Annotated in this window: 46 protein-coding genes and 3 tRNA genes (2 of these 49 cut by a window edge); 40 read left to right on the top strand and 9 right to left on the bottom strand. The window is 37.6% G+C overall.

Annotated elements, in window-relative coordinates; translation table 11 throughout:
* The 7 genes from truB to ACORJQ_RS08130 all read left to right on the top strand — a co-directional run.
* Nucleotides 1–478: the 3' portion of a tRNA pseudouridine(55) synthase TruB gene (gene truB, locus ACORJQ_RS08160; protein ID WP_321323548.1), read on the top strand. 437 nt of this gene lie to the left of the window's left edge; 478 of the gene's 915 nt are visible here — the last part of the coding sequence; the start codon falls outside the window, past its left edge; it ends in the stop codon at nt 476–478.
* Nucleotides 478–1,335, top strand: coding sequence for a methyltransferase domain-containing protein (locus ACORJQ_RS08155; protein ID WP_321323545.1), 858 nt, complete (start codon nt 478–480; stop codon nt 1,333–1,335). Before truB ends, ACORJQ_RS08155 begins: the two co-directional genes overlap by 1 nt.
* A 34-nt stretch (nt 1,336–1,369) precedes the next feature.
* Nucleotides 1,370–1,861: a Crp/Fnr family transcriptional regulator gene (locus ACORJQ_RS08150; RefSeq protein WP_321323544.1), complete on the top strand. Its 492-nt coding sequence runs from the start codon at nt 1,370–1,372 to the stop codon at nt 1,859–1,861.
* A 509-nt stretch (nt 1,862–2,370) separates the two neighbouring features.
* Entirely contained in the window at nt 2,371–2,637 is a 267-nt protein-coding gene (gene rpsO / locus ACORJQ_RS08145) for a 30S ribosomal protein S15 (RefSeq protein ID WP_321323543.1), read from the top strand.
* 330 nt (nt 2,638–2,967) lie between these two features.
* Nucleotides 2,968–5,061, top strand: a complete 2,094-nt coding sequence (pnp, locus tag ACORJQ_RS08140) for a polyribonucleotide nucleotidyltransferase (RefSeq protein WP_321323542.1) — start codon at nt 2,968–2,970, stop codon at nt 5,059–5,061.
* Between the two features lie 108 nt (nt 5,062–5,169).
* On the top strand, nt 5,170–8,115 hold the full coding sequence (locus ACORJQ_RS08135; protein ID WP_321323541.1) for an insulinase family protein: 2,946 nt from the start codon (nt 5,170–5,172) through the stop codon (nt 8,113–8,115).
* A gap of 42 nt (nt 8,116–8,157) precedes the next feature.
* Complete coding sequence (locus tag ACORJQ_RS08130) at nt 8,158–8,568, top strand: 5-carboxymethyl-2-hydroxymuconate Delta-isomerase (RefSeq protein WP_321323539.1); 411 nt, start codon at nt 8,158–8,160, stop codon at nt 8,566–8,568.
* 112 nt (nt 8,569–8,680) lie between these two features.
* Here ACORJQ_RS08130 and ACORJQ_RS08125 read toward each other — a convergent pair whose 3' ends face one another.
* Both ACORJQ_RS08125 and purB read right to left on the bottom strand, forming a co-directional pair.
* Complete coding sequence (locus ACORJQ_RS08125) at nt 8,681–9,862, bottom strand: JmjC domain-containing protein (protein WP_321323537.1); 1,182 nt, start codon at nt 9,860–9,862, stop codon at nt 8,681–8,683.
* Nucleotides 9,863–10,093: 231 nt separating this feature from the next.
* Nucleotides 10,094–11,494 (bottom strand): adenylosuccinate lyase, encoded by a 1,401-nt coding sequence (purB, locus tag ACORJQ_RS08120; protein ID WP_321323534.1) that lies wholly within the window; start codon nt 11,492–11,494, stop codon nt 10,094–10,096.
* A gap of 318 nt (nt 11,495–11,812) precedes the next feature.
* On the opposite strand from purB, the gene ACORJQ_RS08115 reads away from it, so the two are divergent.
* The 7 genes from ACORJQ_RS08115 (at nt 11,813) to hxpB (ending at nt 16,210) form a co-directional block, all read left to right on the top strand.
* Complete coding sequence (locus ACORJQ_RS08115; RefSeq protein WP_321323532.1) at nt 11,813–12,133, top strand: hypothetical protein; 321 nt, start codon at nt 11,813–11,815, stop codon at nt 12,131–12,133.
* An 86-nt stretch (nt 12,134–12,219) separates the two neighbouring features.
* The gene (locus tag ACORJQ_RS08110; protein ID WP_321323530.1) at nt 12,220–12,657 is read left to right on the top strand and encodes a TMEM222 family protein; all 438 of its coding nucleotides are present in this window, start codon (nt 12,220–12,222) and stop codon (nt 12,655–12,657) included.
* Between the two features lie 81 nt (nt 12,658–12,738).
* Nucleotides 12,739–13,287 (top strand): hypothetical protein, encoded by a 549-nt coding sequence (locus ACORJQ_RS08105; protein WP_321323528.1) that lies wholly within the window; start codon nt 12,739–12,741, stop codon nt 13,285–13,287.
* Between the two features lie 59 nt (nt 13,288–13,346).
* Nucleotides 13,347–14,147, top strand: coding sequence for a hypothetical protein (locus tag ACORJQ_RS08100; RefSeq protein ID WP_321323526.1), 801 nt, complete (start codon nt 13,347–13,349; stop codon nt 14,145–14,147).
* Between the two features lie 149 nt (nt 14,148–14,296).
* A complete protein-coding gene (locus tag ACORJQ_RS08095) occupies nt 14,297–14,707 on the top strand; it encodes a GFA family protein (RefSeq protein ID WP_321323524.1) in 411 nt (136 codons plus the stop codon).
* Nucleotides 14,708–14,954: 247 nt separating this feature from the next.
* Nucleotides 14,955–15,299, top strand: a complete 345-nt coding sequence (locus tag ACORJQ_RS08090) for a cold-shock protein (protein WP_321323522.1) — start codon at nt 14,955–14,957, stop codon at nt 15,297–15,299.
* Nucleotides 15,300–15,547: 248 nt separating this feature from the next.
* Nucleotides 15,548–16,210 carry a hexitol phosphatase HxpB gene (hxpB, locus tag ACORJQ_RS08085; RefSeq protein ID WP_321323520.1) on the top strand — a complete coding sequence of 221 codons (663 nt, stop codon included), beginning with the start codon at nt 15,548–15,550 and terminating at the stop codon, nt 16,208–16,210.
* A gap of 206 nt (nt 16,211–16,416) precedes the next feature.
* Here hxpB and ACORJQ_RS08080 read toward each other — a convergent pair whose 3' ends face one another.
* Nucleotides 16,417–16,854, bottom strand: coding sequence for a host attachment protein (locus ACORJQ_RS08080; protein WP_321323518.1), 438 nt, complete (start codon nt 16,852–16,854; stop codon nt 16,417–16,419).
* A 248-nt stretch (nt 16,855–17,102) separates the two neighbouring features.
* On the opposite strand from ACORJQ_RS08080, the gene ACORJQ_RS08075 reads away from it, so the two are divergent.
* The 3 genes from ACORJQ_RS08075 to ACORJQ_RS08065 all read left to right on the top strand — a co-directional run bounded on the left by ACORJQ_RS08075 (nt 17,103) and on the right by ACORJQ_RS08065 (nt 20,104).
* The gene (locus ACORJQ_RS08075; protein ID WP_321323516.1) at nt 17,103–17,726 is read left to right on the top strand and encodes a MarC family protein; all 624 of its coding nucleotides are present in this window, start codon (nt 17,103–17,105) and stop codon (nt 17,724–17,726) included.
* Nucleotides 17,727–17,998: 272 nt separating this feature from the next.
* Nucleotides 17,999–19,168: a glycosyltransferase family 4 protein gene (locus ACORJQ_RS08070; RefSeq protein WP_321323515.1), complete on the top strand. Its 1,170-nt coding sequence runs from the start codon at nt 17,999–18,001 to the stop codon at nt 19,166–19,168.
* 33 nt (nt 19,169–19,201) lie between these two features.
* Nucleotides 19,202–20,104, top strand: coding sequence for a DMT family transporter (locus ACORJQ_RS08065; RefSeq protein WP_321323514.1), 903 nt, complete (start codon nt 19,202–19,204; stop codon nt 20,102–20,104).
* A 78-nt stretch (nt 20,105–20,182) separates the two neighbouring features.
* Here ACORJQ_RS08065 and fdxA read toward each other — a convergent pair whose 3' ends face one another.
* Nucleotides 20,183–20,509 carry a ferredoxin FdxA gene (gene fdxA, locus ACORJQ_RS08060; protein WP_321323513.1) on the bottom strand — a complete coding sequence of 109 codons (327 nt, stop codon included), beginning with the start codon at nt 20,507–20,509 and terminating at the stop codon, nt 20,183–20,185.
* Between the two features lie 372 nt (nt 20,510–20,881).
* Here fdxA and ACORJQ_RS08055 point away from each other — a divergent pair, with 372 nt between their 5' ends.
* Entirely contained in the window at nt 20,882–22,492 is a 1,611-nt protein-coding gene (locus tag ACORJQ_RS08055; RefSeq protein WP_321323512.1) for an NAD(P)/FAD-dependent oxidoreductase, read from the top strand.
* A gap of 206 nt (nt 22,493–22,698) precedes the next feature.
* On the opposite strand, the gene ACORJQ_RS08050 is transcribed toward ACORJQ_RS08055, so the two are convergent.
* Nucleotides 22,699–24,219 carry an acetaldehyde dehydrogenase ExaC gene (locus ACORJQ_RS08050; RefSeq protein ID WP_321323510.1) on the bottom strand — a complete coding sequence of 507 codons (1,521 nt, stop codon included), beginning with the start codon at nt 24,217–24,219 and terminating at the stop codon, nt 22,699–22,701.
* A 525-nt stretch (nt 24,220–24,744) separates the two neighbouring features.
* On the opposite strand from ACORJQ_RS08050, the gene ACORJQ_RS08045 reads away from it, so the two are divergent.
* The 3 genes from ACORJQ_RS08045 (at nt 24,745) to acnB (ending at nt 30,312) form a co-directional block, all read left to right on the top strand.
* Nucleotides 24,745–25,914 carry a transcriptional regulator gene (locus tag ACORJQ_RS08045; protein ID WP_321323508.1) on the top strand — a complete coding sequence of 390 codons (1,170 nt, stop codon included), beginning with the start codon at nt 24,745–24,747 and terminating at the stop codon, nt 25,912–25,914.
* 277 nt (nt 25,915–26,191) lie between these two features.
* Entirely contained in the window at nt 26,192–27,478 is a 1,287-nt protein-coding gene (locus tag ACORJQ_RS08040; RefSeq protein WP_321323506.1) for an Nramp family divalent metal transporter, read from the top strand.
* Between the two features lie 260 nt (nt 27,479–27,738).
* Entirely contained in the window at nt 27,739–30,312 is a 2,574-nt protein-coding gene (gene acnB, locus ACORJQ_RS08035) for a bifunctional aconitate hydratase 2/2-methylisocitrate dehydratase (RefSeq protein WP_321323504.1), read from the top strand.
* A gap of 114 nt (nt 30,313–30,426) precedes the next feature.
* On the opposite strand, the gene ACORJQ_RS08030 is transcribed toward acnB, so the two are convergent.
* Nucleotides 30,427–31,617, bottom strand: a complete 1,191-nt coding sequence (locus ACORJQ_RS08030) for a GGDEF domain-containing protein (protein WP_321323503.1) — start codon at nt 31,615–31,617, stop codon at nt 30,427–30,429.
* Between the two features lie 270 nt (nt 31,618–31,887).
* On the opposite strand from ACORJQ_RS08030, the gene ACORJQ_RS08025 reads away from it, so the two are divergent.
* On the top strand, nt 31,888–33,852 hold the full coding sequence (locus ACORJQ_RS08025; protein WP_321323502.1) for a peptidoglycan-binding domain-containing protein: 1,965 nt from the start codon (nt 31,888–31,890) through the stop codon (nt 33,850–33,852).
* A gap of 245 nt (nt 33,853–34,097) precedes the next feature.
* Here the strand turns inward: ACORJQ_RS08025 and ACORJQ_RS08020 are convergent, their stop codons facing one another.
* Entirely contained in the window at nt 34,098–35,054 is a 957-nt protein-coding gene (locus tag ACORJQ_RS08020) for a S49 family peptidase (RefSeq protein ID WP_321323501.1), read from the bottom strand.
* 54 nt (nt 35,055–35,108) lie between these two features.
* On the opposite strand from ACORJQ_RS08020, the gene uvrC reads away from it, so the two are divergent.
* The 5 genes from uvrC (at nt 35,109) to ACORJQ_RS07995 (ending at nt 38,063) form a co-directional block, all read left to right on the top strand.
* Nucleotides 35,109–36,995, top strand: a complete 1,887-nt coding sequence (gene uvrC / locus ACORJQ_RS08015) for an excinuclease ABC subunit UvrC (RefSeq protein WP_321323499.1) — start codon at nt 35,109–35,111, stop codon at nt 36,993–36,995.
* A 93-nt stretch (nt 36,996–37,088) separates the two neighbouring features.
* A complete protein-coding gene (gene pgsA, locus ACORJQ_RS08010) occupies nt 37,089–37,661 on the top strand; it encodes a CDP-diacylglycerol--glycerol-3-phosphate 3-phosphatidyltransferase (RefSeq protein ID WP_321323497.1) in 573 nt (190 codons plus the stop codon).
* Between the two features lie 110 nt (nt 37,662–37,771).
* Nucleotides 37,772–37,846: transfer RNA gene (locus tag ACORJQ_RS08005), tRNA-Gly, on the top strand.
* Nucleotides 37,847–37,850: 4 nt separating this feature from the next.
* A tRNA-Cys gene (locus ACORJQ_RS08000) sits at nt 37,851–37,924 on the top strand.
* Between the two features lie 52 nt (nt 37,925–37,976).
* Nucleotides 37,977–38,063: transfer RNA gene (locus ACORJQ_RS07995), tRNA-Leu, on the top strand.
* A 176-nt stretch (nt 38,064–38,239) separates the two neighbouring features.
* Here the strand turns inward: ACORJQ_RS07995 and ACORJQ_RS07990 are convergent.
* Nucleotides 38,240–40,753, bottom strand: a complete 2,514-nt coding sequence (locus ACORJQ_RS07990) for a putative bifunctional diguanylate cyclase/phosphodiesterase (RefSeq protein WP_321323495.1) — start codon at nt 40,751–40,753, stop codon at nt 38,240–38,242.
* Nucleotides 40,754–41,150: 397 nt separating this feature from the next.
* Here ACORJQ_RS07990 and ACORJQ_RS07985 point away from each other — a divergent pair, with 397 nt between their 5' ends.
* The 13 genes from ACORJQ_RS07985 to ACORJQ_RS07925 all read left to right on the top strand — a co-directional run bounded on the left by ACORJQ_RS07985 (nt 41,151) and on the right by ACORJQ_RS07925 (nt 57,194).
* A complete protein-coding gene (locus tag ACORJQ_RS07985) occupies nt 41,151–41,741 on the top strand; it encodes an ANTAR domain-containing response regulator (protein WP_321323493.1) in 591 nt (196 codons plus the stop codon).
* 88 nt (nt 41,742–41,829) lie between these two features.
* The gene (locus ACORJQ_RS07980; RefSeq protein WP_321323491.1) at nt 41,830–42,402 is read left to right on the top strand and encodes an ANTAR domain-containing response regulator; all 573 of its coding nucleotides are present in this window, start codon (nt 41,830–41,832) and stop codon (nt 42,400–42,402) included.
* An 8-nt stretch (nt 42,403–42,410) separates the two neighbouring features.
* Nucleotides 42,411–43,562 (top strand): CmpA/NrtA family ABC transporter substrate-binding protein, encoded by a 1,152-nt coding sequence (locus ACORJQ_RS07975; RefSeq protein ID WP_321323489.1) that lies wholly within the window; start codon nt 42,411–42,413, stop codon nt 43,560–43,562.
* Between the two features lie 220 nt (nt 43,563–43,782).
* Nucleotides 43,783–45,171, top strand: a complete 1,389-nt coding sequence (locus ACORJQ_RS07970; protein WP_321323487.1) for a CmpA/NrtA family ABC transporter substrate-binding protein — start codon at nt 43,783–43,785, stop codon at nt 45,169–45,171.
* 78 nt (nt 45,172–45,249) lie between these two features.
* Nucleotides 45,250–46,248, top strand: a complete 999-nt coding sequence (locus tag ACORJQ_RS07965; RefSeq protein ID WP_321323485.1) for an ABC transporter permease — start codon at nt 45,250–45,252, stop codon at nt 46,246–46,248.
* 18 nt (nt 46,249–46,266) lie between these two features.
* Complete coding sequence (locus ACORJQ_RS07960) at nt 46,267–47,061, top strand: ABC transporter ATP-binding protein (protein ID WP_321323482.1); 795 nt, start codon at nt 46,267–46,269, stop codon at nt 47,059–47,061.
* Nucleotides 47,062–47,367: 306 nt separating this feature from the next.
* The gene (locus tag ACORJQ_RS07955; protein ID WP_321323480.1) at nt 47,368–48,618 is read left to right on the top strand and encodes an NAD(P)/FAD-dependent oxidoreductase; all 1,251 of its coding nucleotides are present in this window, start codon (nt 47,368–47,370) and stop codon (nt 48,616–48,618) included.
* On the top strand, nt 48,615–51,158 hold the full coding sequence (gene nirB / locus ACORJQ_RS07950; protein ID WP_321323477.1) for a nitrite reductase large subunit NirB: 2,544 nt from the start codon (nt 48,615–48,617) through the stop codon (nt 51,156–51,158). Before ACORJQ_RS07955 ends, nirB begins: the two co-directional genes overlap by 4 nt.
* A gap of 124 nt (nt 51,159–51,282) precedes the next feature.
* Entirely contained in the window at nt 51,283–51,603 is a 321-nt protein-coding gene (nirD, locus tag ACORJQ_RS07945; RefSeq protein WP_321323475.1) for a nitrite reductase small subunit NirD, read from the top strand.
* 114 nt (nt 51,604–51,717) lie between these two features.
* On the top strand, nt 51,718–54,414 hold the full coding sequence (locus tag ACORJQ_RS07940) for a molybdopterin-dependent oxidoreductase (protein ID WP_321323474.1): 2,697 nt from the start codon (nt 51,718–51,720) through the stop codon (nt 54,412–54,414).
* Nucleotides 54,415–54,426: 12 nt separating this feature from the next.
* The gene (locus tag ACORJQ_RS07935; protein ID WP_321323472.1) at nt 54,427–54,714 is read left to right on the top strand and encodes a hypothetical protein; all 288 of its coding nucleotides are present in this window, start codon (nt 54,427–54,429) and stop codon (nt 54,712–54,714) included.
* Between the two features lie 42 nt (nt 54,715–54,756).
* Nucleotides 54,757–56,148 carry a siroheme synthase CysG gene (cysG, locus tag ACORJQ_RS07930; protein ID WP_321323471.1) on the top strand — a complete coding sequence of 464 codons (1,392 nt, stop codon included), beginning with the start codon at nt 54,757–54,759 and terminating at the stop codon, nt 56,146–56,148.
* Entirely contained in the window at nt 56,145–57,194 is a 1,050-nt protein-coding gene (locus ACORJQ_RS07925) for a glycosyl transferase family protein (RefSeq protein ID WP_321323469.1), read from the top strand. Before cysG ends, ACORJQ_RS07925 begins: the two co-directional genes overlap by 4 nt.
* Nucleotides 57,195–57,302: 108 nt before the next feature.
* Here the strand turns inward: ACORJQ_RS07925 and ACORJQ_RS07920 are convergent, their stop codons facing one another.
* Nucleotides 57,303–57,671: the 3' portion of a DUF3087 family protein gene (locus ACORJQ_RS07920; protein WP_321323467.1), read on the bottom strand. 153 nt of this gene lie beyond the right edge of the window; the window shows 369 of its 522 coding nt (coding positions 154–522); its start codon lies off the right edge, out of view — the gene reads right to left on this strand; it ends in the stop codon at nt 57,303–57,305.

Raw genomic sequence — 57,671 nt, 5'->3', positions numbered from 1 at the left:
CATTGAAATAGAGCGTCCGGCACGTCCAATCAAAATTCTTAACTTATCCTTAGTGTCCTTTACAGACAATCAAATTATTTTTGATGTGCATTGCTCAAAAGGTACTTATGTTAGAACATTAGGTGAAGATATCGCAAAAGCGTTAGGCACAGTCGGTCATCTAACGGCTTTGCATCGTACGCAAACGGGTAGTTTGATGGGTGAAGATATGCTTACCCTTGAAGAGATTGAACAGCAGCTTGATGCTTGTGTTCAGCCGCTTGATATTGCCATTCAACATCTCCAACGTATTGATCTAACTACCGAGCAAGCTGATTTAATTAGACATGGTGGTAAGTTAGAGTTTGATAAACCCGAAACAGATTTTGTGCGTTTTTATGAAAACGATATTTGTATTGCGGTAGGTGAATGGCAAGCTGAAAAACAACTTCTTAAGCCAAAGCGTGTCTTTAATCTTCCTGAGAGTGTAGCGGGATAATGGTCTTTCAAAAAGCCGATGGTATTATTGATTTACGTTCTTTAGAAGACTTTAAACAAGGCCATATTAAAAATGCAACTTGGCTAAGTTGGGAGATTCTTCCAGAAAGCCTTAATGCGTTACCAGCCTCACCAGCTAAACTCTATTTAGTCGGAAATAAAGATGAAATTGAAGCCGCCAGTATCTTACTAGATAGTAAGGGTTATGAAGTTTCAGGTTCATTAGTCATTCGTTCTAATCAAGCGATGCAAGATTGGTCTGCACAATTACCAGGCCTGGTAGAATCAGGTTCAGCCTCTAAAATTTTATGGTCACCATGTGGGTTGGTTAATGAGTTTGTTGACTTATTAAACCAATCAAAAATCGCATTTCATTTACAAGACTCAAAGCGACCAGCTGTTTTAGATATAGGTTGCGGCGGAGGAAGAGATGCCATCTTTTTAGCCAAAAATAGAATGAATGTCATCGCTATTGACCATGAACCTAAAGTATTAAAGCGTTCCAAAACATTAGCAAATTTATCTGGTGCTAACGTTAAGTTTAAATGCTGTGACATCAAAAAAGACGGTTGTTTGCCAGAGCAGCAATTTGATTTAATCACCACAGTACGTTTTTTAAGTCGTGAAAGTTTTGATTATATTCAGCAAGCAATCAGGCCTGGAGGATTTGTATTATTTCAAACCTTTACAGAAGGCGTCGAAAAGTTTGACTCACCTAAAAACCCTAACTTTATTTTAAAGGCAGGTGAGTTAGCTCAAGTTTTTGCGGGCTATAATATAATTATTGATAGAATAGACACATTAAATGATGGGCGACCTGTTGCATCTTTTTTAGCACAAAAACCAATAATAAAATAAAAAAAATAATCAGATTATTTAGGAGAATAATTTCATGATTTCAATGTCAGTCAAAGAACTTTTCGTATTTTTTCAAGAGAACGCAATTTGTGAATCTCTTACAAAACAAGAAGTAGAAAAGTTAACACATTACCTACAAGAGAAAGAGTATGCCAGTGGCGAGATAATTTCAGACAGCGGCGAAGTGGGGGATACTCTTGGATTTATCATTAGCGGTAAAGTGCAATTTTTAAGCTTTGATGGTCAAGACACTGCTGTTGTGGGTAAACAAGGTACAGGTACATTAATTGGAGAAATGTCTTTCTTTGATAGAAAACCACGTGATTTACGTATGGAAGCTTGTAAGAAAGGGGTTAAAGTACTGGAGTTAACTCGTCCAATGTACGATCGAATCAAAGTAGAAGAACCTTTTATTGCAGTAAATATTTTAGAAAATGCAATTGTCAGTTTAGATACGTTAGTGCGTCACATGAGTAGTGATATTTCAGCTTTAGGGCATTATATGCACGGTTTCGGCAAACACTAAAATTATCGGTTCATTCGCTCCTAACTCCATCCATTTCTGCGTTGGTCAGTCGTCACTTACTACTCGTAAGCTCCTTCTTCCCGCCTTAAACTGAATAGATTTAGAAGCGGATGAACTCGAAAATTCGGATTATTTCTTTGTTGTTCGTTCGTCACCTACTGATATGTAGGCTTCTTACTCACGCCTTGATCTGATCTAATTTAAAGTCGAACTAACCCGAAAGTTATCACTACACTGCTGATATTGGTCAGTCGTCACTTACTACTCGTAAGCTCCTTCTTCCCGCCTTGAACTGAATAGATTTAGAAGCGGATAAACTCAACAATTCCATTTCTTTTTTGGTTGTTACTTGTTTACCGTTAGTAGGTTCTTCTTTCTTTAAGAAATTAGCTATAAAGCGTGTTAAATAGTTGTAATCTCATAAAAATTCAGTAAAATACGCGAGTTCGTCCCTATCATCGGTTGTGGAGGCGAATCTTTATTAAGACCGATCCAATGGAGTAAACATTATGTTTAACGCAGAAGTTAAAGCTAAAATCGTTGCTGAATATGCAACAAAAGAAGGTGATACTGGTTCACCGGAAGTTCAAGTTGCACTTTTAACTGCACGTATCAAATACCTTACTGAACACTTTAAAGCTCACAAACAAGATAACCATTCTCGTACTGGTCTTCTTCGTTTAGTTAGCCGTCGTCGTAAGCTTTTAGACTACGTACATAAGAAAGATGGTGAAAGATACCTAGCTCTTATCAAGCGTCTTGGTCTACGTAAGTAATTTATTACTCACGCAGTTCAAAAGCTCAAAAAGACCCCGCTATGCGGGGTTTTTTTATGTCTAAAATTTCTTACTTAGTTAAGCTCTTTATTTGCACTGAAAGTTACCCAAAAAGGCATTGTTTAGTTTTAAATTCTGTACATTTAAGAGTAGAATGGATGAACTTTAATTTTTGCAAAATAGATTGGCTGTAACCCGATAGCCTGAATCCCTAATGGAGTATTTAATATAACCATTAGGGATTCAGGTTTCAGACAACGTAATTATTCAAAAAATAATGGATTGCAAAAATAAGTTTGAAACCTAATGAACGATTTAAAAGGACAGGAAATGGCCAAAATTACAAAAACTTTTCAGTATGGAAATCATAAAGTTACCTTAGAAACGGGTGAAATTGCTCGTCAGGCTGATGGTGCAGTTATGATTGGAATGGGGGACACTCGCGTTTTAGTGACAGCTGTTGCGGCTAAGTCTGCTAAAGCGGGGCAAGACTTCTTTCCATTAACGGTAAATTATCAAGAAAAAGCCTATGCAGCAGGTAAGATTCCTGGTGGATTCCTCAAGCGTGAAGGCCGTCCATCTGAAAAAGAGACATTAACATCTCGTTTGATTGACCGTCCTATTCGTCCTTTATTTCCTAAAGGCTTCTTAAATGAAGTTCAAATCATTGCTACGGTCGTTGCGTTAGATCCGGAAGTAGGAACAGAAGTTCCAGCCATGTTAGGTACATCTGCGGCTTTAGCGATTTCTGGAATCCCATTTGACGGACCAATTGGTGCGGCAATTGTTGGCTACAGTGATGATCAATATCTATTAAATCCAAGCATGGATGAATTAGTAACTTCTGACTTAGAGTTAAGTGTTGCTGGTACTAAAGATGCAGTATTAATGGTTGAATCGGAAGCAGCTGAATTACCGGAAGACGTGATGTTAGGTGCGGTTATGTTTGGTCACCAGCAAATGCAAGTAGCAATTGATGCGATTTCTGAATTCGCTGCTGAAGCAGGTAAACCTCGTTGGGAGTGGGAAGCTGCTGCTGTAAACACTGAGCTTAAAGAGGCCGTATTTGGATTGATTCGTTCTGATGTTGAAGCCGCTTACTCTATCGCCGATAAGATGGATCGTTACGCTGCATTAGATGCGGCAAAAGCAAAAGCAATGGCTGAGCTTGCAGTATCTGAAACGAATGAAGCTGGCTTTGATGAAAAAGAAATCGAAGGCATGTTTGGTAAATTACAGAAAGATATCGTTCGTGGACGTGTTATTGCTGGTGAGCCTCGTATTGATGGTCGTGATACTCAAACGGTTCGTAGCATTAATTGCCAAGTGGGTGTCTTACCTCAGGTTCACGGTTCTGCATTATTTACTCGCGGAGAAACCCAGGCATTAGTGGTAACAACATTAGGAACAGAGCGTGACGCTAAGATTGTTGATGATTTAACAGGGTCTTATCATGATCGTTTTATGTTGCACTATAACTTCCCTCCATTCTCAGTAGGTGAGTGTGGTCGTACTGGTAGCCCTGGTCGTCGTGAAATTGGTCACGGAATGTTAGCTCGTCGTGGTGTAGCGGCTTTATTACCAACTGCTGAAGAGTTCCCATATACCATCCGTGTAGTATCTGAAATTACTGAATCAAACGGTTCAAGTTCAATGGCATCAGTTTGCGGTACTTCAATGTCATTAATGCATGCTGGTGTGCCGATTGCGGCACCAATCGCTGGTATTGCAATGGGTCTTATTAAAGAAGAGAGCGGTTTTGCGGTTCTTTCTGATATTTTAGGTGATGAAGATCACCTAGGTGATATGGACTTTAAAGTAGCCGGTACAGACCAAGGTATTACGGCACTGCAAATGGACATCAAGATTACAGGTATCACTGAAGAAATTATGCAAATTGCCTTAGATCAAGCAAAAGCTGGGCGTTTACATATTTTAGGTGAAATGTCTAAAGCGATTAGTACCTCAAATGAATCAGTTGGTTCTACGGCTCCACGTTTCTTTATGGTTAAAGTGAAGCCAGAAAAAGTTCGTGAGATCATTGGTAAAGGTGGTGCAACAATTCGTGCTCTAACTGAAGAGACAGGTTGTACTATTGAGATTGATGATGACGGTAATGTTAAAATTGCAGCAACTGATGATGAATCAGCTAATGCAGCTAAGGCACGTATTGCTGAAATTACTGCTGAGCCAGAAATTGGTAAAACTTATGATGCAGTCGTTAAGAAAATCGTTGATTTCGGTGCATTCGTAGCTTACATGCCAGGACGTGAAGGTCTTGTTCACGTATCTCAAATCGCTGAAGAGCGTGTAGAAGATGTGAATGAATACCTAAAAGAAGGTCAAGAAATTCGTGTTAAATTAACGGATGTTGACAAGCAAGGTCGCGTAAAACTTTCTATGAAAGATGCCGATAAAGAATAGTATTAGATACTTAAGATTCTTCTTAATACTATTCTCATGAAAGGTCGCCTTAGGGCGGCTTTTTTTGTTTATAATCACTGAAATTTTATAAAAATAAACGGAAACTGTATGAGCGAAAATAAAATCCAATCGGCACAAAATTCCCACCCTGCATTTGAGTTTAAAGGTGAGCACTTTATTGACTCGCTAAATGTCACTATTCAGCATTTTGAACATAAAGTAACTGGAGCGGCACACTATCACTTAGCGGCTGATGATCCGCAAAATGTATTTTTGGTGGGGTTACGAACGGTACCGATGGATTCTACTGGTGTAGCACATATTTTAGAGCACACAACCTTATGCGGAAGTGAGAAATATCCAGTACGTGATCCATTCTTTATGATGATCCGTCGCTCGTTAAACACCTTTATGAATGCGTTTACTTCAAGCGATTGGACAGCGTATCCATTTGCGACTGAAAACCGTAAAGATTTTCAAAACCTATTACAGGTTTATATGGATGCGGTGTTCTTCCCTAATTTAGATGCTCTAGATTTTGCCCAAGAAGGCCATCGTTTTGAATTTGAAGAGATGACAAATCCAGATTCACCTCTAACCTACAAAGGCGTGGTGTTTAATGAGATGAAAGGGGCCATGAGTTCGCCTGTTTCAACTTTGTGGCAAGAGTTTTCAGCACAACTTTATCCAACCAGTACCTACCATTACAACAGTGGTGGGGAGCCAGAGGATATTCCAAACCTAACTCATCAACAACTTTTAGATTTTCACAAACTTCATTATCACCCGTCTAACGCCGTGTTTATGACGTATGGTGAAATTTCAGCGATTGAGCATCAAACACAGTTTGAAAGTTTGGCATTAGAACGTTTTAAAGATACCGTGCCTCAAGTACATGTTGGTTTAGAACCTCGTTATTCAGAACCTAAAGTGGTTGAGTCGAGCTATGCATTGGATGAAGAAGATGTCTCTAATAAAACTCATATTGTTTTGGGGTGGTTGTTAGGTCAAAACCAAGATCCTTTGCAGGTTTTACGAGGGCATTTATTGTCTGCTGTTTTATTAGATAACAGTGCTTCACCTCTGCGTAAAGTACTTGAAGAAACTGAGTTGGCTAATGCTCCATCGCCACTTTGTGGATTTGAAGAATCAAATAAAGAGATGGCATTTGTTGTGGGTGTGCAAGGTTCTGAACCAGAGCATGCTCAAGCGATTGAGGAGTTGATTTTAAACGAACTTCAACGTATTGCTAAAGAAGGTGTTGATCAGTCACAAGTCGAAGCGATGCTTCATCAATTAGAGTTGTCTCAACGTGAAGTAGGCGGTGATAGTTACCCTTACGGATTACAATTAATATTACACTCTCTGGCTGGTGCTTTGCATGATGGAGACCCAATTGCGTTATTAGATGCTGATTCAGCCCTTAAAAAGCTAGAGGACGAAGTGAAGTCTCCAGACTTTATACCAGGCCTGGTAAAAACCTTATTATTAGATAATACGCACCGTGTTCGTTTAACCATGAAGCCAGATACGGAGCTTTCTGCCAAAAAAGAAAAGGCTGAAAAGGCTAAGTTAGAAGAGATTAAAGCCAACCTATCGGAATCAGAAAAGCAGGCCATTATCGAGCAAGCTTTGGCGTTAGAAGAACGCCAATCGCAAGAAGACGATCCTAGCATTTTACCTGAAGTAACTAAAGACGATATTCCTGCTGATATTAAACAGTATTCAGCCCATATATCTCAAATTGCAGATATGTCTGTTAAGAGTTATCAGTGTGGAACGAATGGTTTAACTTACGAACAGTTGATTGTGGATTTACCTGCCTTAACAGAGCAAGAGCAAGCTTTAATGCCATTGTTTAATAGCTGTTTAACGGAAGTGGGCACCAGCAAAAGAGATTACATTCAAATGCAATCTTATCAAGCAGAAATCTCAGGTGGTATCTCCGCACGCTCAAGTGTTCACTCTAAAATAGGTGAGCCACAAGGTTATCATAGCCACTTTATATTATCTTCTAAGGCATTGAATCGAAACCAATTGCCTATGGCTGAACTATTAAATGAAACCTTAAATGAGGCTCGTTTTGATGAAACCAATCGCCTAAAAGATTTAGTTTCGCAAATTCGCTCTTCAATAGATCACGGTGTAACCGGTAATGGTCATGGTCAGGCAATGATGGCTGCAGTACAAAACTTTACGCCAGCGGCTCGTTGGAAGTTTGATCGTTCTGGTTTCAAAGGCATTCAATATATTAAAAAATTGCATAAAGAGATTCAGGATTCAACCGATGCGATGCATAGCTTGAGTGATGGGCTCGGTTCAATTCAAAATAAGATTAAACAATCGACTAAACAAGGTTTAGTTGTAAGTGATGAAACGGGCATGGATTCGGCACTTGAAACCATGCAATCAGCTATGGAAAACGCTCAAAATGCCAATACGGCTATGCCAGGATTTGAATTTACTGCTAATCAACAACCAATTAACCAGGCCTGGGTAACCAGTACTCAAGTTAATTTCTGTGCATTAGCCTATCCAGCAGTGCCGTCAGATCATGAAGATGCGGCTAAATTATCGGTTTTAGGTGCTTGTTTACGTAATGGTTTTTTACATTCATCAATTCGTGAAAAGGGCGGTGCTTATGGTGGTGGTGCAACGTACAATGCTGAAGCATCGGCCTTTGTTTTCTACTCATATCGTGATCCTCGTTTATTAGAAACCTATGCGGACTTTAAACGTGCCAAAGAGTGGCTAATGAGTTCGGAGGCCACACAAGCCAAAGTGGATGAAGCGATCTTAAATGTGATCAGCTCTATGGATAAGCCAGGTTCACCAGCAGGTGAAATGAAAAAGGCGTTTTTCCAAGATTTATATGGCCGTACGCATGACATTCGTATGGCTTACCGTTTAGGTGTAATCTCAACTACCATTCAAGAATTACGCGAAATGGCAGACAAGTATTTAACCACTGAGAATACTTCTTCAGCCGTATTAACCAATACTGGTGGTGCTGAGTTATTGGCGGATTCTGAATTTGAGATTATTACGCTTTAGCAAACTTTATTTAGCTTGTTGCAGCACTTGAGATAACTATTTATGCCGCATATTGTTATTGAATACAGTCAAGATTCTTTTGAATCTAAAGATTTACCCTCTGATCACACAGAGTGTGGTCTGCCGCAAGGCATACCAGGCCTGGTAAATTGTGTATTTGAAGCAGTGGCAAATACCAATATTGTTAATACAGAGAATATAAAAGTCAGAACTTATGCTACTGAGTTTTATAAACTTGGATTAATTAATACGGGTTTTATACATGCGGTTTGTAAAACGCATGTAGGTAAAACGGATATTGAAAAACAGACGTTATCTCAAGCGATATTAACTTCTCTAAATCAATATATTGGCCAAAGTAATCAATCATTAGTTAAACATTCAATGGTAATAACGGTTGAAGTGGTTGAGATGGATAGCTCAAGTTATTCAAAGTGTATGATAGAAAAGTAGAGTGATAAGTTTTGTAACATTCTGATTTAAAATAAAAAAAGGGAATTCAATTCCCTTTTTTTATGTCATTCAGTTGTTTTTTTAAGTTGTTCTTTTGAGTTATGCTTTTAAGTTACTCTATAAATACCAAGTACTGAAGTTTCCATAAATCAAATAGCAATTTAATATTACCTTCATTCTCGCCAGCCAACATAATCTCTTCTTGAGTTAAAAATGACTGGTTAGCAAGTTTGGCAATAAATTTATCGCTGGCATTAAAGGTATTCCAAATAGCACCATTAATATAAAGTTTAGTTTCATTTTTTACTTCACCCTCAATGTCAGCATACGCAAAACGACAAACTGGGTCTTTAATTAATCCAACTTCAACTTGTAACGCCCCCATAAAATCTTCAATATCAGGGGTTTCTTCTTCGGTTAAAGGTTCTGGTAATTGCTGTGCCGCCACTTGGTCTAACTGAGTGGCAAAACGACCAAACCAGGTTTTTATTAACGTTTTATCTTCTAAAACACTGGTTAATAATTGTTGTGCTTGGTCAGCGGCCGCATTGGTGATTTCGCCAGGATTAAGGTTAGCTTGCCATTGTGGATCCATATACAAATCCTTAAAGCATGCCATTTCAGACAGATGATCACCAAAGCTATCCCAAAGTTCTTGCCCGCGATAAGTACGGTAGCCAATAGAGTAGGTCATGCACTCGTCGTCCAAAGCCACACCGTGATGACCCCATTTTGGTGGGATATACAGAATATCGCCTTTTTCAAACACATAATCTTCTTCAACGGTAAAGGTTTCCATAAGGCGTAAATCCACGCCTTGTATGTAATTGTCCTCAGAGCAGTCTTGAGCAGTCAGTTTCCAATTACGTTTACCTGCCGCTTGTAATAAAAACACATCATAATGATCAAAGTGTGGGCCAACATTTCCGCCTTTGGTGGCGTAACTAATCATAATGTCATCAATACGCCAACGAGGCAAAAAATCAAAATCGTTTAACACATCGGTTACTTCAGGTACTAAACGATCCATACCTTGAATCAATAAAGTCCAGTTCTCTTCAGGTAGGTTTTCATAGGTCGATTCATCAAAAGGGCCTTTTAAAAGCTGGTAATCCTTTTCACTATTTTGAATCACAATACGGCTTTCCACTTCGTCTTCCAAAGACAAACCTGCAAGTTCCTCAGCAGAAACAGGTGTTTCAAAATCAGGCAAAGCACCACGGATAACTAAAGGTTTCTTTTGCCAATAGTCTGAAAGAAAAGTTTGTAAATCAATATCTTGAAACTGAATCATAATGAATATTCTCTAAGAATGTGAATGAAGTAAACCAACAAAAAACCCACCAGGCCTGGTAAAAGCATAGTGGGTTTTTATTTAAAACTGATAATGCATTAATAGCATTAATAGAAAAGCAGATTGCGACTAAAATGAGGAAAGTTCGAGGCCAAGATAAGGGAGTGTACAAATGTACACGACCGTTCTTAAACGAAGAAAATTCCCATTTTAGGCTTGATATGCATTCTATTAACGGGCTTTTAGCATTGTGATTGCCAACTCTATATTTTGTGCTTGCTGTGCCGCATTACCAATATAAGTACCCGGTGTTAAATCACGTAAATATTGTTTAGCGTCTTCAGGTAAACCGTCTAAACCATCAACAAAGTTCTGCATAATTTCTTTATTAACACGCTGACCACGCGTTAAGTCTTTTAATTTTTCATAAGGTTTTTCAAAACCGTGACGACGCATTACTGTTTGAATCGCTTCTGCCAATACTTCCCAGTTAGAGTCTAAGTCATCTGCCATCGCTTCTGCATTCACTTCTAATTTACCCAAACCTTTCATTGTGGCTTGTAAAGAAATCATTGTGTGAGCAACACCCACACCTAAGTTACGCAGTACGGTTGAATCAGTTAAGTCACGCTGCCATCTTGAAATAGGCAGTTTCATTGCAAGGTGTTCAAAGATTGCGTTGGCGATCCCTAAGTTACCTTCTGAGTTTTCAAAATCAATTGGGTTAACTTTATGTGGCATTGCAGAAGAACCAATCTCACCCGCAACGGTTTTTTGTTTAAAGAAACCAACAGAGATATAGCTCCAAACATCACGGTCAAAGTCGATTACGATTGTGTTGAAACGTGACATTGCGTGGAAGTACTCAGCAATGTAATCATGCGGTTCAATTTGTGTAGTGTAAGGGTTCCAAAGAAGACCCAAGCTCTGTACAAACTGTTCTGACAACTCATACCAGTTAACATCAGGGTAAGAGGCAAGGTGAGCGTTATAGTTACCCGTTGCACCATTGATTTTACCCATGATTTGCACATTCATTAACTGCTTAGCTTGACGCTGTAAACGATAGGCGACGTTAGCCCACTCTTTACCAGCAGAAGTAGGAGAGGCTGGTTGACCGTGAGTACGAGCCATCATTGGAATGTTAGCCATATCAACACTCATCTCAATCATCTTAGCGATTAACTTATCCATTTCAGGAATAATCACAAATTCACGAGCATCTTTAAGCATTAAGGCATAAGACAAGTTATTGATGTCTTCAGAAGTACAAGCAAAGTGTACAAACTCAGAAACTGCCATTAACTCTTCATTACCCGCAAAGTGCTCTTTGATTAGGTATTCAACCGCTTTAACATCATGGTTAGTAGTGCGTTCAATTTCTTTAACACGTTGAGCCATTTCTAAAGTGAACTCATCGACTAATTTGATTAGGTGATTTTCAGCTTCAGAGCTTAACTTAGGAATCTCAGGAAAACCAGGGTGGTTTGCCAACATACGCAACCAAAATACTTCTACTTTTACACGGTTTTTAATCAAACCAAATTCACTAAAAATTTCTTTTAGGTTATCTAAACGGGCACCGTAACGACCGTCTACAGGAGAAATTGCGGTTAATTCTGAAAGTTGCATAAGTTAAGTTCCTTTAATCACAAAAAGCGGTAAATTTAATGGCGGCTATTATAGCGTAAAACCAATATAAAAACCTTTACGCTTTTAGAGGTATTTACAACAGAAGAGAGTGGGTGAGGATAATAGAGGTTTGTTGAGTTTAGATAGAAGGATGACTAATGCTACTATGCTCACGACCTAAATCTAAAACTGTAGTTACTTAACTAAGATAGGTGCTTCCTAAATAAGACTATAAAACGGCATTTTATAAATGATTGACGTACGTAATATAACTAGTTTAGGATGTTTAATAATAGTTATACATAAAAGGAAATCATCATGGAATGGTATTACTGGTTAGTGCTCGCCGTTATTGTTGGTGTGGTTTACATCCATTACACAACAAAATGGCGCAGAGAGCACCTTATGGAAAAATACAAGAATAAGGAGATCGTAGACTTAATAATGAGCAAAAGCTTCTGGCAGGGCCAAAATGAAGAGCAGTTAATTGATTCACTTGGAAAACCATTAGATATTGATCAAAAAGTATTAAAAACAAAAACTAAAGAAGTTTGGAAATATCACCAAACTGCAAAGAATCGGTATAGCCTTAAAATTACATTAGAAAATGGCTTGGTCGTCGGTTGGGAACAAAAATAATGTATAGCACGGAGCTCCACTCGACCAAAAACTGCTTCGCGGTTTTCGTCGTGTGAGCTAGGCGTTAGAAGGAAATATAGAATAGTATGGATTTAAACCAAATAGATGTGACAGGCTGTAGAATTATTGGTGCAATTGATAATGTTCTAGGTCACCTTGGTCCAAAACATCATGGTGTGATACTGGGTCATTCGCCAATAGATCAAGAAATTTATATCGCGGAAAATATGCATTATGGTTATCAAATTTCCACATATACTGATTTTCAAAACAGATATAGCAAAAATGGTGAAATCATAATCGAACCAAATGACGGTGAGCTAGAAAATATTGCAGTTGCAACACGAGCTATAGAGGAAATCAAAAAGGGTGATAAAGGTGTTTATAACCTTTTAACTAATAACTGTGAAAGTTTTGTTAATCGTGCAATGCATAATCAATCCAAAAGTAATCAAATAATTAACACTGCAATAGGAGTTTTAGTTATTGCTGGTTTGGTATATGTTATACGTAACAACAAATAGATTACTTTCTAACAGAGCACTCAGGCTGACTGCACTGAAGTGCAGCCGCTTAGTTTAATCATTATGCTCTCAAGGACAGATATGGATATTGACGTTTTATCAAAGCTAGCGTTTGGACTAGTTTCATCGCTTGGAACAATCGCACTAATTCTTTTCAATATTGGGCAAGCTAGGAAAATAAAAGCTGAACTTTTAGAAAAATTTGAAGAAGCTGTCCAAAGAGAGAGTATTCATTCTGTAACTGAATTATTTCGCCTGATCCATGGCCTTAGAATGAGCTACGGAGATATTCTTGAACTCATCCGTCATGAACAATGTTCTAAAATTATCTATGCTTTAAAGAAAACTCCTGGCATAGTTTCCTACGAGGGCGGAGAATTCAAATATACGCTAATAGCAAGAAACAGGTTTTTTAGGTTTATTGATCGTTGGTTTATGAGATTGAGCATAGGCTTTTTTAGTCTTTTGGGGGTATTGTCTCTTGCGTTGTTTGGCTTGGGGCATGGATCAACATCAGTTATAAGTTTTGTTTTCCTTTTGTTTTCCTCAGTAATGTTGGCGTTACAATTGCGACAAAGAGCATATGATCAGATGGTAGAACGCTTAATAGAGCCAGAACATAAAAATTAAATTCAGTCGGCCTCTGACGCATCGGCTGATTGAGGTGCTATGCTATGCTTTGAGGGGCTATGGATAGATTATTAGAAATAGAAGAGTTGTTGGAGGATATGGCTGAAATGCTAGAGCCACATCTCGAATTATTACCTGCAATTCTCGCTAAGGTAAAAACGTTTGAAAAACCTTTGTCAGTATTTTCTATGACATCATTCTTGGCAAAAATAGAGTCAATAAGAATAGGGATATTCGAAGTTGCGAAAATTGAAGAACACTATTCTATGAACATCTTATACCGATCAATCATTGAGCATTTCATAAAGGCACAATACATTTGGTTAAAGAGTATTGAGTTAGATAATGATGAAATTGGAATCGATTATTGGTTATTTGGTAAAGATCAAGAAAATATCGATTACACAAAAGCTCTACATCAAAGCTACACGTTACTGGGAATTACTCCAACCAAATCGCCATTGGAAACCTTGAAAGAGCTTGGGGTTATATCGAATGAAAAGTCAGCGTCCCAAATTAGAAAAAGAACGGAGCAATTCGCTTATAAAAACATGACGCACTATATAGCTGAAAGTACCAAGATGAAAGAATCGGGGGTTGCTCCAATATTAAGTTCAATATTTCCTCGATATTCTGAATTATCGTCTTGTGTGCATGGTGGCCCCGATTCAGTTGAGGCTTATAGGAATGGGCCAGATGCAATGTTGGAAATCATAGAAATGTCAACATTCGCATCGCTATATATAAGATGGTTATCATTTGTATTATTGTATCAATATGATGAGTCTATGAACCCGTTGTGCCAAATTTCACAAGGCTTTCTTCATCGCTTCACTGAAAATGAAGGCGTCGGTGCATAAATGGCATAACAAAAGGGTCAATCCGACCTATTTTGTTGTGGTGTTCGTTTGTGCTTAAATCGGGCAAGCCTCTTGCTACTAAAATGGTCGTTTACTCAAAGCATAATGTACATCCAGCGGCATCAGTCACAATCATGGAGAGTTAATCTATGAGTATACAATCAGGATCATGCCTTTGTGGTGAGGTTACTTTTGAAATAGAAGGGGATTTTGATAATTTTTACCTTTGCCATTGTAGTCGGTGTCGAAAAGATACAGGCTCAGCTCATGGAGCCAATCTTTTTTCTTCTACTGCGAAGTTGAAATGGTTGTCAGGAGTCGATAAGGTCACAAATTTTACATTGCCTTCAACTCAACACAGTAAAGCATTTTGCTCAATTTGCGGGTCGGCACTTCCAAATATTCAATTGGGAGGTGAGCTTTTGGTGGTTCCTGCTGGAAGCCTTGATTGTGATATCAATATCATGCCTACCGCCCACATTTTTATTTCGAGCAAAGCAAATTGGGATAAAGATCTCCATAAACTTCCTATGATGGATACTTCGCCGCGAAAAGAATAAAACCATCAAAATTGGGGCAGAGCAAAATTAAATTTTTAGTCTATTGAAATAAATATAAATTAGAAATACTTTACTCTGATTCAATTTATCCTGGTTCAGGTCGTTGAATAATCTGTTAATGGTATTAATTCATCAGTTATCGAGTAATTTAATTGCAAAATAGTAGCATTATTGGTAATTAGTTCAATATTGAACTAGAATTCACCATTATCTAGATTGTCTCATTACACATTAAAAGAGTATATATATGGCCAAAGGCATTATTAAACGTTTTGACTTCCGAAAAGGTTTTGGATTTATTGTTGACGATAAAAGTGGAGAAGACTTCTTTTTTCACAAAAGTGCATGGCAGGGGAATGGTCCTATTCGCCAGGGTGTGGCCGTTGAATTTGTGAGCAAAGAGTCAGAAAAAGGCCCACAGGCTGATTCTGTTACTCCTTTAGATGGTGGTAGCAAACGTAATAAAAAAGCTGAAGTAAAACCTGCTTCTTTAGAAGATCGTGTCGCATCTCTAGAAAGTTCTGTACGTACTTGGAAAATTTTGACCTTATTAGCACTTGTTGGTGTTATTGCTCTTGGGATTGCTCTATAAGTTCTTACCGCCGATATAAAAGGTGGTAATTACAAGTAGTAGTTGTTTTGTTATCTAAAAGTGCCTAGCTTAGTATTTCATACTAAAAAATAGGGCACGTGCTTATCTAAACTTTAACCTCTTTCGTAAAAACACACAGACTCAAACTTCCTAATGTCTGGTTCTTGTGCCAGCTTCAAGCATTGTTGTATAAGCTTCAAAAATGAGTTTGTGTGGTGGTTAACTTGGCGTTATATGGAAATCATCAAATGAAAGCAGTAATTTTTGATATGGATGGTGTTTTAATTGACTCTGAACCTATGTGGAAAGAGGCAGAAAAGCAGGTGTTTTCTTCTGTTGGCGTAAAGGTAAGTGAGGAGTTGTCAGCTAAAAGTGCGGCAATGACAACTAAAGAAGTTACCGCTTTTTGGTATAGCTATTTTCCTTGGTCGGGCAAAAGTTTAGAACAAGTTGAAAATGAAGTTATTGACCGTGTTGAAGCTCTTATTTACGAGAGAGGTCAAGCAATAGGTGGAGTGAAAGAGGCTCTAGATTTCTTTCAGAAAAGAAACTTTAAAATAGGTTTATCAACAAACTCGCCTTCCCAGTTGATTTCGGTAGTGTTAAGCAAACTCGAAATTTCCAGTTATTTCCAAGCGATATCCTCTTCTGATGAAGTAGAAAAAGGTAAACCCCATCCGGCTGTCTATTTATCTACTGCAAAAAAGTTAAACGTTGAACCGTCAAAATGTATTGCTATTGAAGATTCATTTTCAGGACTAATGGCCGCTAAAAAAGCAAATATGAAAACGGTAGCTGTTCCATCTCCAATGGAGTTTGGAGATGAAAAATTTGATATATCTCATATAAAATTAAGACAGTTATCAGATTTTACTGAATTTGAATTACATAAATTAATGAGCGATATTTAACTTGCCATCTTTATTTGTGATTTATGACTTATGTTTATGTGGCGGATAATTTACGTGGCGGATAAATTAAGGTTTTCAACCGCTGAGCTGTCAGGGTTGAAGTTGTACTTAGGGTTATGGCTTAGCGGCTTAGCTTATAGCGAAGCCTAGCACAGAACCCCGATTTAACATGACTAGTTAACTTTAGCTTTTGATTGTTGCAGTTTTTAGAGCTCAAAGGCTTTCATTATATTTTCAATTTTTTGTTGGGTAAGATCTTTAGCTAAAAAGGCTTTGATTTTGGCAAGAGTTGAATCACTTAGTTTTTCTTTGATTTGTGTGTGAATAGGATTCGATACGGACAGGTAGAGTTTGTGATTATGCTGCTCTGCAAATTCATTGATAAACGCACTCAAATTTTCGATTAGCTGTTGAGTTTGCTTCATTCCTTCTTTACTTTCATAGGAACTTTGTCTGCTTGAGACTGAGTTGGAAAAGTTTCCAGCTTTATCGCTATAGATTTCAGAGAGTTTAGCGTGGCTTTCGGCATTTTCAATAGACTGATAAGCGTGTAACGAAACTGTTTTTTGCTCTGTTTGATCAATCGAAAAGACTTTAATGTTTCCGAGATCTGCAAGGATTGCATAGCCGATGGTTGTATTCATACTGATACCTCTTCTTTGAGTTAAAATCAATCATACAATTAAAAGCTTAACATAAACATATATTTACTTTAACCTTGATGAACTTCTTCATTGCATTTTCCTATGCAATTATTTTAATTTTGTATTTCAGTACAAAACTTATAAAGCTCTTCTAAATAAATATTCGTTAAAAAGCTACGTTTTTATTTGCTGGCTAAGTACAATCAATAACCAATATTGATAATTAAAGAATAACTAAGAGATATGAGATGAGTGATTTATATACGCAGATAATTACTGTGTTTTTGGGTTTTTTTGCCATTATGAACCCAATCGCTAATACAGCCGCATTTGTAGGCCTGGTAGGAGAAAAAGAGTCATCGGAGCAGTTTCGCGTTGCCGCAAAAGCTATTGTGATAACTTTTGTGGTGATTTTAGCCTTTTCTTTACTCGGTAAATTCATATTTCAAGCATTTGGTATCAGCCTTCCAGCTCTAAGAATAGCGGGTGGTATTTTGGTTTTTATTGTTGGTTATCATATGTTGAATGGTTCTGGCTCAAAATTACATTCAGCTGAAAACAGTGATGAAGGCGATATTGCGGTATCTCCATTGGCAATGCCATTATTGGCTGGTCCAGGTACGATTGCGACGGCGATGAATTATTCTGCCACAGGCGGTTTTACGGGAATTATTGTTACGGTATCGGTATTTTTTGTGCTTTGCCTCATTACTTTTGCCTGTTTTATTTTTAGTTCTAAAATTTTGACCGTTATTGGAGAAGGTGGTATGAGTATCATCACACGTTTAATGGGGTTGATTCTTACTGTTATTGGTGTGCAGTTGATGCTATTAGGCATCTCTACGGGTTTTAATATTCCTATATTAAGCTAAGTTTTATTTGAAGCTTTGTTTGAAGTTTTATTTGAATAAGCTTTTAAAAATACACTTTGATTTATTGTCAATTTACCAGGCCTGGTAAAATTTATTTTGTTCATAAACCTGTCATTTAGTCGTCATACGTTTTGCTTTTGTGAAGCCTATTATTGCTACTATTTATTTGATATTCATTTGCTAGATGTTTTTCGTATCAAGTAGATATATCAAATAGTTATATCAAATAGTTTTAGCAGAATGTTGTATCAATCAGATATGAGGCTTTATAAATGAGGATTGTGCTTTTTACCGATACCCTTGGCGATTTAAATGGTGTGTCGCGTTTTATTCAAGATATGGGTGAGCTTGCTCATAAAACATTGGCAACGACAGGCGTTGAATTACACATTGTCACCTCAACCCCTAAAGAGTTGGCTGAGCAACCATACATTCATAATTTACCTTACCGTTTTAGAGTGCCAATGCCGTTTTACCAAGAGCTTGATTTGGTGTTGCCTAATAAAAAAGCCATTAAAGCCAAGTTGGATGAGTTAAAGCCAGATATTGTGCATATCTCAACACCTGGGCCTTTTGGTTGGCAGGCTAAGAATGTGGCTGAAAAATTAGGTTATCCATTGGTGGGAACTTACCATACGGATTTTCCGGCCTATGCGTATGATTTAAGCGGCCTTAAATGGGTAAAGCATCAAACGGATAAGTTAATGGCTCGATTTTATAAGCCGTTTATTCACGTTTTTTCTAGATCAGAGAGTTATTTAGAAGTGATGGCGAGTGATATTGAGATTGATTACACTCGTGCATCAGCGTTATCGCCTGGAACCAATTTAGATAAGTTTCATCCCCAGCATCAGTTAAATGAAGTTTGGCAACACTATGGTTTATTGAATGGTCGTAAAAAGGTCCTGTATGTTGGGCGAATCAATATTGAAAAAAACATTCCGTTTTTAGTCGATGTTTGGACAAAATTCTGTGAAGAAAATCCAGATTTAAAAGCCGATTTGGTGATGATTGGTGAAGGTCGTTATCGAAAATGGGCAGACAAGTTGCGTAATACCCATGCTTATTTTTTAGGGCCTGTTACCGGAGAGCGACTTTCTCAGATTTATGCTTCCGCAGATTTGTTTGTGTTTCCATCTATTACCGATACTTTAGGGCAGGTCATTATGGAAGCTCAAGCTAGCGGAATGGGCTGTTTGGTTTCTGATATTGGTGGGCCACAATCATTGGTTTTAGAGAATGAAACTGGACTGATTATTGAAGCCAATAAAAAACAAGATTGGATAAACGCTTTATGTAATACTTTACAAAATGAAGCGATTTTACAGGCCTGGTCTCAACAAAGTAGAGCACATATTGAACAATACAATATAGCGGATTCTTTTGAGCATTTTATTGAGGTCCATAAGCTAGTCTATAAAACGACTAGTGATTCCGTTTAAACAGAATAACCACTTGCTGAGTAATTAAATAGAATGAATGAAAGTGCAAAATCTAAAGTAATGGCAATGAGTTCACAAACTAAAGGCGAGTTTTATACCTTTGGTTTAACCATTATTGAGTCGTGGTTTCCTATCTTTGCGTTTTTTACGGTACATGCATTAGGTGCTTTGCATGCTTATTTTTATAGTTTATTAGTCGCGATTGTGTGTTTAAGTGTTTGGTGGGTTTTAAGAGGCAAAACACATGAAATAAAGTATAGAGCGGCTTATAAAAACATTGCTTTAACCACGTTTTTTATTACTTCATTGTTTGCCCTGACATTTATTGCATTGCAATATACCAGCGCCACTAATGTTGTGATTATTCTGTTTTTGCAAATCCTATTCAGTTATCTATTTTTAGGCAGAAGAAAAGAAGAGAGCTTAAGCCCAAAGCATGCACTGGGTGCGTTGTTTATGACCATAGGTGGGTTATTGGTTTTGTTTCCCGGCTCTTTTCAAGTAAATATGGGGGATTTGCTGGTTTTATTTGCTGCGATGATTGCTCCCATTGCTAATTTGTATCAAAAAAAGGCGAGAGCACAGGTTTCGAGCGAAACCATACTCGTTGTACGCTCTGTTCTTGCGTTACCTTTTATTTATGTTTTGGCGATTATTTTTGAACAACAGCCGACTTTAAACGCTATTCAAGAACAGTGGTATTGGTTAGTGCTAACGGGAGTTTTGGTGTTTTTTGTCTCTAAATTACTGTGGGTAGAAGCAATTCATTTATTACCTATTACAAAGGTAAATGCCTTGTTTGCTTTTGCTCCGTTAATGACGATGGCATTGGCTTACTGGTTGCTCGCCCAAACCCCAACTTTACATCAGTTAATTGGAATTGGTCCAATCTTATTGGGGAGTTTTTTAATCATGCAAAAGCCAGCAAAAACTTAAAAAAACGGTTATTTCAAATAAAAATCAGAACGGATGTTTTTAAACTAAAAAGATAGAATGAATTGAAATTGATGAGTGTTATTCGATAATCAAATACTGTTCTTTATCCGCAACGCCATCCCATTCATCTGCATCAGATGGAGCTGGAATGACTTCAGTAATGACAGGCCAGATTTCAGATAAGTTTTTGTTTAATTCACGGTAATGTTGCATGTTTTCAGGTAGAGCATCTTCTTGAAAAATCGCTTCAGCAGGGCACTCTGGTGAACACAAATCACAATCTATACAAATTGCTGGATTAATGGCTAAAAAGTTTGGTCCTTCGTGAAATGCATCAACCGGACAAACCGCTACACAATCCGTGTATTTACATTTTATGCAATTTTCAGTAACGACAAATGCCATCTTCTTTCTTCGCTATATAGAGACCTTTGCACAAGTCAAGCCACGGTTAAAAATGGCTAAAATTAACCTGATTTTTGTTGAATAATTTGCTGATAGCTAGCTATCAGCTACTTTATTCGCCGCAATCAGGCAAATTTTATCACATTTTTTCCTCGCACCTCACTCGTGCAAAGGTCTCATATTGTATTAAATTCTGTTAAAATTCCGCTATTAAAATTATACTAACAGCTGTTTTTTGAAGAATCAGTATACTACTGATTTAACACAAAATTGCAAGATTAACAGCCCGCTTTACCTAGGCCTATTCTGGCTTAAATGTTAGTTTTTTATTTATTTTTACTATAGCTAAGTAACATAAATTTTGGATAACTCATGATTCGTATCACCAATATCAAACTCCCGCTTGACCACAAAGAACCAGAACTTAAAAAAGAAATCATAAAAGCACTGGGTATCAAAGCCAATCAACTAATCGATTTTACGGTTTTTAGACGAGGCTTTGATGCCAGAAATAAAAATCAAATTAGTTTGTTATATACCATTGATGCCACTACCGATAATGATGCAGCGGTACTCAAGACTAATCAAAACAATCAAAATATCAGAGTAACACCTGATATGACCTATAAATATGTTGCTAAAGCACCGGAAAACCTAACCGAACGACCAGTCGTAGTTGGTTTTGGTCCTTGCGGAATTTTTGCAGGCCTGGTATTGGCTGAGATGGGGTATAAACCGATTGTTCTTGACCGTGGTAAACAAGTCCGTGAACGCACCAAAGATACTTTTGGTTTTTGGCGATCTAAAACCTTAAATACAGAATCGAATGTACAGTTTGGTGAAGGTGGGGCAGGCACATTTTCAGACGGTAAGCTTTGGACTCAAATTAAAGATAAAAAACATTATGGTCGCAAAGTGATGCATGACTTTGTTGACGCGGGGGCTCCAGAAGAGATTTTATACGTCAGTAAGCCGCATATTGGTACTTTTAAATTGGTGGCTATGGTTGAAAAGATGCGTGCCAAACTGATTGAATTAGGTGGTGAGATTCGTTTTAACTCTCGTGTGGATGATTTGCACATTGAAGATGGGCAAGTGACAGGTTTGACCTTGGCTGATGGCCAGCAGATAAAATCCAAATATATTGCTTTGGCCACGGGTCATAGTGCACGCGATACCTTTAAAATGCTTTATAACAAAGGCGTGTATATTGAATCTAAGCCATTTTCAATTGGCTTTAGGGTTGAGCATAATCAATCCTCAATCGATGAAGTGTTATTTGGTAAAAATGCTGGTAACCCTATTTTGGGTGCGGCGGATTATAAATTAGTCCATCACTGCAAAAATGGTCGTTCAGTTTACAGTTTTTGTATGTGTCCAGGCGGAACTGTGGTGGCAGCGACATCCGAAGAGAACCGTGTTGTTACCAATGGAATGAGCCAGTACTCACGTAATGAACGTAATGCAAATAGTGCGATTGTGGTAGGAATTGACCCAAAAGATTACCCTAGTGACAGTCCATTAGCAGGGATTGAATTACAACGTCAGTTAGAAAGTGCAGCGTATAAATTGGGTGGCGAAAATTACGACGCCCCCGCACAGTTAGTCGGTGACTATTTGGCTGGTAAACCATCTGACCATATTGGCAATGTCGAACCTTCTTATAAACCTGGTGTAAAACTAACAGATTTAACTCAGATATTACCTGAATACTGTCGTGAGGCATTACAGGAAGCGATTCCGGCGTTTAATAAAAAGATTAAAGGCTTTGCAAGAGAAGATGCTTTATTAACAGGAGTTGAAACCCGAACCTCGTCACCAGTTTGCATTAAACGTGGTGATGATTATCAAAGTGTAAATACCAAAGGATTATACCCAGCCGGAGAAGGTGCGGGTTACGCTGGGGGTATTATGTCAGCGGCAATTGATGGTATTAAGGTTGCCGAAGCGATGGCATTGGCGATCAATGAGGCCAATACTTAATTAAGTAAATACGGGTAAGTACATTCTGTGGTTGATAAATTAAGATTGGTAAAAACAAAAAAATAACCACGAAGACACGAAAGCACGAAGAGTTCTATCATATTTTTTAATCTTCGTGTCTTCGTGATTTCGTGTTTAAAAAGATAATTACCAAATTTTTGTATAATACAGATTCAAGTAATTATGTCTTTTGATTAAATCACGTATTAAAAGAAGCCTAATGGATTAACGTCATAGCTCACTAACAAGTTTTTAGTTTGTTGATAATGCTCTAACATCATTTTGTGGGTTTCACGTCCAACACCTGATTTTTTGTAACCACCAAATGCGGCATGTGCAGGGTAGAGGTGGTAACAGTTAGTCCAAACACGACCCGCTTGAATACCACGTCCCATACGGTAAGAAGTGTTCATATCTCGAGTCCATACACCAGCACCCAAGCCAAATTCAGTGTCGTTGGCAATTGCAAGAGCTTCAGCTTCATCTTTAAAAGTGGTAACTGCGACAACAGGACCAAAAATTTCTTCTTGGAAAACACGCATTTCATTAGTACCTTTTAATAAGGTAGGTTGAATGTAGTAACCATTTTCATAATCACCTTCTAATGATTCCGCTTCACCACCTGTAATAACTTCAGCACCTTCATCGCGACCAATTTGCATATAACTCAGAATTTTTTCATATTGCTCTTCAGAAGCCTGGGCACCCACCATTACTTCTGTATCTAGTGGGTTACCACGTTTAATTTGTGCAGCACGTTCAACCACCATACCGATGAACTTGTCATAAATGTCTTCTTGGATTAATAAGCGAGAAGGGCAAGTACAGACTTCACCCTGGTTAAAGAATGCTAATACGGCACCTTCAACACATTTACTTAAAAACTCATCTTCATGATTCATAATGTCTGAGAAAAAGACATTAGGTGATTTACCGCCTAATTCCACCGTTGAAGGAATAATATTATCGGCTGCGTATTTCATAATTAATGAACCAACAGGAGTAGAGCCGGTAAAAGCAATTTTAGCAATACGAGTACTTGTTGCTAAGGCTTTACCTGCTTCAACACCATAACCGTTCACTATATTCAGCACACCCGCTGGTAATAAATCACTAATTAATTCAGCCAAAACCAAAATAGAAGCAGGCGTTTGTTCAGCTGGTTTTAAAACAACACAGTTACCCGCTACTATTGCCGGTGCTAATTTCCAAGCGGCCATGAGTAATGGAAAATTCCATGGAATAATCTGCCCAACTACACCTAGTGGTTCATGGAAATGATAGGCTACGGTGTTTTTATCTATTTCGCCTAAGCCGCCTTCTTGGGCACGAATACAGCCAGCAAAGTAACGAAAGTGATCAGCCGTTAATGGTACATCGGCGTTGAGTGTTTCACGAACGGCTTTACCATTGTCCCAAGTCTCGGCAACCGCTAATTTTTCTAGGTTAGCATCAATGCGGTCTGCGATTTTTAATAAGATATTTGATCTGTCTGCTACTGAGGTTGATCCCCAAGCATCTTTTGCGGCATGAGCGGCATCTAAGGCCAGCTCAATATCTTTTTCATTAGAACGTGGTACTTGGCAAAAAGCTTTGCCTGTAACGGGAGAAATATTATCAAAATATTCGCCATCTACGGGTGCCACCCATTCGCCACCAATAAAGTTTTCATAACGTTCTTTGAAGCTGATTACCGCACCTGCGGTATTGGGATTTGCATATTGCATGAACTAGATCCTCTTTGATATTAATTCATAAAGCTCGCAGTAATTTTTAGTGCTAGCTTGATACATGTATTTGAGTTGTATAGAACATAGCCTTAATTATCATTATTGTTCAAAGTAAGGCATTTGTTCGAATGAACACTCTAATTTAGGCTAGGTTGGAAAAACGTTGGTTAGCTAAAAAACAACTAAAAATAATATTTAATTTAATATTTTTTGAGAGTGTAATCAGTGTGATACACAGAACTTAGCCAATCGCAGAGATAGCAAAAGAAATAGTGATTACTCGGTTAGTGAGGGAGGCTTAGCCGCCTTTTAGAAAATAAGGATTAATTAAAAAAGGGTTAAGGTTTGAGTAATGATGTAGTGTAGTTATTTGAATGAGAAAAGATTATGATTGCATAGCAAGTAATTAGAGCAGAACGATAAGTAAAAATATTAATGGCATAAAAAATACAATAATAAAATCAATAAGAACACCATTATAATTTTGATAATTATAAAACAAGGGATGGAGGGTGCACTGTTATGAGTTCAACGTTGCTGACTGATTACAGCCTGTCAAAACGACGCAGTATTCTAGAGAATAACTGGCATCACTTTACACATCATGCAGAAACACCTGAGAATACTCTTGTATCAGAAGACATCTCTTTGTCTTGGCAACGCAGTGCGGCTAACGTAGATTATCGTGAATCACATGCACCGTATAGCGGTGAAGAGAAGGCACGCCAAGCTTGGAGTGATTCTCCGCTTTCATTTGCAGCACAAAAAGAGCAAGGCAATATGATGCAATTAGCTCGTGAAGGTGAACTAGTTGCCGCTATTGCTGATCCAAGTGGTTTTTTACTCTGGAGTTTTGCAAGTCAACACATGCGTAGTCGTGCAGAGTCGGTAAATTTTCATGTAGGTGGAAATTGGGACGAAAATTCTATTGGCACGAATGCTATTGGCTTATCTAAAACATTACGTCGCCCAGTTACCGTTTTCTCTTCAGAGCATTACCAATCTTTTTTACATGATTGGGTGTGTTATGCCGCCCCAATCATTCACCCACAGTCTGGTGAGTGTTTTGGGATTTTAGATATGTCAACGACATGGAATCGTCATACCTCTTTGGGGCAGGCTGGAGTCACAGAATTAGCTCGCAATATAGCACAGTGTTTGCCTGCCGTTATTCCAAAAGCGGAGTTAGAAATTTATGCTTTAGGTCAAATGCGAGTTATTTTCCGTGGTAAAGCCTTGCGTATCAGTAAACGCCAAGTTGAAATCTTATGCATACTCGCTCTTAACCCTCAAGGTTTAAACTTAGAAAGCTTTCATGCAGCCCTGTATGGTGATGAACCTATTTCTATAAACACATTAAAAGCTGAACTTTCGCATTTGCGTCACTTAATTGATGGAGCAATTGGTTCACGACCTTATCGTCTTCTTGTAACAGTCTGGACCGACTTTATTCAAATCTGGCAAGCATTACATCAACAAAATATTAAGGAAGCCTTTGCTCTTTATCAAGGGCCGTTATTGATGCAATCTGAATCGCCTGAACTTGAGGAATGGCGGAATAGTATTGAAGCGGTAATGGGGAAAATGTTGGAAAGTTGTGATGAACCTAAACTGCTTTTACAAAAACTTTGTGGTTGTAGCTCAGGTAATGAAATGGTTCGAGAAAGACTCGTTGAATTGATTACAACTTAAACAAGTAAATATCGTTTTTGGTTGTAAATACTTAACTTATATTCCTTTCCTAAAAAACTGAAGTCGCTTATAGGCTACGTTCATTCTATTAGATTAAATACAATCTATACATAATTTAATCACTCTCTTTCTATAGACTTTTTGAGTTAATCTAGTATATTATTCAAAAGTTAGTTAAGGCTAATTTATTTATTAATAGAGTCTAAACTATTAATTATTTTAGACTAACTTACTCTTTAACCCCTTCGTTTAGATAACAATAAAGACATTATTTAATATGAGTTCAGCAGTTTCTCAAACTTTATCCTCAGAAAAATCATTTTGGTTTTTTATAGGTCCAGCATTTTTAGTGTCGGTGGGATATATGGATCCTGGTAATTGGGCAACCTCAATCGAAGCGGGTTCCAGGTATGGCTATGATTTATTGTGGGTCATTACTCTGGCTTCAATAATCGCTATTTTAATGCAAGTACTCAGTGCCAAACTTGGCATAGCTACTGGCAAAAACTTAGCCCAAATGATTCGCGTTGAACACCCAGGCAAAACTGGTACTCTTTTACTCTCTTCAGCGGCATTAGCAATGATAGCCACTGACTTGGCAGAGTTCTTAGGAGTTGCAATTGCTTTAAATCTTTTATTTGATATTCCTTTAGTGGTAGCGATTTTTTTAACCGTTTTTGATGTGTTATTAATTTTATGGCTTGAGCGTTATGGGTTTAGATGGATTGAAATGACTATTTTGGCTTTTGTGGCGACAATCGGTCTAGGTTATGTCATTGAGCTTTGGTTGGCACAACCGCATTGGGTTGAGGTTGCTAAAGCTTTGGTGGTGCCTAATTCAACTATTTTTGATACGACCGCTTTATTTATCGCCATGGGGATTTTAGGTGCAACGGTTATGCCGCATAATCTATATTTACATTCTCATCAAGTGATTACCCGTAGTGAGGGGGCGGGAGCATCGTTACCAGAGCGTAAACGTTTTTATAATATGATGAAATGGGATACTGTATTAGCACTGGTTGCCGCATGGATGGTGAATTCGGCGATTTTGATTATGGCATCAGCAGCTTTTCATGAACAGGGTTTATTAATTACCGATATTGATGAAGCGTATAAAACGTTAGGGCCTTTATTAGGAAGTGCGGCGGCATTGACGTTTGCAATTGCATTATTAGCGTCGGGTATTGCCAGTTCTACAACCGGAACCTTAGCTGGGCAAATCGTTTTTGAGTCATTCTTTAAAAAACGCCCAATAAATATTCTAAAAATACGTGTCTATATTCGTTTAGCCACAATGGTTCCCGCGGCGATAGCGATTTTATTAAGCACTAATCCGTTAAGTTTACTCGTATTGTCTCAGGTGATTTTGTCAATGCAGTTACCATTTGCCGTGATTCCATTAGTGATGATGACCTCGGACTCTCTATTAATGGGAGAGTTAGTTAACACTTCTACGACCAAATTTTTTGCTTGGGGTACAACGATTTTAATTGTAGTGTTAAATCTATGGTTGTTAATCATGTTGGCTTGGGATGGTCTTAGTTCAATGGTTTTACACTGAAATAGAACTGTTATAACAATAGCTATTAACTTGGGTATAAAGCTTAGGTTTATAGGTTGTTTTACAAATATCTGCTCTTCAAAAATAGTTACTCTTTAATTTTAGATATTCTTTCATAACTTTTTACCAGGCCTGGTATATCTAAAGTGTCATTATTTTTTATATTTTAAACGGTCGATGGCCTTACTCTAACTGGTCTTTGCGATACTCTGTGGTAAAATACTCGCAATTAAATTTTATTATTTAGGAGAAGTCTCATCATGTTAGAAGCTTATCGAAGTCATGTTGCAGAGCGTGCAGAGCAGGGGATTCCCCCTTTACCGTTAAATGCAGAGCAAACTGCACAAGTTGTTGAGTTGATTAAAAACCCTCCAGCGGGCGAAGCAGAGTTTGTTTTAGACCTATTAACAAACCGCGTACCTCCTGGTGTAGATGAGGCTTCATATGTAAAAGCAGGCTTTTTAACTGATGTAGCACATGAGACCATTTCTGTTGATTTGATCTCTGCTGAAAAAGCGACTTTTTTATTAGGCACAATGCTTGGTGGGTATAACGTTCAGCCACTTATTTCATTATTAGATAGCTCAAATTCTGCCGTTGCAGAAGAAGCTGTTAAAGCATTATCTAAGACCTTGTTAGTCTATGAAGCGTATCACGATGTGGCTGAAAAGGCTGAAACTAACGATTACGCTAAACAAGTAATGCAGTCTTGGGCTGATGCGGAATGGTTTACATCTAAACCTAAGATGCCTGAAAAAATTACGGTTACAGTTTTTAAGGTTGAAGGTGAAACCAATACGGATGACCTTTCTCCTGCAACAGCGGCTTGGTCGCGTCCAGATATTCCTCTACACGCTAAAGAGATGCTAGCAGCACGTATTGAGAATGTTGGCGATGTAATGGATGAATTGAAAGCAAAGGGTCATCCCGTTGCTTATGTAGGTGATGTTGTCGGTACAGGGTCTTCTCGTAAATCGGCAATGAACTCGGTAATGTGGTTCTTTGGTGATGATATTCCTTTCGTTCCAAACAAACGCCAGGGTGGTGTGGTTTTAGGTGGCAAAATTGCCCCTATCTTCTTTAACACTGCTGAAGATTCAGGTTCTTTACCAATTGAATGTGATGTAAGTTCAATGAATATGGGTGATGTTATTACTATCTATCCATATGAAGGTAAAGTCACGAATGAAGCTGGTGAAACCATCTCTACGTTTGAACTAGCTCCTGATACCATGCCTGATGAAGTGCGTGCTGGTGGTCGTGTTCCATTAATTATTGGTCGTGGTTTAACAGACAAAGCTCGTTTAGCGATGGGATTGACTCCTTCTGATGTATTTATTCGTCCGCAAGATAAATCACAAGCAAACCATGGTTACACTCTGGCTCAGAAAATGGTTGGTAAAGCCTGTGGTATTGAAGGTGTTCGCCCTGGAATGTTCTGTGAACCACGCATGACAACAGTAGGGTCTCAAGATACCACTGGTGCGATGACACGTGATGAAATGAAAGAATTAGCCTGTTTAGGTTTCTCAGCAGACTTGGTTATGCAGTCATTCTGTCATACCGCGGCTTATCCAAAACCTGTTGATATTACCTTACAGCACTCACTGCCAGACTTTATGACAAGTCGTGGTGGGGTAGCATTACGTCCTGGTGACGGAGTTATTCACTCATGGTTAAACCGTTTGTTACTGCCTGATACTGTTGGTACAGGTGGAGATTCACATACTCGTTTCCCAATTGGTATCTCTTTCCCAGCTGGTTCTGGTTTGGTTGCTTTTGGTGCCGCTTTAGGGGTAATGCCTTTGAATATGCCAGAGTCAGTATTGGTACGTTTTAAAGGTGAAATGCAACCAGGTATTACGTTACGTGACTTGGTAAATGCTATTCCTTACAAAGCAATTCAAGATGGTTTATTAACGGTTGAAAAGAAAGGTAAGAAAAACGTCTTTAACGGCCGTGTTCTTGAAATTGAAGGCCTAGAACACCTGAAAGTAGAGCAGGCATTTGAACTTTCGGATGCGTCTGCAGAACGTTCAGCAAACGGTTGTGTAGTAAAACTTGCTGAAGAACCTATTATTGAATATTTAAAATCAAATATGGCGTTAATCGATTGGATGGTTGAAAACGGTTATCAAGATGCTCGCACCTTGTTGCGTCGTCGTGATGAGATGCAAGCTTGGATTGATAATCCAGAATTATTATCAGCTGATGCAGATGCTGATTATGCTGAAATCATTGAAATCGACCTTAATGAAATTAAAGAGCCAATTGTAGCTTGCCCGAATGACCCTGATGACGTGAAGTTAATGTCTGAAGTTGAAAATGCAAAAATTGATGAAGTCTTTATTGGTTCTTGTATGACCAATATTGGTCACTATCGTGCTGCAGGTAAAGTGCTTGAAAGTATGGGGAACGTGCCAACCCGTCTTTGGATCGCTCCACCAACTAAAATGGATGAGCGTCAGTTGATTGAAGAAGGTTACTACAGTATTTATGGTCGAGTTGGTGCTCGTACAGAGATGCCGGGTTGTTCTTTATGTATGGGTAACCAAGCACGTGTTGCCGATGGTGCAACGGTGTTCTCAACTTCAACACGAAATTTCCCGAACCGTTTAGGTAATGGTGCAAATGTTTATCTTGGTTCTGCTGAATTAGCTGCGGTATGTTCTGCGTTGGGACGTATTCCAACGGTTAAAGAATATATGGACAATGTTGCTATGTTAGATACCATGGCAGACGACGTTTACCGTTACCTACAGTTTGATGAAATGGCAGACTACGATGTAGAGTCACCTAAAACATTAGCAGAAATTGGTGTTGCAGTAGCCTAACTAATTAGCTTAATGTAGTTAGTTTCTTTTTAAAGAAGCTAATAAAAAACCGACTATTGAAGTGATTCATAGTCGGTTTTTTTATGCACAAAGAAAAGAGTGTGATTTGTTATTTTAATCGACTTTATTTAGCAAATTATCATAAAAATAGTAAGTATTTCCACCGTGAGACTTGGCTTTGTACATCGCTTTATCGGCAAGGTTAAGAAGTGTACTTACATCTTTAGCGTGAATGGAGTATTGAGAAACGCCAATACTTAAACCTGGCTGAATTATAGTTTCTTTAAACTTGATTGGTTGAAGGAGCAAACTAAGCAGTGTTTTGATGTCTTTTTTAATATCATTTCGATTTTTTAATTGATAAGAGAGTATAAATTCATCTCCACCAAGGCGAGCACTAATGACATTTTTATGCAGCTTTTCAAAACCCTTTAAACGATTTGCAAACTCAATTAAATAGGTATCTCCAGCTTGGTGTCCTAAAGTGTCGTTAACTTGTTTAAACTTGTCTAAATCGAATAATAAAAAGACGGTATTTTGTTTATGTTTTTCAGAAGCAGTTTTTAGAAACTCTGTCATATTTTCTATAAAGTAGCGTCTATTATGAATATTGGTCAAAGAGTCAACATACGCTATTTCAGCTAACTCTTTATTTATTTCGTGCACCTCTTTTGTTAACGCTTGATTGTAGAGTTTGCTGGTAAGGCTTTCTATAAGGTGTTTGTTGAGTTTGTAAGCGGTGATGTTGACTAGAGTTGCGTAAGTGATAGCGATAAAACTGAAACCAAAGGATAAACCTGGTGAAAGAAAAATTGCCCAGTAAATGAGTGCAAAAATTTGAGGAGAGCTAAATGCAAGAAACAATGGAAAGTACACACTATTAATTACTAATGAACCTACAGGCATGCCAAACAGGATAACGATGATAAATAGCTGTAAAGTTAATGGAAATGTTGGGTCATAGATAAAAATCAATGAAGCCCAAATGCACCCTGATATCAAGCCGCCAAATACAAAAAAATTTAAGTGCTTTTGTATTGATAAACTGTCTTTTTCTTTTATGTAATAAAAATGAACTAGGCGAATAATGGTTACAAGAACATAGCTAATGAACCAGCTGTAGGCAATTTTTTCATCAATATAGTCACGTAATGAAGCAAATAAAATGGCTGCAGCAATAGTTCCAAGAATTAATGTTTGTGGAGATTGATGGCTGAGTACTTTAAATAATTCAGCAGTAACTAATTTATTAATAGTAACTGCTTTTGGCTCATTAGCAACAGACTTATCGTAGCGGATAAACATTTCCTTTGACTATGTATGAATTAGATATTAATAAAATTTTTACTATTTCTTTATACGCTTTATTTGTAAGGCTTTGGATAGTTTTAGTTGTTAACTATTTATGGTCTTATAGTTGATAATTATACTATAGCTGACAGCTATTGCATGCTTGAGTTAGTATAAATGTGTACAATAGCTAGCTCTTCTAGGTTTTAGTAAATTTTGATTGTTGATTTGATTATTAATGTGATTAACAACTGAGTTCAAATTAAGGATGTTTATAGGTGTTATATGAAATTAGTTAGAACCTCATTAGTTTCTGCTTTAGTCGTTTCGATGTTGGGTTGTTCAACAACTTCAGATGTAGATGTCGATAATAATCAAAAACTCTATACACAGGCTGAAATTGATCTCATGCTGGCTAAGGCAAAAGCAGATGAGCGCACCAGAATAGAGAAAGAGCTTCATCGACAAGAAGAACAAAAAAACTTATTTAGTCAAATACTTGCCCGTCAAAATCAAACTAAAGATTTAAAAACAAACCAACAGGTTAATCAAAAAACTAAAGATGCTGATAAAGTAGTTAATACAAAGACTATTGATAAGATTATTCCTAAATCAAGAAAGCAAGTTCTCTATAGAGAGCAGAACGGTGTTAAGTATTTTCGTTGTGCGGCCAACTCTTTAGTTGCGGTTTCAAATAAGAATAATCATTGGGTTTATGATGCCTCTAAGCAAGAACTAAGTGCAACGCTTTGTAAAATAAGCCGTGACAAAAATACTATGGTAAAGCTTCAACAGAAGCTATATGACCTGGGCTTATTAAAATCTAATACTTTAACTAAACAGCAATTAATTGATGGTGTTTGGGGTGTAACTACCTTAGAAGCAGTAAAAAAATATCAACAGCAACACGGTTTGCTATTTGGTCAATTAACTATTCAGACTTTAGAACACTTAGGTGTGTTTTCACCCTCTATAAACAAGTCTGAATCAATGCTCACTTTTAATATCACTAAACCTTCAACTGAAGAGGGTGAACCAGTTACAGTTTCTAAGGTTGAAGGTAATATTGAAAGCCAATCACTGGCTTTACAAACAAATACTCAGCCAAAAGAAAAAGTGAATAAAGAGCCTTTAGCAAGCAGTAAGCAATCAGATACCAAAATAAATTCTCAAGCTGATTCTAAAGTAGATACGAGTGTTGCTGTCAATAAAGAAGTTAAACCTGTTCAGAAGAATCTGACCAATGTCAATCCTCCTAAATCATCAGGGTTAGTTCAAGTTATTGAAAATATTGTTCCCAAAGATCGCAAACAACATCTTTATCAAGTTGTCAGTGGGGCTAAATATTATCGTTGTGCGGCAAATTCTTTAGTACCACAAAAAAATCATTCTGGTACTTGGGCCTATAGTTCAGAAAACCAAGAGCTGAGTGCCACGCTTTGTAAAAGAAGTCGTGATGTAGCAACAATGACAGATTTGCAGTATGAACTGTATGAAAAAGGGTATTTAAGAGCTCCTGGTTTAAATAAAGATCAATTATTGAGTGGTATTTGGGAGAAGAATACGTTAGCTGCGGTAAAAAAATACCAAAGAGAAAATGGCTTGTTGTATGGTCAGTTAACCATTCAAACACTTGAGGATTTAGGAATTTTTAAAGCGGATAAAAACAGAATCAAGTGGGTTGATCCTACTGCTACTGAACCTCGAATTAATCCATCTGAAGGGCAGAAGCAACAAACAGATAGTCGAAATAAGGTTACCGAACCTGTACAGAAAAAATCTGCAGTAAAACAGATAGAGCCAGTGCAACAAGAGGTTAAAGTTAGCGGTTTAGTGATTGATAAAAGGAAAGACGATACCATTGATTATTCGTTATTTCAGCCAACAAGTGATAAACCAAAATTTTATGCAAAACTTGATGGTCAACCTTTATGGCGTTGCCGAGCTCAAGCCTTTATTGCCCAAAAGGGAGATGATGGTTTGATTTCTTACGGTGAAAATAAAGAGTATAAAGCAACGCTTTGTAAAATGAGCCGCAGTCAACCTATCATTAAGCAGTTGCAGTTAGCTCTCAAAGAGCAGGGTTACTTAAAACCTAACCCTCCATTAGACTTAGTGGTGATTGACGGTATTTGGGGAATTAACACTTTAGGTGCTTTAAAAGATTATCAGCGTGCTAATGGTCTGGCATATGGACAGTTAACAATTGAAAGTTTAGAAAGGTTAGGCGTATTTAAGAACTCTAAATAGCTATTTTAATTTTATAGTATTATCACAGCGTTTAAAATTACTTAAAAATAATCTAATTTGGTTGTTATCTTTTTAAGTTCCTAGTTTCATAGGTCTCTAAGTTTCTAAACAACGTATTGAAAAGTATCAAATAAAAAAACCGCGATAGATAAATCATCTATCGCGGTTTTTTATTGAGGTTTAAATAAATCTACCAGGCCTGTAAGTTTTTAATTTGGCCTAATCATGATGAATTAATTCATTATTTATTTCATGGTTGAAAGATACATAGAAAGTTTAGCCGCTGTTTGAGTACCAAGATCACCCATAAGCTCTTCAATAACGCTCTTTTTACCTTCATAAAACTTGATATTGTCTGTTTTTACAATATCTCTAGCTACCATTCCTAGGTCACCCAATCCATCAATTAAACCATTTTGAGTGGCTTCATCACCTAGCCATACCAGGCCTGTGAAAGTGTTTTCATTTTCTTTTAAACGATCTCCGCGTCCAGCACGAACAGCATCAATAAATTGTTGGTGGGTACGTTCTAAGATGTGTTTTTGAAAAAATGCACGACCAGCTTCGTCTTTAGCACTAAATGGGTCAATAAAAGTTTTGTGCTCACCAGCATGCATAGAACGATTTTCAACGCCAATTTTGTCCATTAAGCCAGTAAAACCAAATGTATCCATACGCACGCCGATAGAACCAACCATTGAACCTTTATTAGCGTAAATTTTATCGGCAGCAACCGCAATGTAATAACAGCCAGAAGCACACATATCTTCTACAACAACATAAACCGGTTTTTTGTACTTGGTTTTAAGACGAACAATTTCATCGTTAATTAAGGCTGACTGAACAGGGCTTCCACCAGGTGAATTAGCTAAAATAACGACTGCTTTACTTAATGGATTCTTAAATGCATCGTTTAGTAGTGGTTTAATTGCTTCAGCACTGGTTTTTGAGCCAGGCATAATCGCACCATCTAGTTTAACAACGGCCAAATGCTCTTTGCTACCGCTTGATAAATCTTTAAGTTCATCGCTTGAGGTTAAGTTTTGCGAAGCAATGTAGATAAAAAATACAATATATCCTGCTACAGCGAGCTTAAGAAAGTTGGCAATACGTCTGCTCCAACGTTCTTGTTTAACTAATGACTCTACGGCAATGGCTAAACGATTAAAGCCTTGTTGTGATTTTTCTGGCTCTTGTTCCATTCTTTATCCTTTATAATGCGAAGTTGAGCCAATAATTCTAACCGTTTCTGATTTATGACCCAAGATAATATCCAAAATAATACTGAAAATACCTTTGAAGCTAATGCTGATGCCAATGCTGAAGCTTTTGATATCGATGCTTTTCTTAAACAATTAACAGAGCGTCCTGGTGTTTACAGGATGTTAAATAACCAGGGAAAGATTATCTATGTTGGTAAGGCTAAAAACCTTAAACGCAGAGTTTCGAGTTATTTTAAAAAGCAACATGATGAAATCAAAACGGCCAAAATGGTTCAGCAAATCGCCCGTGTTGAGGTTACGGTTACCGATTCGGATAGCGAAGCTTTTATATTAGAAAATACATTAATAAAACGCTATAAGCCTAAGTATAATATACTTTTTAGGGATGATAAGTCTTATCCTTATATTTTTGTTTCAACAGGTAAAGAGTTTCCAGCGTTAAGTTATCATCGTGGAGCAAAAAGAAGAGTAGGCGAGTATTTTGGCCCGTTTCCTAATGCTTCAGCGGTACATCAAACTTTGCAAGCTTTGCAAAAAATATTTCCTGTTAGGCAGTGTGCTGAGAGTGTTTTTAATCACCGTTCTCGACCTTGTTTGCAATATCAAATTAAACGTTGCTCAGGTCCTTGTGTTGATGGGTTGGTTACCAAAGGGGTTTATCAAGAAGATGTACGACACACTCTAGGGTTTTTACAAGGCAAAAGTTTTGAGGTGATTGAAGAGTTGGGTGCCAAAATGGAACAGGCCTCTGAAAACCTAGAGTTTGAAGAAGCGGCACGTTATCGAGATCAAGTTTCTGCTTTGCGGGCTATTCAAAGTCAGCATCTTATCAATCAGCCAGGCTCAAAAGATATGGATGTGATTGCGGTAGCAGAGCAATCGTCACAAATTTGTGTGTGTTTAATGATGTACCGAGGTGGCAATCTTTGGGGTAGTGAGCATTATTTTCCAAAAGTAGCCGACAGTGTTGAACAAGATGATGTGCTTTCGGCCTTTATTACTCAGCATTACGTAGAACATCCTGTTCCCGCTGAGATTATTTTAGCGACAGAGCTCAATGAAAAAGCATTTTTACAGGCTTGGTTATCAGAGCAACGCCGTAGCAAAGCTGTTTTAAAATCAGCCCACAATCAAATCAATAAAGGGCTCGTGCAATTAGCCTATACAAACGCTCAATCAGGTTTAAAACAGCATATGACACAGCGTGCAACCCAAGTACAGCGTGTAAAAGCATTGCAAGACGCTTTGGCGTTGGTTCAACCGCCAAACTATATGGAGTGTTTTGATATTAGTCACACCCAAGGTCAAATGACTATTGCCAGCTGTGTGGTGTTTCAAGACGGTATCCCAAATACCCAGGCCTACAGAAAATTTAATATAGAAGGTATTCAACCTGGTGACGACTATGCCGCAATGCACCAAGCAATGAGTCGTCGCTATGCAAGATTAAAAAAAGAAGATGCGATTTTTCCAGATTTAATTGTGGTTGATGGTGGTAAAGGTCAACTTACACAGGCGATTGATGTTTTAAAAACTCTTGAGTTGGAGCATATTCCCTTGGTCTCTGTCGCTAAAGGAGAGGGTCGTAAAGCAGGTCTGGAAATTTTATTTACCCCACATAATTCTCAAGGCATTGATTTAGAATCTGATGATATAGCATTGCACTTAATTAACTATATTCGAGATGAGGCACACCGTTTTGCTATTACTTCGCATAGAGCAAAACGAACTAAGGCACAGACTCAATCTAGCCTAGAATCGATAGAAGGAATTGGTCCCAAAACACGTAAATTACTTTTAATGCACTTTGGTGGGTTAGGAGAGGTAAAACAAGCGTCTATATCAGAATTGCAAAAGGTTAAAGGGATCAGTTTAGAAAAAGCACAAAAAATTTACGACTTTTTTCATGGAACGCTATAAATTACCATCAAATATAATTTCAGTTAAGAAGGCTATTGCTAGGTATGGTAGTATTCTCAACAAGATTGATATCAATACAAATAAAGCGAAAATATGTCTATAAAATCCCTGCCAATGATAATGACCTGGAGTCGAGTAGTTCTGATTCCCGTTTTTTTAATTTGCTATTATGCCCCCATTGAAGATGCAAGGTTTTGGGCTGGTTTAGCCTTTATGATTGCAGCCATAACAGATTGGTTTGATGGGTATTTAGCAAGAAAGCTTGGTTCAGATAGCAAGCTAGGTGCTTTTTTAGACCCAGTGGCCGATAAATTAATCGTTGCAGCCGCTTTAATCGTCGTTGCGGCAGAATATCATGACAACTTATGGGTCATAATTTCGGCAGTATTAATTATGATGAGAGAGATTGGTATATCTGCTTTAAGAGAGTGGATGGCTGAAAATAATGCTCGTGAAGTCGTAGCGGTATCTAAATTAGGTAAAATCAAAACGGCTTCTCAATTAGCAGCCTTAACCTGGTTGCTTTATGGCGGAGAACTTTGGGGAGTAAATTGGGGAGAACTAGGTTTTCCAATGCTTTATTTTGCAGCGGCGTTAACGGTAATTACTTGGGTGCAATATACTAAAGCGGCATTACCAGAAATTATTCGTTCAACAGAATCATAGACTTAGATAAAGTGAGTTAAATCCCACTTTTGTTATAAAAGATTCTTTTTAAAATTTTAATAAAAAGTGCTTGACCTTTAATGGGAAGCCCCTATAATACGCCCCATCAAGCGGGAATAGCTCAGCGGTAGAGCACAACCTTGCCAAGGTTGGGGTCGCGAGTTCGATCCTCGTTTCCCGCTCCAATAAGGCGGAATAGCAAAGTGGCTATGCAGTGGATTGCAAATCCATCTACCGCGGTTCGACTCCGCGTTCCGCCTCCATTTATTTTGGAGGCTTGATATTTTTAATTAGCATTTTAAATGTTAGTCATCTGCCCAGGTGGCGAAATTGGTAGACGCAGGGGACTTAAAATCCCCCGGTAGAAATACTGTGCCGGTTCGACTCCGGCCCTGGGCACCATATTCTAAAAGCTAGATTAGTTAGTTCTAATCTGGCTTTTTTTATGTCTAAATTTTATGTCTGTATTTCTGTTGAATTAAAAGCAAGAATGATCAAAACCAAATTGTTTTCGGCAATAGATTTTGATTATGTGATGTGTAATTACGAAGTAACTTAAAGGTTAAATTTTACTTACGTTAACCTTGGGTATCAGTGTTTCTTAGAAACTCCCAAAAAGATTCTGGCGGCATAGGCTTGCCAATAAAGTAACCTTGCATTTGATCACAGCCCATTCCATTAAGTAGATCCATTACTTTTTGGGTTTCAATCCCTTCAGCAACCACTCTAAGGCCAAGGTTGTGTCCTAGGTTGATTGTGGAGCTAACAATTTTTTTATCATTAGCATCTTCATTTATTTCCATAATAAATGATTTATCTATTTTTAATTCATCGACGGGCAGTCTTTTTAAATAGGCAAGAGATGAGAATCCTGTTCCAAAATCATCTATAGATAAACATACACCAAGTTCATGGAGTTTGTTTAGTATATCCAAAGAAAGAGCTAGGTTCTCCATCATGATACTTTCAGTAATTTCTAGCGTTAGGAAGTGATAGGGGAGATGTTCTCTATCCATTAACTCTTTGACTTTAGTGGTGAGCTCTTTATTAGATAGATCTCGAACTGAGAGGTTTACCGCAACATTTATTTTGTATCCTGATTGGTGCCATTTACTGCATTCTGAGATTGCCTTATCAAGCATTCTTAGAGACAGCTTTTGTATGATTCCACTTCGTTCTGCAGCTTCAATAATTTTTTCGGGTGATATAAACCCATTTTCTGGATGATTCCACCTTAAAAGTCCTTCAGCACCACATATTTGTAGGTTGTTTGAGCTGATTTTAGGTTGAAAATACATCTCAAATTCATCTTGTTCTAAGGCTTTAGCAACATCATGAATAAAATTTAGGTTTGTTTTGCAGTAGACGTTTTGAGTCTCTTCATAAAATGAGTAACCAATGCGTTTACGTTTGGCTGTATACATTGCCATATCAGCATACTGAAGTAAGGTTTCTATATCTTTACCATCTTCAGGGTAACTAACAATACCAATACTTATACCTATATTTACCTTTTGGTTATCAATTTCAATCGGCTGACTTAACTTATCAATAATGGATTCGGTTAATTGGGATACTGATGATTTGTCAGTATCTGGCAATAATATAGAAAATTCGTCACCTCCTAATCTTGCGAGGGTGTCTGATTTTTTGATTAACTCTTTCATTCGTTCAGAAACTATAATTAAAAGACGGTCACCTGCGGCGTGGCCTAGTGTGTCATTAATCTCTTTAAAGAAGTCTAAATCCATTAAAAGTAGTACAAAAGGGCAGCCTTGTCTTTCTGAGTAAAGCAGTTGATATTCTAAACGCTGATGCAGTAAAAACCGGTTAGGTAAGCCTGTTAGATGATCATGCATTGCTTGATGTTCTAAAGCATTTTGACGATGAGTTACCTCTTCATTCATTTCAATGTAGGCATCTATTAATTGCCCCATTTCTTTAGTTTTAGAGTATTGAATATTAGGGAATTCAATATGAAAAGCTCTAGATTTTAATGCGTTAGTCACTTTAGCAATAGGGGTGAAGAGCATCCACTCCATAGAAATTAATATAGCGAAAATAAAGAAAAGAAACACTCCTATAATTGCAAAAATGAGCTTATTAAAGGTTTCATCGCTTTCTTTTAGTTTTTCATCGATGTTTAATTTTTCTTTACTTAAGGCCTTTTCTATGTCATTGATATTATTGGTTAATTCAGTAACTAGTGGAAATACACGCGTTTTAATAATTAATGTGTCAGAACGCCATTTATTAGATTCAGATATTTTTCGAAGGTTTAAAAAGTTCTGATACCAGGCTTGGCTAATGCTCAAAGTTGAGTCAAGTATTTCATTTCCTTCAAAGCTATCCTCTCTTGAATATAAACGCTGTAATTCTTTAAGGTTTTTTATAAATAACGAGTAAATGTCTTTAAGGCTTTTGCCTTGTTCATCAAGTATTTGAGTAGAGAATGAGGCAAGTCTATTTGCCATATAGATACGTGTTTGAGAGATAGCGTTTATCCATAAAGCATAAGTTTTTAGAAGTATAGGATAAATTTCAGGTGATTTTAAATTGATATTATCGGACTCAATTTCATTAATTAAAATATCAAAACCCGATTTAATCGTATCTTGCTGTTTCTCCATTAGATTTGCTGAAATATCCAGGCCTGGGTATTGTTTATTAATATCCAAACGATATTCCACCAAATAATTGACTTCGTCTTTTAGTTGTTCGAAGTTGCTACTTGTTATTTGGGTATATTCCGTGAGATCCCAATGGTATTTATGTTTTGACTGCTTTAAAGCAAGTAGGTTTCTCTGAGCGTTTTGGGTGTTAAATTCAATCTTTTGAATAAGGTTTTCATTGAGAGGGTCTAACAAGAATAGATTTATATCTTGATTGATTTTTAGCAAGATATTTCTTACGTTAATCAGATGATTTTGTTCTTCAAGAACACCGTCATATCCAGAAGTAATCGCATTTTTTGTTGTTATAAGATTTTGATAGCTGATTGATACTATCGAAATGACAAAAAAACCGATAAGAATCGTTAAAAATATATAACGTTTTCTTAAGCTTGGAGGCGTTTTATTCGTTTTTTTCATATTCAGGCTTTTTAGTATCTTTCCAGTTATACAAAAACGTATAAAACTATATAAAAAGTAATTACAGAATTAGAGTTAGTTTTGTATAAGGTTTAATCATATAAATTATTATGATTTGTTTTCCTATTAAAAAAAATAAGTATTAGTACATTTCTCGCTAGAATCTATCTATGGACTCATTAGTGGTTGAATTCTCATCTCTTATTTGACAGGCCTTTTTGTGCACCAATACGCACTTTTTTAATTCTAATTGTTCTATTTTGGTTCAAAAATTCCATTGCTAATGTTAGGTGTAAGGCTGAATAAGTGCTAAGTAAATGTTTATATTACTAAAAATGTTCTGGCACGAATGGTGTTATAGATAATCTAGTTTATATTTATTTCAAAGGTGAAAATAATGAATCCCGCATTTTCAGTTTTATTAATCAGTGATGGTCCTGAACCTGCTAAAACTATTCAAGATGGTTTAAAAAGTTCTGGTGCATCTGTGATTCACACTTGTTCAGTGACAGATGCTTTTTTGCAGGTTGTTGATTCTATGCAGGTTGATTTGATTGTGCTTGATATTGATAAGCCAACGGTAGGTTTATTTGAGCAATTTAGTGTGGTTCAAGAGTTATGCCCGAAACCAATTGTTTGTTTTAGTAACGACTCTGATTCTAAAGTGATTGAAAAATCGGTTAAGGCAGGTATAGCAGCCTATATTGTTGACGGTAAATCAGAAGAACGAATTAAGCCTATCATTGACGTAGCAATATTACGTTTTAATCAATGCCAGGCAGTTAAAAAAGAGTTAGCTCAAGTTAAAGATAAATTATCAGAGAGAGCAGTAATTGAAAAAGCTAAGGGGCTTTTGATAGAACATAAAAACATGACTGAAAATGATGCCTACAAAACCTTGCGTAAAATGGCGATGGATCAAGGTAAAAAAATCTCTGTTGTGGCTCATGAAGTATGTGGTGTTTTAGTTGGTCTAGAAGGCGTTTGAGTGTTATTCAGTAATTTAAATATCTATCTATCAGTTAAAAATACCAGGCCTGGTGTTTTTAATGTTTTGATTTGTAATGGTGTTTTTAATGAGTCTTAAAGTCATGTTGGTGGATAACGAATCAGTTCGTTCTGCGATACTTGCACAAGCATTGAATGATAATGGCTATGAGGTGATTGCCCGAGTAAAGCCTGGCCCAGGTCTTTTGGCTCAAGTTGCACTTCATCTTCCTGATATGATTGTTGTGGATACAGATTCGCCTGATAGAGATATTCTAGAAAGTATGCATTTATTGAGTGAACATAATCCATTACCTGTCGTTATGTTTGCCGATGAAGAGAATGAAACAATTATTCAAGAAGCTATTCGCTCTGGTGTGAGTAGTTATGTTGTTAAAGGTGTAGATATGGAAAGGGTGAACTCTATTATGAGTGTATCTATTGCACGATTTAGAGAATACCAGGCAATAAAAAAAGAGTTGAAAGAAACAAAATCAGAATTAGTGGATACCAAATTGATAGACAAGGCAAAACGTTTATTAATGAAGAATAAAGGGGTTGATGAAGATCAAGCTTATGAAGCTATGCGAAAACTCTCTATGGATGCAAATCAAAAAATGTCCCAAGTAGCACAAAATATTGTCAATGTTTATGAGTTGTAGGAAGCTTTATGAAAGATGAAATAAAGATTGGCTTTATCCCTTTAACTGATAGCGCCCCTTTAGTGATTGCTAAAGAAGAAGGTTTTTTTGATCAATTTGATTTAGATGTCACTTTAGTGAAAGAGGTGTCTTGGTCAAATATTCGTGACAAATTAATTTTTGGTGAATTTGATGCCGCACATATGCTCGCTCCAATGTTGATTTCATCTTCTTTGGGTCTGGGTAGCGTTAAAAAACCATTGGTAACTGCCTATGCCTTTGGTTTGAATGGCAATGCTATTAGTGTCTCTAATGAGATATTTGCTGAGCTGAGCTCAATTGAAAAGGATATTGTCCTAAAACCTGAATTGAGTGCTAGTACCTTAAAAAAAGTAATTGAGAGTAGAAAGCAGCTTGGAAAAGGAATGTTAAGGTTTGCGGTTGTATTTCCTTACTCAATGCACAATTATTTACTTAGGCATTGGTTTTCAACATCTGGTATCGAGGTAGGGGAAGATGTAGAAGTATTGGTTGTACCTCCGTCAAGTGTAGTTCAAGCATTGGATGAAGGCATGATTGATGGATATTGTGTTGGAGAGCCTTGGAATACGCATGCTGTTAAAAAACAAGTGGGTGTAACCGTTATAACCGGATACGAAATTTGGAATAATGCTCCTGAAAAAGTTCTTGGTGTGCGTGCTGCTTGGGCTCAAGAGAATGTTAGTACCCACAAGCGACTGATAAAGGCATTGTATTTGGCAAGCCGTTGGATTGATGATGCCGATAACTACCCAAAATTAGTTAAATATCTATCGCAAGAGAAATATGTGGGTGCCCCTGTAGACTCAATTCAAAATGCATATAAAGGTGAGGTATGCAATCCGTTGCAAGGTACCTGTAGAAAAATTCCTAATTTTAGTTTGCCGTATAAATACCAAGCTAATTTTCCTTGGCAATCCCATGCAAAATGGATTGTCGAACAGATGCAAAAGCTAGGCCAGTTATCTACAGATTTTGATTCTGCTGAAGTCGCCAAGTCTGTTTATTGGACAGATTTTTATCGAGATGTCATATCTTCATTAGGTGTATCTTTGCCTTTAGTGAATGAAAAACAAGAGGGATTACATAATGATGTTTGGTTTATGGATGATATAGAATTGGGTTCAGATGCTATGTTATAGAACTTTTAATGCACCATATAGGTGCTTGTAGAGTGATCTCATATAGATTATTAATATTTGATTTCGTGGTAACTGGTTGATAAAAAACAATTAAATAAATGTTGGCATCTTTAAGGCTTTTATAGAATTAAACTAAAATTGAGTATTGAAGCTCACAATTCCTATATCGGGGGTTGTGGGCTTTTTTGTTTTTAAGGCTTTTATATTTAAGGAATAGATTATGACTACTCGCTCTATCAATAGAAGAAACTTTGTTAAAAAAACAGCATTGGCCGTTTCGCTGGCGTTAGGAACAATGGCATTTACAACATCAGTTTATGCTTTAGGTGAACCTGAAAAAGAAGACTTAAAATTTGGTTTCATTAAGTTAACCGATATGGCTCCATTGGCGGTCGCGTATGAGAAAGGGTATTTTGAAGACGAGGGATTGTATGTTCAATTAGAAGCTCAAGCAAACTGGAAAGTGTTACTAGACCGAGTGATTGATGGACAGTTAGATGGTGCTCACATGCTTGCTGGTCAACCAATAGCAGCTACGATTGGTTATGGAACAAAAGCACCCGTTATTACACCGATTTCTATGGATTTAAATGGTAATGCAATTACTGTTTCAAATAAAACCTGGGCTGCGATGAAACCTCATGTTGAGATGGAAAACGGTAAACCAAAACATCCGATTAGTGCTTCTGCCTTAAAACCTGTTGTTGAATCTTATAAGGATGCCGGAAAGCCTTTTAAAATGGGAATGGTATTTCCTGTTTCAACACATAACTATGAATTACGCTACTGGTTGGCTGCTGGTGGGTTAAATCCTGGTTATTATGCTCCTGATAAAGGTGATACATCAGGAACTCTAAAAGCAGATGTTTTATTGTCAGTAACACCGCCACCTCAAATGCCAGCAACAATGGAGGCGGGCACAATAGAAGGGTACTGTGTGGGAGAACCATGGAACCAACAAGCGGTTTTTAAAGGAATTGGCGTACCAGTTATTTCAGATAATGACATCCAAAAGAATAACCCTGAAAAAGTATTTGGTTTACGTGAAGATTTTTATGAAAAATATCCAAATACAACCATTCGTATTGTAAAAGCAATGATTAGAGCGGCCTTTTGGTTAGATGAAAAGAACAATGCAAACCGCCCAGCGGCAGTAAAAATCTTATCTAAATCTAACTATGTTGGTGCAGACTATAAGGTTATTGCAAACTCAATGACTGGTACCTTTGAATATGAAAAAGGGGATAAACGTTCAGAACCAGATTTCAATGTGTTCTTCCGTTATAACGCAACTTACCCTTATTACTCAGATGCAATTTGGTACATGACCCAAATGCGCAGATGGGGCCAAATTTCTGAACAAAAATCTGATGACTGGTACAAAGATATGGCTAAAAAAGTGTATCGTCCAGATATCTATAAAAAAGCGGTTGCTGAGCTGATTGCTGATGGTACCTTTAAAAAATCCGATTTTGCAGATGTTTATGCAACAGATGGTTTCCGTGGGGTACAAGATGACTTTATGGATGGTATTCCATACGATGGTTCAAAACCAAATGAATACATTGATAGCATGAAAATTGGTTTAAAAGGATCAGATAAACTTTAAATAAACGCCCATTTGGCTCTATTGTTATAGAGCCAATTTTTAGACTGTTTTTTCTAATTTTTAATTTAAGGTATAGGTATGAACCCATTAAAATGGGGGGTAATTGAGCCCTTTTATAAACTCATAATTGGCGAAGATCGTAAAGCCCAAATTAACACAATCGTTAAAATGATTGGTTTGCCAGTCGCTGGTATTCTTATCTTTTTATTAGTGTGGCAAGGTGTCGCGTCGCACATTAATACCTCTTTAGGTCAGTTTCCTGGGCCAGTTCAAACTTATGAACAATTCATTAGTTTAAATGAAGAGGCTGAGCAAGAATCCATTAAAGAAGAACGTTTCTATCAAAGACAAGAAGAACGTAATATTCGTAAGTTAGAGAAAAACCCAGATGCGGTTATTAAGGTGCGTGAATATACAGGACCGCCTACCTTTTTTGATCAAATTTTACGTAGCCTTATTACGGTTATGAGTGGTTTTATTTTAGCCTCTATTATTGCTATTCCAATTGGTATTATCATTGGTTTGAGCAGCAATGCTTATTCAGCGGTAAATCCGTTAATTCAAATATTTAAACCAGTTTCACCTTTGGCTTGGCTGCCTTTAGTGACAATGGTGGTATCTGCTGTTTATGTAACAGATGACCCAGCATTTGATAAAGCATTTTTAAATTCGATGTTTACGGTTTTATTATGTTGTTTATGGCCAACTATTATTAATACGGCTGCTGGGGTAGCAACGGTTACTCAAGATTTAAAAAATGTGAGTCAGGTACTAAGTTTAAGCTGGTGGACTCATGTTCGCAAAATCGTTTTACCATGTTCTATTCCAATGATGTTTACAGGATTACGTATTTCTTTAGGTATTGCGTGGATGGTATTGATTGCAGCAGAAATGCTAGCTCAAAATCCAGGACTAGGTAAGTTTGTTTGGGATGAATTTCAAAATGGAAGTTCTGATTCTTTAGGTCGTATCATGGTTGCAGTCATTGTGATTGGTATAGTCGGTTTCTTTTTAGATCGTGTCATGCTGATTTTACAAAAAGCAGTTTCATGGGATAAAACAGCGGATATTCGTTAACACGGTTTGGAGATAAAGATGTCAGAAGTTCATTTAGAATTAACCGATGTTGGAATTGAATTTCCAACACCAAAAGGGCCTTTTAGAGCTCTAAGAGATATTAATTTAAAGATTGATCAAGGTGAATTTATTTCATTAATTGGTCACTCAGGTTGTGGTAAATCTACCGTACTCAATATTGTTGCTGGCTTGTATCAAGCAACAGAAGGTGGTGTTCTTTTAGATGGCCGTGAGGTAAATGCTCCCGGTCCAGAAAGAGCGGTGGTATTTCAAAATCACTCATTACTACCTTGGTTAACAGCCTATGAAAATGTGGAACTCGCCGTAGACCAAGTTTTCAAAAAAAGCAAAAACGCTAAAGAGAAAAAAGAGTGGATAGAGCATAACCTAAAATTAGTACATATGGATCACGCTATGCATAAACGTCCTGATGAAATTTCGGGAGGAATGAAACAACGTGTAGGGATTGCAAGAGCTTTAGCTATGCAGCCTCAAGTCATGTTGATGGATGAACCATTTGGTGCTCTTGATGCCTTAACCCGTGCTCACTTGCAAGACTCTTTAATGGAGATTCAAAAAGAGCTAAATAATACGGTTATTATGATTACCCATGATGTTGATGAAGCTGTTTTGCTATCTGACAGAATTGTGATGATGACTAATGGGCCTAATGCAACAATCGGTGAGATATTGAAAATTGAATTACCGCATCCAAGGGATAGATTAGCTCTTGCAGATGATCCAACTTATAACCACTATCGTTCTGAAGTTTTACGTTTTTTATATGAAAAACAGCGTAAAGTTGAACAATAATAGATTTAACAGTTAGATTTTCTTGAACCTTGTGAGTTTGAAAAATCTTTATAACTTATTTTGCACCAAAATAAACCAGTTTGATTCATTTTAACAAGACTAATTAACTATTTTAATGATGTTTTTGTTATTTATAAAAGCTATTAACTATATGAATTTAAATAATAATTTATATATTTAAATAGTTGGCATTAAACTTGGTATAAGTACATACAATACAAACTAAATTTTGACCTGTCGTCGGGTCGCACTTGTTAAAACTGTGCCCGACGTATAATTGCTTCGGGCTTTTATTAAAGGCTTGTTATGAAGCAAACAATAAAGCAAAAGCTTGTTCTAATTGGGTCAGGAATGGTTGGTACTAGATTCCTTGAACGTCTTCTTCTAGAAGCTCCAGAACAATACGATATTAGGGTTTTTAACAAAGAACCTTATGGTGGTTATAATCGTATTATGCTATCGCCAGTGCTTGCTGGCGAACAAGCTATCTCTGACATCATGACTCACGATCATGACTGGTTTAAATCTCATTCTATACACCTTCATACCAGTACTGAAATTTCCAAAATTGACTCACAAAACAAGACAGTCCATACAGACTTAGGTGCCGTATATTCATACGATAAGCTAGTTATTGCTACTGGTTCTACTTCCTTTATTCTTCCTCTTCCTGGCAATACATTGCCTGGCGTTGTGGCATTTCGAGATGTACGCGATGTGACCTACATGATTGACTCATCTGAAAAAAAACAAAATGCTGTCGTAATCGGAGGCGGCCTACTAGGTATTGAAGCCGCAAACGGTTTAATAAAAAGAGGAATGAATGTCACTGTCGTTCATCGTAATGAAATATTAATGAATATGCAGATGGATAAGGTCTCAGCCAGGTTGCTTCGTAACAGCCTGGCAAAGGTGGGTATGAAGTTTAAGCTGCAGGCGGAAACTGTTGAAATTTTGGGTACTGACCATGTTACAGGCGTTAAGTTTGCTGACGGAACCCAAATTGATGCCGATTTGGTTGTTATGGCGGTAGGCATTAAACCTAACATAGCAGTAGCTAAAAAAATTGGGCTAAAAACGAATAAAGGTATTTTGATTAATGATCAATTAGAAACTTCTCACAAAGATATTTATGCCCTTGGAGAGTGTGTTGAACATAAAGGAAAACTTTATGGTTTGGTTGCACCTTTATATGAGCAAGCACAAATACTGGCATTGAATTTATCCGGTAAACGATCTGATTATGTAGGCAGTTTTATCTCAACAAAATTAAAAGTCACTGGAATAAGCCTGTTTTCTGCAGGTGACTTTCATGATTCTAAAGAAACAGAGTCAATTATTTATAAAGATTTGAGCAAACAAATCTACCGAAAAATTGTTTTAAAAAATAATCGTATTCAAGGGGCTATTTTGTTTGGTGATGTTAGCGGTGCTAATTGGATTTTTGAACATTTAAATCAGCAAACAGATATGTCTGCTTTTAGAGACACAATGATATTTGGTGAGGGGTTTCTACCTTCAACTGATAAGCAAGAACAGAAGGAGAAAGTCGCATGAACAAGCAAAAAATAGTGGTCATTGGTAATGGTATGGTTGGCCATAACTTTATTGAAAAGTTAGTAGCCAGCGAAGCCTACAATAATTTTGAAATACACACCTTTTGTGAAGAACCTCGTGTGGCTTATGACAGAGTCTATTTATCATCCTATTTTTCAGGAAAAACTGCTGAAGATCTTTCATTAGTTAAGCCAGGTTTTTATGAGAATAATGGCGTTACGATTTATATGAATGATAAGGCAGTAGATATTAATCGCCAAACAAAAACTGTTACCTCTGAAACCGGTATAAGCATTGAATATGACAAATTAATTATGGCAACAGGTTCATATCCGTTTGTACCGCCAATCGACGGTAATAGCCGTGAAGGTTGCTTAGTTTACCGAACAATTGAAGATTTAGATGCTATGAAAGAGGTAGCAGCAAAAGGTGAAGTTGGCGTGGTAGTCGGAGGCGGTTTGCTCGGTTTGGAAGCGGCTAAAGCACTCGTTGATTTAGGTTTAGAAACCCATGTAGTCGAATTTGCACCAAGGCTTATGCCAGTGCAATTAGATGATGGTGGTGCAGCTCTTTTAAAACGTAAAATTGAAAAACTTGGAGTAACAGTTCATACCTCAAAAGCGACCACTCTCATTACCGATGGCGAGCATTGTATGAATAAGATGATCTTTGCTGATGGTGAAGAACTAGAGACTGATATGGTCTTGTTTTCTGCTGGTATTCGCCCACGTGATGAACTTGCAAAACAGGTCGGTTTGGAATTAGGCCCAAGAGGAGGAATCCAAATCAATGACCAATGTAAAACTAGTGATGACGATATCTATGCAATAGGGGAATGTGCCTTACATGAAGGTATGATTTATGGTTTGGTGGCACCTGGTTATGCCATGGCTCAAGTCGTTGTCAATCAATTAAATGCAGAACCTGCTAGCTTTACTGGTGCCGATATGAGTACCAAACTGAAATTAATGGGGGTTGATGTAGCATCTATTGGTGACCCACACGGTACAGATGAAAAAGCACTCTCTTATGTATATGAAAATGGACCAGAAGAGATTTATAAAAAAATAGTCGTTACTCCAGATGGTAAAAAATTATTAGGTGCCGTATTGGTTGGTGATGCAGATGACTTTGGCAACTTATTGCAAATTATGCTCAATGATATGGATTTGCCAGAACACCCGGATGCCTTGATTCTACCAAATAGAGATGGTTCTACCGATAGCTTATTTGGCCCAGATGCTCTACCAGAAACCGCACAATTATGTTCGTGCTATAACGTCTCAAAAGGAGATATTATTCAAGCGGTTGAGGGTGGTTGTTGCACGATGAGTGACATAAAAGCAACTACAGAAGCGGGAACGGGTTGTGGTGGTTGTGTGCAATTGGTTACTAATGTACTTAACAGTGAGTTAAGCAAACGAGGTGTAGAAGTAAATACCGATATCTGTGAGCATTTTGGGCATACTCGCCAAGAGCTGTATCACATTTGCCAAGTTGAACAAATTAAAGACTTTGACACTTTAATTAAGCTGCATGGCAAAGGCTGTGGTTGCGAAGTATGTAAACAAGCCGCGGGAAGTATTTTTGCATCGTTATGGAATTCATACGCTTTAGAAGAGGACAAAATTGCCCTGCAAGATACCAACGATAACTATTTGGGTAATATGCAAAAAGACGGTACCTATTCTGTTATTCCTCGTGTTCCTGGCGGTGAAATTACTCCACAAAAATTAATTGTATTAGGTGAGGTGGCAACCAAATATAAACTTTATACCAAGGTGAATGGTGGGCAACGAATTGTACTCTTTGGTGCTCAAATGAATGACTTACCTTCAATCTGGAAAGAATTAATTGATGCGGGCTTTGAATCAGGTCAAGCCTATGCCAAAGCATTGCGAACAGTAAAGTCTTGCGTTGGTTCTACCTGGTGTCGCTTTGGATTAGATGACTCAGTCACCATGGCGATTGAATTAGAAAATCGTTATAAAGGTTTGCGTTCTCCTCACAAAATTAAAATGGGTGTTTCTGGTTGTACTCGAGAGTGTGCTGAAGCCCAAGCCAAAGATATTGGATTAATTTCTACAGAAAACGGCTGGAATTTATTTGTATGTGGTAATGGCGGTATGAAACCGCGTCATGCAGATTTATTTGCTACAGAACTCACCAAAGAAGAAGTATTTAAATACGTTGATCGCTTATTAATGTTCTACATAAAAACGGCAGATAGACTTCAAAGAACCGCAACTTGGATGGATAACTTAGAAGGAGGTTTAGCCTATCTTCAAGATGTCGTTATTCATGATTCTTTAGGCTTAGGTGATGAGCTTGAAGCACAGATGCAAAGATTACATGAAACCTATAAATGTGATTGGAAAACGGCTATTGAAAATCCAGAGTTTACTAAACGTTTCCGCTCATTCGTCAATGTAGATACTCCGGCTCCACAGCTTTTTGTACAAGAGCGTGGGCAAATAAGACCAGCTACAGAAGATGAAAAACTGCAAGGTATTGCTGTTGAAATTAAACAGATAGCTTAGTTTTGAAGAAATTTAAGAGCGTTTGAGCCATATTTGTAGTCATATTTAAAGCATATAAATGATTTACCAGGCCTGTAAAAATTAAATTTACCAGGCCTGGTAAGTTGAAAAAGGAATCAAAAAAATGAGTGAGTTTATTAAAGTCTGTTCAATCAAAGATTTGGTCAAAAATTCTGGTGTAGCCGCCTTAGTGAAAGATACACAAATCGCACTTTTTTATATCAATGAGCAAGTATTTGCCTTAAACAACTACGACCCGATTGGTAAAGCCAATGTTATGTCTCGTGGCATGATTGGAGATATAAACGGCAAGCTCATGGTTGCCGCTCCTTTACAAAAACAGCACTACAATTTACAAACAGGTGAGTGCTTTGATATTGAAGGCATCTCAATTCCCGTTTATGAAACTAAAATTGAAAATGAGAATGTTTTTGTAAAACTCTAATTTAAAAACCCTAAGTTAAAAACCCTAAGTTAAAAACCCTAAGTTAAAAACCCTAAGTTAAAAACTATTACCGCAAGGTTTTAATTAAAAAGCAATCATTTAAAAGTCGTGCATATGCCTAATAAATCAACTTCATTATCAAGCCAAAAGGTTCAAACAACTTGCCCATATTGTGGGGTTGGTTGTGGCATGAATATATCGTCCAAAAAAACCAAAAATGCATCTAAATTAGAATCATTTGAAGTAAAAGTAATTGGCTCTGAAAACCATCCAGCTAACTTTGGAAGGCTTTGTGTTAAAGGCAGTTCAGCAGGTGAAACCGTTGATTTTGAAGGGCGTATGCTCAATCCGCAGGTTAATGGTGAAGTCGTTTCTTGGAATCAAGCAATATCAACAGTAGCAGATAAATTTTCTAAAGTAATAGCAGAGCATGGGTCAGATGCTGTTGCTTTCTATGTTTCTGGCCAGTTTCTAACCGAAGATTACTATATTGCCAATAAGTTAATAAAAGGCTTTATGGGAACCGCAAATATTGATACCAACTCTCGGTTATGTATGGCTTCTGCCGTTGTGGGATATAAAAGGGCATTTGGTTCAGATACGGTTCCATGTACCTATGAAGATTTAGAAACAACAGATTTGCTTATCTTAGTCGGTTCAAATACAGCATGGGCTCACCCAATTGTTTACCAACGCATTGCGGCAGCAAAACGTAGCCGCCCTGATATGAAGATTGTGGTGATTGACCCACGTAAAACATCGACATGTGATATTGCCGATATGCATTTACCGCTTAAACCAGGAAGTGATGCAGTTTTATTTAATGGTTTATTGGCTCAATTGGCTAGATCTAATGCATTTGATCAACACTATGTCACTAACTATACAGAAGGCTTTGAAGCGGCCATTGCCCAAGCAGAAAAACGTCAAGGAACAGTTGAAGAGGTCGCCACTCAATGCGAACTTAATATTGAAGATGTAAGCCAGTTTTTTGAATGGGCAATTTCAAGAGAGAAAATGGTAACGCTATACTCACAAGGGGTTAATCAATCCTCTTCTGGGGTTGATAAATCCAATGCTATCATTAATTGTCATTTAGCCACGGGTCGAATTGGTAAAGAAGGGATGGGACCGTTTTCTATTACAGGCCAGCCAAATGCAATGGGGGGTAGAGAAGTAGGCGGTTTAGCAAATCAACTTGCTGCACATATGGACTTTAACAAGCCAGAAAATATTGATCGTGTTGCACGCTTTTGGCAAGCCGAAAACATGGCTCAGGAAAACGGCTTGAAAGCGATTGATATGTTTAATGCTGTGGCAGATGGCACCATCAAAGCTATATGGATTATGAACACAAATCCTGTGGTATCGATGCCTGATGCTGATTCTGTTAAAAAAGCACTTCAAGCATGTGAGATGGTAGTGGTTTCAGACTGCATGCAAAATACCGATACTACTCAGGTTGCAGATGTTTTGTTACCCGCATTAACTTGGGGGGAAACTGATGGTACGGTGACTAATTCAGACAGAACTGTATCTCGCCAACGAAAATTTATGAACGGCCCAGAGCATGCTCGTCCAGATTGGTGGATATTAATGCAGGTGGCACAAAAAATGGGGTTTAAATCGGCTTTTGATTATCATTCAGCGGTTGATATTTTTAGAGAGCATGCAAAACTTTCAGGTTTTGAGAACAACGGCACACGTGATTTTGATATCTCACTTCTCGATGAAATTACTGAAGGCGAGTATTCTGCATTACAGCCTTTTCAATGGCCTATAAATGCACAGAACCCTCGTGGCACAAAACGTATGTTTGCCGACAATCATTTTTACACAGCCAGTGGTAAAGCTCAGTTTATTGAAATTGAACCAAGAGAACCAGTTTACCCAACAACAGCAGAATTCCCCTTTATTCTTAATACAGGCCGAGTGCGTGATCAATGGCATACCATGACTCGTACAGCAAAAACCGCAAAGTTGATGTCTCATACAGATGAGCCTTATATTTTAGTGCACCCAAGTGATGCAGAAAACCACCGTTTAATTGACGGAAACTTGGCTAAGATTGAGAATAATTTAGGTATTTTTATAGGGCGTATAAAATTAGATACAAGGCAAAGAAAAGGCAGCCTCTTTGTACCTATACATTGGACCGCTCAATATTCAAGTCATGGGCGGGTAGATGTCCTTGTTCAACCTGTGGGAGACCCGTTATCGGGACAACCAGAATCAAAACATTCGCCAGTTAATATAACGCCATACCAAGCCAAATGGCACGGCTTTATATTAAGCCGTGAACCGATCAATACACAAAATATTGAATACTGGGTAAAAATTAAAGGTAAGCATTTTTATCGTTACGAAATTGCTGGTGAGCAAGAATTTTTAGCTAATCAACAAACTATTGATTCATTAATTGGTTCTGAAGGTGATAGACTCGAATACATCGATAACAGTGCTGGTCGTTATCGATTTGCTAAGGTTCTCAATAATCAGTTACAGTCGGTCATTTTTATTGCACCAAGCACAGAGCTTCCATCCAGAAACTGGTTGGGCACAGTGTTTGCCAAGTCACAATTGGATGACAAAACACGCTTAAGTATTTTAGCAGGCCAGGTATCTGGTGCTAAAGATGAAGGCATTACGATTTGTTCTTGCTTTGGGGTAGGCTTAAATACTATTATTGAAACAATTCACAATAACAAACTCACCACGGTAGAAGAGGTTGGGTTAGCGTTAAAGGCAGGAACCAATTGCGGTTCATGTTTACCAGAATTAACCGAAATCATTGCACAGGAGCTGCGGTAATACGCAAAACATATGAAAAAATTTTTAACTAAACTCTTTTCTCCCATTTTAAATCTATTTGAAGACCCTGATAACCAACAAGAATTTAACTACAGCCCGTCTCACCGCAAAATTTTAGTGGTTATGGGTGTGTTATTTTTAATTATTTCAGCAGTAGGACTGTACTTTTCTTTACTCATTAACCAAATGGCAGGACTTTTACCGGTGATTTTGTTTGGTGGGGTTGGTTTTCTTTGTTTACTGGTTGCCGGTTTAGGTAGCGATTACGCCGTATCAAAGATTTGGCGTAATAGAGATTAACCCATTTGATTACTGATTAATGCAGTCTTAAAGGAAACACCTTTGGATTACTTACCTATATTTGTCAATATTAAAGACCAACACTGTTTGATTATTGGTGGTGGTGCAGTTGCCGCTCGCAAAGCCGATTTGTTTATTAAATCGGGTGCGATTGTTACAGTCGTTTCTCCTGAACTCAAAACAGAAATGAAGCACCACTTATCACATGGCAAAATTGTTTGGCAAATGGGGTGTTTTTCTGAAGAACTGGTTGAGCACCTTTCTAAGCCAAAATATGTGATTTCAGCTACCGATGACGAAGACATTAACCAAGCGGTGTATCGTTATTGCCAAAAGAATCAAATCCCTGTTAATGTCGCTGACCAAACTCAGTATTGTGATTTTATCCTGCCAGCCATTATTGATAGATCGCCTATGACCATAGCCGTTTCTACTGGTGGCCGCTCACCTGTGCTTGCTCGGGTTATGAAGGCTCGATTAGAAACTCTGATACCAGCTGGTTTTGGTCGTTTAACGGATTTAGTAGGGTGTTATCGACAAAAAGTTAAAGATGCCATTCAAGACTTAGATGGTCGCAAAGCCTTTTGGGAAAAACTCTTAGACAGTACGTTTATTGATAAAACAGTTCAAGGGCGTATTGAAGAAGCTGAAAGGCATATTGAAAATCAAATTGATGCAGTTAAAACATCAGGACAAGAAATTCCAATCGGAGAGGTCTATCTTATTGGAGCTGGACCAGGTGATCCAGATCTTATGACATTTAAAGGCTTGCGTTTATTGCAACAAGCCGATGTTATTCTCTACGATCGTTTAGTTGCACCAGAAATTATAGAAATGGCTCGACGAGAAGCTGAGCGTATTTATGTCGGTAAAAAAGACAAATGGCACAAAGTTCAGCAGCTCGATATCAGTCAGTTAATGGTTGATTTAGCGAAACAGGGTAAAAGAGTAGCGCGTTTAAAAGGGGGCGATCCTTATATATTTGGGCGTGGTGCAGAAGAAGCTGAGGTGTTAAAAAACAATGGCATCTCATTTGAAGTCGTTCCTGGTATAACCGCCGCCGCTGGTTGTTCAGCTTATGCTGGTTTTCCGCTTACACACCGAGAATTTTCACAATCGGTTTCATTGATTACTGGGCATCAGCAAGCAGGAGCAGAGGGTATTGATTATGCTCGTTTAGCCAATTCTGGCGACACAATGGTATTTTATATGGGAATTAAAAACGCACCTAAAATCCAAGAGGGGCTTTTAAAGTATGGAATGAATCCAGATACCCCAGCTGCCATTATTGAAAAGGGCACAACTCCTGAGCAAAAAGTAACCATTACCTCTTTAGATAAACTGTCTCAAACCATTGATGAAAATCACATCAAACCACCATCATTATTAGTGATTGGCGATGTGATTAAAGTGCGAGAAAGATTACTCAAATGAACACAGAACACAATATGAATCAAAACACGGTTAATAATCACCCTAAACCGTTTCAATTTTATATTCAGACGATTGGGCGAGGTCAAAAACGTCGTAGAAGTTTAACGCAAGAAGAAGCTAGAGATGCCATGAGAATGATTTTGGCAGGCCTGGTAACAGATATGCAACTAGGGGCTTTTTTAATGCTGATTCGGGTGCGTGAAGAAACACCCGAAGAAGCCGCTGGTTTTTTACAAGCGATTAGAGAAACTTTACCAAAAGTTAGTTGCCAAGTTGATATAGATTGGGGCAGTTACGCTGGTAAACGCAGGCAGCTGCCTTGGTTTGTTTTGGCATTAAACCTTTTAAAAACAAAAGGCTATAAGATATTTTTACATGGTGTTATAGGTAATGAATCCATTCGTTTGTACACACAACCTGTCGTTGAGGCATTAGGTTGGCCTATGGCGAGTTCATTAGAAGATGCAAAACAAAATATAGAAAACTTTGGTGTTTCTTATCTTGCTTTGGAGCGTTTTGCACCACAAATAAGAGACTTAATGAACACGCGTGACGAGTTAGGGTTAAGATCTCCGATTCATTCTTTATCGAGAATGCTAAATCCTTTTAACGCTAAATTGAGCGTGCATGGCGTGTTTCATAAAGGCTATGACGATATTCATCAAGAAACTGCCTGCTTGTTAGATGATCAAATGACAATTGCGTTTTGTGGTGATGGAGGAGAAGCTGAAGCCAGGCCTGATAAAAAAAGTGAAATAAAAGCCGTTGAAACCTGGAAAGAGAGTAATGAAGAGGGTAAGCAAATTACAAAACACCAGGCCTGGTCATATTTTTTGCCCAAAACTTATGCGGCTTCAGATCCAACAGAAAAATGTTTAGACATTGATGTTTTAATAGACCTGTGGCACGGTAAAACTCAAAATGAATACGGCCTGCAAACTATATTACAAACAACGGCTATGGCTTTGATGGCATTTGAAAATTTAACTTTTGATGAGGCCAATTCTCAGGCCGAAAAACTTTGGGAAAATCGTTTTAATGTCTAACTTGTTAGCAGATATGTGAGGCTAGTTTGACGATGGCTTTAGTTTAACTAAAGCCAAAATAGATCATTAGAATGAGTAAAAGAGGAGTATTTAATTAACGATTAGTGGCTAGTGGTTTTTATATTCTTCCGTCCATTCAAAATCAAATTCAGTTTGGTCTAAACTAATCCCTTTTTCATTCATCTTGTTTTCTAGCGTTTTCTTTTCTAACAGCAAATCCAATAGTGCTTGATTGTTATCATCCAGTTTATGCATTTGTTCTAAACCTAAGTGATAAAAACGTAAAATTTTCATCGCTTGTTCATCGCCTTGTTCAACCGCTTTCTGAATGTTTGCCAATGAGTTAGTTACATACATTAAGTTACGCTTTAAACGCCAGGCGTAAATGGCTTCTTTCATCCATTCTTTATCTGCAAAATACACTTTAACAATCGCCGCTGTGATCAATAGCCCAACAAAGGCACCTATTAAATTGAG

This window comes from Thiomicrorhabdus sp. (assembly GCF_963662555.1).
In the GTDB taxonomy this organism is placed as follows: Bacteria; Pseudomonadota; Gammaproteobacteria; order Thiomicrospirales; family Thiomicrospiraceae; genus Thiomicrorhabdus.
The sequence above is the reverse complement of the archived record's forward strand: the minus strand, read 5'-3'. Positions and strand labels throughout refer to the sequence as shown.

What these genes read in the sequence shown, in the direction of transcription:
- ACORJQ_RS08155 (WP_321323545.1), top strand. Translation starts at nt 478, where the DNA reads ATGGTCTTTCAAAAAGCCGATGGTATTATTGATTTACGTTCTTTAGAA.
- ACORJQ_RS08150 (WP_321323544.1), top strand. Translation starts at nt 1,370, where the DNA reads ATGATTTCAATGTCAGTCAAAGAACTTTTCGTATTTTTTCAAGAGAAC.
- rpsO (WP_321323543.1), top strand. Translation starts at nt 2,371, where the DNA reads ATGTTTAACGCAGAAGTTAAAGCTAAAATCGTTGCTGAATATGCAACA.
- pnp (WP_321323542.1), top strand. Translation starts at nt 2,968, where the DNA reads ATGGCCAAAATTACAAAAACTTTTCAGTATGGAAATCATAAAGTTACC.
- ACORJQ_RS08135 (WP_321323541.1), top strand. Translation starts at nt 5,170, where the DNA reads ATGAGCGAAAATAAAATCCAATCGGCACAAAATTCCCACCCTGCATTT.
- ACORJQ_RS08130 (WP_321323539.1), top strand. Translation starts at nt 8,158, where the DNA reads ATGCCGCATATTGTTATTGAATACAGTCAAGATTCTTTTGAATCTAAA.
- ACORJQ_RS08125 (WP_321323537.1), bottom strand. Translation starts at nt 9,862, where the DNA reads ATGATTCAGTTTCAAGATATTGATTTACAAACTTTTCTTTCAGACTAT.
- purB (WP_321323534.1), bottom strand. Translation starts at nt 11,494, where the DNA reads ATGCAACTTTCAGAATTAACCGCAATTTCTCCTGTAGACGGTCGTTAC.
- ACORJQ_RS08115 (WP_321323532.1), top strand. Translation starts at nt 11,813, where the DNA reads ATGGAATGGTATTACTGGTTAGTGCTCGCCGTTATTGTTGGTGTGGTT.
- ACORJQ_RS08110 (WP_321323530.1), top strand. Translation starts at nt 12,220, where the DNA reads ATGGATTTAAACCAAATAGATGTGACAGGCTGTAGAATTATTGGTGCA.
- ACORJQ_RS08105 (WP_321323528.1), top strand. Translation starts at nt 12,739, where the DNA reads ATGGATATTGACGTTTTATCAAAGCTAGCGTTTGGACTAGTTTCATCG.
- ACORJQ_RS08100 (WP_321323526.1), top strand. Translation starts at nt 13,347, where the DNA reads ATGGATAGATTATTAGAAATAGAAGAGTTGTTGGAGGATATGGCTGAA.
- ACORJQ_RS08095 (WP_321323524.1), top strand. Translation starts at nt 14,297, where the DNA reads ATGAGTATACAATCAGGATCATGCCTTTGTGGTGAGGTTACTTTTGAA.
- ACORJQ_RS08090 (WP_321323522.1), top strand. Translation starts at nt 14,955, where the DNA reads ATGGCCAAAGGCATTATTAAACGTTTTGACTTCCGAAAAGGTTTTGGA.
- hxpB (WP_321323520.1), top strand. Translation starts at nt 15,548, where the DNA reads ATGAAAGCAGTAATTTTTGATATGGATGGTGTTTTAATTGACTCTGAA.
- ACORJQ_RS08080 (WP_321323518.1), bottom strand. Translation starts at nt 16,854, where the DNA reads ATGAATACAACCATCGGCTATGCAATCCTTGCAGATCTCGGAAACATT.
- ACORJQ_RS08075 (WP_321323516.1), top strand. Translation starts at nt 17,103, where the DNA reads ATGAGTGATTTATATACGCAGATAATTACTGTGTTTTTGGGTTTTTTT.
- ACORJQ_RS08070 (WP_321323515.1), top strand. Translation starts at nt 17,999, where the DNA reads ATGAGGATTGTGCTTTTTACCGATACCCTTGGCGATTTAAATGGTGTG.
- ACORJQ_RS08065 (WP_321323514.1), top strand. Translation starts at nt 19,202, where the DNA reads ATGAATGAAAGTGCAAAATCTAAAGTAATGGCAATGAGTTCACAAACT.
- fdxA (WP_321323513.1), bottom strand. Translation starts at nt 20,509, where the DNA reads ATGGCATTTGTCGTTACTGAAAATTGCATAAAATGTAAATACACGGAT.
- ACORJQ_RS08055 (WP_321323512.1), top strand. Translation starts at nt 20,882, where the DNA reads ATGATTCGTATCACCAATATCAAACTCCCGCTTGACCACAAAGAACCA.
- ACORJQ_RS08050 (WP_321323510.1), bottom strand. Translation starts at nt 24,219, where the DNA reads ATGCAATATGCAAATCCCAATACCGCAGGTGCGGTAATCAGCTTCAAA.
- ACORJQ_RS08045 (WP_321323508.1), top strand. Translation starts at nt 24,745, where the DNA reads ATGAGTTCAACGTTGCTGACTGATTACAGCCTGTCAAAACGACGCAGT.
- ACORJQ_RS08040 (WP_321323506.1), top strand. Translation starts at nt 26,192, where the DNA reads ATGAGTTCAGCAGTTTCTCAAACTTTATCCTCAGAAAAATCATTTTGG.
- acnB (WP_321323504.1), top strand. Translation starts at nt 27,739, where the DNA reads ATGTTAGAAGCTTATCGAAGTCATGTTGCAGAGCGTGCAGAGCAGGGG.
- ACORJQ_RS08030 (WP_321323503.1), bottom strand. Translation starts at nt 31,617, where the DNA reads ATGTTTATCCGCTACGATAAGTCTGTTGCTAATGAGCCAAAAGCAGTT.
- ACORJQ_RS08025 (WP_321323502.1), top strand. Translation starts at nt 31,888, where the DNA reads ATGAAATTAGTTAGAACCTCATTAGTTTCTGCTTTAGTCGTTTCGATG.
- ACORJQ_RS08020 (WP_321323501.1), bottom strand. Translation starts at nt 35,054, where the DNA reads ATGGAACAAGAGCCAGAAAAATCACAACAAGGCTTTAATCGTTTAGCC.
- uvrC (WP_321323499.1), top strand. Translation starts at nt 35,109, where the DNA reads ATGACCCAAGATAATATCCAAAATAATACTGAAAATACCTTTGAAGCT.
- pgsA (WP_321323497.1), top strand. Translation starts at nt 37,089, where the DNA reads ATGTCTATAAAATCCCTGCCAATGATAATGACCTGGAGTCGAGTAGTT.
- ACORJQ_RS07990 (WP_321323495.1), bottom strand. Translation starts at nt 40,753, where the DNA reads ATGAAAAAAACGAATAAAACGCCTCCAAGCTTAAGAAAACGTTATATA.
- ACORJQ_RS07985 (WP_321323493.1), top strand. Translation starts at nt 41,151, where the DNA reads ATGAATCCCGCATTTTCAGTTTTATTAATCAGTGATGGTCCTGAACCT.
- ACORJQ_RS07980 (WP_321323491.1), top strand. Translation starts at nt 41,830, where the DNA reads ATGAGTCTTAAAGTCATGTTGGTGGATAACGAATCAGTTCGTTCTGCG.
- ACORJQ_RS07975 (WP_321323489.1), top strand. Translation starts at nt 42,411, where the DNA reads ATGAAAGATGAAATAAAGATTGGCTTTATCCCTTTAACTGATAGCGCC.
- ACORJQ_RS07970 (WP_321323487.1), top strand. Translation starts at nt 43,783, where the DNA reads ATGACTACTCGCTCTATCAATAGAAGAAACTTTGTTAAAAAAACAGCA.
- ACORJQ_RS07965 (WP_321323485.1), top strand. Translation starts at nt 45,250, where the DNA reads ATGAACCCATTAAAATGGGGGGTAATTGAGCCCTTTTATAAACTCATA.
- ACORJQ_RS07960 (WP_321323482.1), top strand. Translation starts at nt 46,267, where the DNA reads ATGTCAGAAGTTCATTTAGAATTAACCGATGTTGGAATTGAATTTCCA.
- ACORJQ_RS07955 (WP_321323480.1), top strand. Translation starts at nt 47,368, where the DNA reads ATGAAGCAAACAATAAAGCAAAAGCTTGTTCTAATTGGGTCAGGAATG.
- nirB (WP_321323477.1), top strand. Translation starts at nt 48,615, where the DNA reads ATGAACAAGCAAAAAATAGTGGTCATTGGTAATGGTATGGTTGGCCAT.
- nirD (WP_321323475.1), top strand. Translation starts at nt 51,283, where the DNA reads ATGAGTGAGTTTATTAAAGTCTGTTCAATCAAAGATTTGGTCAAAAAT.
- ACORJQ_RS07940 (WP_321323474.1), top strand. Translation starts at nt 51,718, where the DNA reads ATGCCTAATAAATCAACTTCATTATCAAGCCAAAAGGTTCAAACAACT.
- ACORJQ_RS07935 (WP_321323472.1), top strand. Translation starts at nt 54,427, where the DNA reads ATGAAAAAATTTTTAACTAAACTCTTTTCTCCCATTTTAAATCTATTT.
- ACORJQ_RS07925 (WP_321323469.1), top strand. Translation starts at nt 56,145, where the DNA reads ATGAACACAGAACACAATATGAATCAAAACACGGTTAATAATCACCCT.